General features: G+C 63.1%; 60 protein-coding genes, 1 tRNA gene and 1 other RNA gene (2 of these 62 cut by a window edge). 26 read left to right on the plus strand and 36 right to left on the minus strand.

What is annotated here, in order from left to right; all coding sequences use genetic code 11:
• Together B9Y86_RS09790 and B9Y86_RS09795 are read left to right on the plus strand one after the other, a co-directional pair.
• Positions 1-361, plus strand: the final stretch of a protein-coding gene (locus B9Y86_RS09790) for a type II secretion system F family protein (RefSeq protein WP_085486292.1). 578 nt of this gene lie to the left of the window's left edge; only the last 361 of its 939 coding nucleotides appear in the window; its start codon lies beyond the left edge, outside the window; the stop codon is at positions 359-361.
• A 253-nt stretch (positions 362-614) separates the two neighbouring features.
• Entirely contained in the window at positions 615-1,520 is a 906-nt protein-coding gene (locus tag B9Y86_RS09795) for a hypothetical protein (protein ID WP_139824852.1), read from the plus strand.
• 13 nt (positions 1,521-1,533) lie between these two features.
• On the opposite strand, the gene B9Y86_RS09800 is transcribed toward B9Y86_RS09795, so the two are convergent.
• The 4 genes from B9Y86_RS09800 to B9Y86_RS09815 all read right to left on the minus strand — a co-directional run bounded on the left by B9Y86_RS09800 (position 1,534) and on the right by B9Y86_RS09815 (position 4,341).
• Positions 1,534-2,904 (minus strand): pentapeptide repeat-containing protein, encoded by a 1,371-nt coding sequence (locus B9Y86_RS09800; protein WP_139824853.1) that lies wholly within the window; start codon positions 2,902-2,904, stop codon positions 1,534-1,536.
• Positions 2,905-3,089: 185 nt separating this feature from the next.
• Positions 3,090-3,515 (minus strand): DUF6941 family protein, encoded by a 426-nt coding sequence (locus tag B9Y86_RS09805; RefSeq protein ID WP_085485540.1) that lies wholly within the window; start codon positions 3,513-3,515, stop codon positions 3,090-3,092.
• Positions 3,512-3,904, minus strand: coding sequence for a hypothetical protein (locus tag B9Y86_RS09810; protein WP_085485542.1), 393 nt, complete (start codon positions 3,902-3,904; stop codon positions 3,512-3,514). Before B9Y86_RS09810 ends, B9Y86_RS09805 begins: the two co-directional genes overlap by 4 nt.
• Positions 3,901-4,341, minus strand: coding sequence for a hypothetical protein (locus tag B9Y86_RS09815; protein ID WP_139824854.1), 441 nt, complete (start codon positions 4,339-4,341; stop codon positions 3,901-3,903). The genes B9Y86_RS09810 and B9Y86_RS09815 overlap by 4 nt, the downstream gene beginning before the upstream one ends.
• A gap of 113 nt (positions 4,342-4,454) precedes the next feature.
• On the opposite strand from B9Y86_RS09815, the gene B9Y86_RS09820 reads away from it, so the two are divergent.
• Positions 4,455-4,805, plus strand: a complete 351-nt coding sequence (locus B9Y86_RS09820; protein ID WP_085485546.1) for a hypothetical protein — start codon at positions 4,455-4,457, stop codon at positions 4,803-4,805.
• Between the two features lie 268 nt (positions 4,806-5,073).
• Here B9Y86_RS09820 and B9Y86_RS09825 read toward each other — a convergent pair whose 3' ends face one another.
• The 5 genes from B9Y86_RS09825 to B9Y86_RS09845 form a co-directional block, all read right to left on the minus strand.
• Positions 5,074-5,562, minus strand: coding sequence for a hypothetical protein (locus tag B9Y86_RS09825; RefSeq protein ID WP_085485548.1), 489 nt, complete (start codon positions 5,560-5,562; stop codon positions 5,074-5,076).
• A complete protein-coding gene (locus B9Y86_RS09830; RefSeq protein ID WP_085485549.1) occupies positions 5,555-6,106 on the minus strand; it encodes a helix-turn-helix domain-containing protein in 552 nt (183 codons plus the stop codon). Before B9Y86_RS09830 ends, B9Y86_RS09825 begins: the two co-directional genes overlap by 8 nt.
• On the minus strand, positions 6,072-6,494 hold the full coding sequence (locus B9Y86_RS09835) for a hypothetical protein (RefSeq protein ID WP_085485551.1): 423 nt from the start codon (positions 6,492-6,494) through the stop codon (positions 6,072-6,074). The genes B9Y86_RS09830 and B9Y86_RS09835 overlap by 35 nt, the downstream gene beginning before the upstream one ends.
• A 318-nt stretch (positions 6,495-6,812) precedes the next feature.
• Positions 6,813-9,629: a phage tail tape measure protein gene (locus B9Y86_RS09840; protein WP_085485553.1), complete on the minus strand. Its 2,817-nt coding sequence runs from the start codon at positions 9,627-9,629 to the stop codon at positions 6,813-6,815.
• A gap of 80 nt (positions 9,630-9,709) precedes the next feature.
• Positions 9,710-10,078, minus strand: coding sequence for a hypothetical protein (locus tag B9Y86_RS09845; protein WP_085485555.1), 369 nt, complete (start codon positions 10,076-10,078; stop codon positions 9,710-9,712).
• Between the two features lie 178 nt (positions 10,079-10,256).
• On the opposite strand from B9Y86_RS09845, the gene B9Y86_RS17570 reads away from it, so the two are divergent.
• Positions 10,257-10,421, plus strand: a complete 165-nt coding sequence (locus tag B9Y86_RS17570; RefSeq protein WP_176223325.1) for a hypothetical protein — start codon at positions 10,257-10,259, stop codon at positions 10,419-10,421.
• A gap of 25 nt (positions 10,422-10,446) precedes the next feature.
• Here the strand turns inward: B9Y86_RS17570 and B9Y86_RS09855 are convergent, their stop codons facing one another.
• On the minus strand, positions 10,447-10,713 hold the full coding sequence (locus tag B9Y86_RS09855; RefSeq protein ID WP_085485558.1) for a hypothetical protein: 267 nt from the start codon (positions 10,711-10,713) through the stop codon (positions 10,447-10,449).
• 56 nt (positions 10,714-10,769) lie between these two features.
• On the opposite strand from B9Y86_RS09855, the gene B9Y86_RS09860 reads away from it, so the two are divergent.
• Positions 10,770-10,955 (plus strand): hypothetical protein, encoded by a 186-nt coding sequence (locus B9Y86_RS09860; RefSeq protein WP_085485560.1) that lies wholly within the window; start codon positions 10,770-10,772, stop codon positions 10,953-10,955.
• A 71-nt stretch (positions 10,956-11,026) separates the two neighbouring features.
• On the opposite strand, the gene B9Y86_RS09865 is transcribed toward B9Y86_RS09860, so the two are convergent.
• The 10 genes from B9Y86_RS09865 to B9Y86_RS09920 all read right to left on the minus strand — a co-directional run bounded on the left by B9Y86_RS09865 (position 11,027) and on the right by B9Y86_RS09920 (position 16,947).
• Positions 11,027-11,563, minus strand: coding sequence for a hypothetical protein (locus B9Y86_RS09865; RefSeq protein WP_085485562.1), 537 nt, complete (start codon positions 11,561-11,563; stop codon positions 11,027-11,029).
• Positions 11,564-11,573: 10 nt separating this feature from the next.
• Positions 11,574-11,990 (minus strand): helix-turn-helix domain-containing protein, encoded by a 417-nt coding sequence (locus B9Y86_RS09870; RefSeq protein WP_085485564.1) that lies wholly within the window; start codon positions 11,988-11,990, stop codon positions 11,574-11,576.
• A gap of 434 nt (positions 11,991-12,424) precedes the next feature.
• Entirely contained in the window at positions 12,425-13,564 is a 1,140-nt protein-coding gene (locus B9Y86_RS09885; RefSeq protein ID WP_085485570.1) for an AAA family ATPase, read from the minus strand.
• Positions 13,561-13,971, minus strand: coding sequence for a hypothetical protein (locus B9Y86_RS09890; RefSeq protein WP_139824856.1), 411 nt, complete (start codon positions 13,969-13,971; stop codon positions 13,561-13,563). Before B9Y86_RS09890 ends, B9Y86_RS09885 begins: the two co-directional genes overlap by 4 nt.
• Entirely contained in the window at positions 13,968-14,234 is a 267-nt protein-coding gene (locus B9Y86_RS09895) for a hypothetical protein (protein WP_139824857.1), read from the minus strand. The genes B9Y86_RS09890 and B9Y86_RS09895 overlap by 4 nt, the downstream gene beginning before the upstream one ends.
• Positions 14,227-14,430 carry a hypothetical protein gene (locus tag B9Y86_RS09900; RefSeq protein ID WP_085486294.1) on the minus strand — a complete coding sequence of 68 codons (204 nt, stop codon included), beginning with the start codon at positions 14,428-14,430 and terminating at the stop codon, positions 14,227-14,229. Before B9Y86_RS09900 ends, B9Y86_RS09895 begins: the two co-directional genes overlap by 8 nt.
• 107 nt (positions 14,431-14,537) lie before the next feature.
• Complete coding sequence (locus B9Y86_RS09905) at positions 14,538-14,879, minus strand: hypothetical protein (RefSeq protein ID WP_085485576.1); 342 nt, start codon at positions 14,877-14,879, stop codon at positions 14,538-14,540.
• Between the two features lie 44 nt (positions 14,880-14,923).
• Positions 14,924-14,996, minus strand: a tRNA-Arg gene (locus B9Y86_RS09910).
• A gap of 46 nt (positions 14,997-15,042) precedes the next feature.
• Positions 15,043-15,357 (minus strand): hypothetical protein, encoded by a 315-nt coding sequence (locus B9Y86_RS09915; protein ID WP_085485578.1) that lies wholly within the window; start codon positions 15,355-15,357, stop codon positions 15,043-15,045.
• A gap of 81 nt (positions 15,358-15,438) precedes the next feature.
• A complete protein-coding gene (locus B9Y86_RS09920) occupies positions 15,439-16,947 on the minus strand; it encodes a recombinase family protein (RefSeq protein ID WP_085485580.1) in 1,509 nt (502 codons plus the stop codon).
• On the opposite strand from B9Y86_RS09920, the gene B9Y86_RS09925 reads away from it, so the two are divergent.
• The 4 genes from B9Y86_RS09925 to B9Y86_RS09940 are packed head-to-tail and all read left to right on the plus strand — an operon-like array spanning position 16,946 to position 19,784.
• The gene (locus tag B9Y86_RS09925; RefSeq protein WP_176223326.1) at positions 16,946-17,359 is read left to right on the plus strand and encodes a TadE family protein; all 414 of its coding nucleotides are present in this window, start codon (positions 16,946-16,948) and stop codon (positions 17,357-17,359) included. The two genes, B9Y86_RS09920 and B9Y86_RS09925, sit on opposite strands and share 2 nt — an antisense overlap.
• A complete protein-coding gene (locus tag B9Y86_RS09930) occupies positions 17,352-17,777 on the plus strand; it encodes a hypothetical protein (protein WP_244894708.1) in 426 nt (141 codons plus the stop codon). Before B9Y86_RS09925 ends, B9Y86_RS09930 begins: the two co-directional genes overlap by 8 nt.
• A 1-nt stretch (position 17,778) precedes the next feature.
• Positions 17,779-18,246 (plus strand): pilus assembly protein TadG-related protein, encoded by a 468-nt coding sequence (locus B9Y86_RS09935; protein WP_085485584.1) that lies wholly within the window; start codon positions 17,779-17,781, stop codon positions 18,244-18,246.
• A 53-nt stretch (positions 18,247-18,299) separates the two neighbouring features.
• On the plus strand, positions 18,300-19,784 hold the full coding sequence (locus B9Y86_RS09940) for an MFS transporter (protein ID WP_085485586.1): 1,485 nt from the start codon (positions 18,300-18,302) through the stop codon (positions 19,782-19,784).
• Positions 19,785-19,804: 20 nt separating this feature from the next.
• Here B9Y86_RS09940 and B9Y86_RS09945 read toward each other — a convergent pair whose 3' ends face one another.
• Positions 19,805-21,067, minus strand: coding sequence for an MFS transporter (locus B9Y86_RS09945; RefSeq protein WP_085485588.1), 1,263 nt, complete (start codon positions 21,065-21,067; stop codon positions 19,805-19,807).
• A 58-nt stretch (positions 21,068-21,125) separates the two neighbouring features.
• On the opposite strand from B9Y86_RS09945, the gene prfB reads away from it, so the two are divergent.
• From prfB to smpB, 4 genes are all read left to right on the plus strand, one after another.
• Positions 21,126-22,232, plus strand: a complete 1,107-nt coding sequence (gene prfB, locus B9Y86_RS09950; RefSeq protein WP_044438800.1) for a peptide chain release factor 2 — start codon at positions 21,126-21,128, stop codon at positions 22,230-22,232.
• Between the two features lie 97 nt (positions 22,233-22,329).
• Positions 22,330-23,394 (plus strand): cell division ATP-binding protein FtsE, encoded by a 1,065-nt coding sequence (gene ftsE / locus B9Y86_RS09955; protein WP_085485590.1) that lies wholly within the window; start codon positions 22,330-22,332, stop codon positions 23,392-23,394.
• Complete coding sequence (ftsX, locus tag B9Y86_RS09960; RefSeq protein WP_085485592.1) at positions 23,391-24,305, plus strand: permease-like cell division protein FtsX; 915 nt, start codon at positions 23,391-23,393, stop codon at positions 24,303-24,305. The genes ftsE and ftsX overlap by 4 nt, the downstream gene beginning before the upstream one ends.
• Before the next feature lie 100 nt (positions 24,306-24,405).
• Positions 24,406-24,882, plus strand: a complete 477-nt coding sequence (smpB, locus tag B9Y86_RS09965) for an SsrA-binding protein SmpB (RefSeq protein WP_085485594.1) — start codon at positions 24,406-24,408, stop codon at positions 24,880-24,882.
• Positions 24,883-24,903: 21 nt separating this feature from the next.
• Here the strand turns inward: smpB and B9Y86_RS09970 are convergent, their stop codons facing one another.
• Entirely contained in the window at positions 24,904-25,812 is a 909-nt protein-coding gene (locus B9Y86_RS09970) for an SDR family NAD(P)-dependent oxidoreductase (protein WP_085485596.1), read from the minus strand.
• Positions 25,809-26,486 carry an SIMPL domain-containing protein gene (locus B9Y86_RS09975; protein ID WP_085485598.1) on the minus strand — a complete coding sequence of 226 codons (678 nt, stop codon included), beginning with the start codon at positions 26,484-26,486 and terminating at the stop codon, positions 25,809-25,811. Before B9Y86_RS09975 ends, B9Y86_RS09970 begins: the two co-directional genes overlap by 4 nt.
• A 134-nt stretch (positions 26,487-26,620) precedes the next feature.
• Here B9Y86_RS09975 and ssrA point away from each other — a divergent pair.
• Positions 26,621-27,018: a transfer-messenger RNA gene (gene ssrA, locus B9Y86_RS09980) on the plus strand.
• Positions 27,019-27,094: 76 nt separating this feature from the next.
• Here the strand turns inward: ssrA and B9Y86_RS09985 are convergent.
• Genes B9Y86_RS09985 through B9Y86_RS09995 form a run of 3 tightly spaced genes read right to left on the minus strand, consistent with a single transcriptional unit; the run spans position 27,095 to position 29,406 of the window.
• Positions 27,095-27,790, minus strand: coding sequence for a PIG-L family deacetylase (locus tag B9Y86_RS09985; RefSeq protein ID WP_176223327.1), 696 nt, complete (start codon positions 27,788-27,790; stop codon positions 27,095-27,097).
• A 32-nt stretch (positions 27,791-27,822) separates the two neighbouring features.
• On the minus strand, positions 27,823-29,019 hold the full coding sequence (locus tag B9Y86_RS09990; RefSeq protein ID WP_244894709.1) for a glycosyltransferase: 1,197 nt from the start codon (positions 29,017-29,019) through the stop codon (positions 27,823-27,825).
• Positions 29,020-29,406 carry a hypothetical protein gene (locus tag B9Y86_RS09995; protein ID WP_085485602.1) on the minus strand — a complete coding sequence of 129 codons (387 nt, stop codon included), beginning with the start codon at positions 29,404-29,406 and terminating at the stop codon, positions 29,020-29,022.
• 70 nt (positions 29,407-29,476) lie between these two features.
• On the opposite strand from B9Y86_RS09995, the gene B9Y86_RS10000 reads away from it, so the two are divergent.
• The 4 genes from B9Y86_RS10000 to B9Y86_RS10015 are packed head-to-tail and all read left to right on the plus strand — an operon-like array spanning position 29,477 to position 34,236.
• Positions 29,477-30,514: a M4 family metallopeptidase gene (locus B9Y86_RS10000; RefSeq protein ID WP_085485604.1), complete on the plus strand. Its 1,038-nt coding sequence runs from the start codon at positions 29,477-29,479 to the stop codon at positions 30,512-30,514.
• Positions 30,511-30,840, plus strand: a complete 330-nt coding sequence (locus B9Y86_RS10005) for a protealysin inhibitor emfourin (RefSeq protein ID WP_085485606.1) — start codon at positions 30,511-30,513, stop codon at positions 30,838-30,840. The genes B9Y86_RS10000 and B9Y86_RS10005 overlap by 4 nt, the downstream gene beginning before the upstream one ends.
• 51 nt (positions 30,841-30,891) lie before the next feature.
• Positions 30,892-33,555 carry a phosphoenolpyruvate carboxylase gene (locus B9Y86_RS10010; RefSeq protein ID WP_085486300.1) on the plus strand — a complete coding sequence of 888 codons (2,664 nt, stop codon included), beginning with the start codon at positions 30,892-30,894 and terminating at the stop codon, positions 33,553-33,555.
• 12 nt (positions 33,556-33,567) lie between these two features.
• Positions 33,568-34,236, plus strand: a complete 669-nt coding sequence (locus B9Y86_RS10015; RefSeq protein WP_085485608.1) for a DUF4166 domain-containing protein — start codon at positions 33,568-33,570, stop codon at positions 34,234-34,236.
• A gap of 28 nt (positions 34,237-34,264) precedes the next feature.
• On the opposite strand, the gene hisN is transcribed toward B9Y86_RS10015, so the two are convergent.
• From hisN to aroA, 3 genes are read right to left on the minus strand one after another with little or no spacing between them, the layout of a single operon-like run.
• Positions 34,265-35,062: a histidinol-phosphatase gene (gene hisN, locus B9Y86_RS10020; RefSeq protein WP_085485610.1), complete on the minus strand. Its 798-nt coding sequence runs from the start codon at positions 35,060-35,062 to the stop codon at positions 34,265-34,267.
• A 51-nt stretch (positions 35,063-35,113) separates the two neighbouring features.
• Positions 35,114-36,163: a ribosome small subunit-dependent GTPase A gene (gene rsgA / locus B9Y86_RS10025; protein ID WP_085485612.1), complete on the minus strand. Its 1,050-nt coding sequence runs from the start codon at positions 36,161-36,163 to the stop codon at positions 35,114-35,116.
• On the minus strand, positions 36,160-37,533 hold the full coding sequence (aroA, locus tag B9Y86_RS10030; protein WP_085485614.1) for a 3-phosphoshikimate 1-carboxyvinyltransferase: 1,374 nt from the start codon (positions 37,531-37,533) through the stop codon (positions 36,160-36,162). Before aroA ends, rsgA begins: the two co-directional genes overlap by 4 nt.
• A gap of 203 nt (positions 37,534-37,736) precedes the next feature.
• On the opposite strand from aroA, the gene B9Y86_RS10035 reads away from it, so the two are divergent.
• Together B9Y86_RS10035 and B9Y86_RS10040 are read left to right on the plus strand one after the other, a co-directional pair.
• Positions 37,737-38,357: a sigma-70 family RNA polymerase sigma factor gene (locus B9Y86_RS10035; RefSeq protein WP_176223328.1), complete on the plus strand. Its 621-nt coding sequence runs from the start codon at positions 37,737-37,739 to the stop codon at positions 38,355-38,357.
• The gene (locus tag B9Y86_RS10040) at positions 38,354-38,596 is read left to right on the plus strand and encodes a zf-HC2 domain-containing protein (protein WP_055780631.1); all 243 of its coding nucleotides are present in this window, start codon (positions 38,354-38,356) and stop codon (positions 38,594-38,596) included. The genes B9Y86_RS10035 and B9Y86_RS10040 overlap by 4 nt, the downstream gene beginning before the upstream one ends.
• Before the next feature lie 51 nt (positions 38,597-38,647).
• On the opposite strand, the gene B9Y86_RS10045 is transcribed toward B9Y86_RS10040, so the two are convergent.
• Entirely contained in the window at positions 38,648-42,475 is a 3,828-nt protein-coding gene (locus B9Y86_RS10045) for a multifunctional oxoglutarate decarboxylase/oxoglutarate dehydrogenase thiamine pyrophosphate-binding subunit/dihydrolipoyllysine-residue succinyltransferase subunit (RefSeq protein WP_176223329.1), read from the minus strand.
• Positions 42,476-42,665: 190 nt separating this feature from the next.
• Here B9Y86_RS10045 and guaB1 point away from each other — a divergent pair, with 190 nt between their 5' ends.
• The 3 genes from guaB1 to B9Y86_RS10060 all read left to right on the plus strand — a co-directional run bounded on the left by guaB1 (position 42,666) and on the right by B9Y86_RS10060 (position 46,606).
• Positions 42,666-44,105: a GMP reductase gene (gene guaB1, locus B9Y86_RS10050; RefSeq protein WP_085485618.1), complete on the plus strand. Its 1,440-nt coding sequence runs from the start codon at positions 42,666-42,668 to the stop codon at positions 44,103-44,105.
• 103 nt (positions 44,106-44,208) lie between these two features.
• Entirely contained in the window at positions 44,209-45,576 is a 1,368-nt protein-coding gene (locus tag B9Y86_RS10055; RefSeq protein ID WP_244894710.1) for a hemolysin family protein, read from the plus strand.
• Positions 45,563-46,606, plus strand: a complete 1,044-nt coding sequence (locus B9Y86_RS10060) for a hemolysin family protein (protein ID WP_425319470.1) — start codon at positions 45,563-45,565, stop codon at positions 46,604-46,606. Before B9Y86_RS10055 ends, B9Y86_RS10060 begins: the two co-directional genes overlap by 14 nt.
• Before the next feature lie 28 nt (positions 46,607-46,634).
• On the opposite strand, the gene B9Y86_RS10065 is transcribed toward B9Y86_RS10060, so the two are convergent.
• Both B9Y86_RS10065 and B9Y86_RS10070 read right to left on the minus strand, forming a co-directional pair.
• The gene (locus B9Y86_RS10065; protein ID WP_085486306.1) at positions 46,635-47,720 is read right to left on the minus strand and encodes an NADH:flavin oxidoreductase/NADH oxidase; all 1,086 of its coding nucleotides are present in this window, start codon (positions 47,718-47,720) and stop codon (positions 46,635-46,637) included.
• A 20-nt stretch (positions 47,721-47,740) separates the two neighbouring features.
• The gene (locus B9Y86_RS10070; RefSeq protein ID WP_085485622.1) at positions 47,741-48,376 is read right to left on the minus strand and encodes an HAD family hydrolase; all 636 of its coding nucleotides are present in this window, start codon (positions 48,374-48,376) and stop codon (positions 47,741-47,743) included.
• A 52-nt stretch (positions 48,377-48,428) separates the two neighbouring features.
• Between B9Y86_RS10070 and B9Y86_RS10075 the strand changes: the two genes are divergently transcribed.
• Positions 48,429-49,331: an ADP-dependent NAD(P)H-hydrate dehydratase gene (locus B9Y86_RS10075; RefSeq protein WP_244894711.1), complete on the plus strand. Its 903-nt coding sequence runs from the start codon at positions 48,429-48,431 to the stop codon at positions 49,329-49,331.
• Between the two features lie 35 nt (positions 49,332-49,366).
• On the opposite strand, the gene B9Y86_RS10080 is transcribed toward B9Y86_RS10075, so the two are convergent.
• Positions 49,367-50,071 carry a YceI family protein gene (locus B9Y86_RS10080; protein WP_085486310.1) on the minus strand — a complete coding sequence of 235 codons (705 nt, stop codon included), beginning with the start codon at positions 50,069-50,071 and terminating at the stop codon, positions 49,367-49,369.
• A gap of 139 nt (positions 50,072-50,210) precedes the next feature.
• Here B9Y86_RS10080 and B9Y86_RS10085 point away from each other — a divergent pair, with 139 nt between their 5' ends.
• Positions 50,211-51,470 carry a glycosyltransferase 87 family protein gene (locus B9Y86_RS10085; protein WP_228515572.1) on the plus strand — a complete coding sequence of 420 codons (1,260 nt, stop codon included), beginning with the start codon at positions 50,211-50,213 and terminating at the stop codon, positions 51,468-51,470.
• The gene (locus B9Y86_RS10090) at positions 51,470-51,781 is read left to right on the plus strand and encodes a thiamine-binding protein (RefSeq protein WP_085485626.1); all 312 of its coding nucleotides are present in this window, start codon (positions 51,470-51,472) and stop codon (positions 51,779-51,781) included. Before B9Y86_RS10085 ends, B9Y86_RS10090 begins: the two co-directional genes overlap by 1 nt.
• Here B9Y86_RS10090 and B9Y86_RS10095 read toward each other — a convergent pair.
• The 3 genes in view from B9Y86_RS10095 to B9Y86_RS10105 are tightly spaced (at most 18 nt apart) and all read right to left on the minus strand, a layout consistent with a single transcriptional unit that may run on beyond the window.
• The gene (locus B9Y86_RS10095) at positions 51,771-52,460 is read right to left on the minus strand and encodes a response regulator transcription factor (protein ID WP_085485628.1); all 690 of its coding nucleotides are present in this window, start codon (positions 52,458-52,460) and stop codon (positions 51,771-51,773) included. The two genes, B9Y86_RS10090 and B9Y86_RS10095, sit on opposite strands and share 11 nt — an antisense overlap.
• An 18-nt stretch (positions 52,461-52,478) precedes the next feature.
• Positions 52,479-53,753, minus strand: coding sequence for a hypothetical protein (locus tag B9Y86_RS10100; RefSeq protein WP_085485630.1), 1,275 nt, complete (start codon positions 53,751-53,753; stop codon positions 52,479-52,481).
• Positions 53,750-54,321: the 3' portion of a sensor histidine kinase gene (locus B9Y86_RS10105; protein WP_085485632.1), read on the minus strand. 595 nt of this gene lie beyond the right edge of the window; the window shows 572 of its 1,167 coding nt (coding positions 596-1,167); the start codon falls outside the window, past its right edge; it ends in the stop codon at positions 53,750-53,752. Before B9Y86_RS10105 ends, B9Y86_RS10100 begins: the two co-directional genes overlap by 4 nt.

Below are 54,321 nucleotides of genomic sequence, written 5' to 3' on the forward strand. Positions count from 1 at the left end.
GCGACGAGTTGCACGAGTCTCGACAGGAGAATTGGCTCGCGAGTTCGCCGTCGTGGTCACCGAGGTCAACTCGGGCGTCGGTCTCGTGGCCGCACTCGAGTCACGGGCCGCCGCGTTGGCGCTTCCCGCTTTCACACGCTGCGTCGAACAGATGACCGGGGCCCTCGAGCGAGGAACCCCGTTGTCTGATGTTCTGCGAGCTCAGGCGCAGGATTCCCGCGAAGACACCAAACGCGCGCTGCTCGAGGCGGCGGGCAAGAAAGAGGTGACGATGCTCGTGCCTCTCGTCTTCCTCATTCTCCCGACGACCGTGCTGTTCGCCGTGTGGCCCGGCATCGTCGTGCTGCAGACGGGATTCTGATGGAGATCATCTCGCGCGCCCCCGTCTGTTTCGTCACCGATTCACCCTCCGATACCGCTGAAAAGAGAGATCTATGTCCTTGATAACAACTCGACTCGCCCGGCGCCTTCGCGACGATCGGGGCGATGTGCCCGGCTGGGTTCTCATCACCCTGATGACGGCCGGTCTGGCAACCCGATACAGAAAAGGGCAATAATTCGGAATCATTGTCGGGTCATTCTTCTCCTACCAACCCAGACACCAGGAGAACACAATGACCACCCAGCCATCACAGTCCACGAATTCAATCGTCCACGAGGTGACTCACGAGTTCGTGGAACTCACCCCTGAACTCGCAGAGAAGTGGCTTGGTCACAATCTAGGCAACCGACACCTGCGCCGACAGAAGGTTCAGCAGTACGCCCAAGACATGCGGTCGGGCAACTGGCAGACATCAGGACAGTCCATCCAGTTCGACTGGGAAGGGCGACTCATCGACGGCCAGCACCGATGCGAGGCAGTCATTGAATCAGGCGTGACCGTCCGTGTGCTCGTTGTGAGAGGGCTAGATCCGCGCTCTCGAGAGGTAATCGACACCGGAGCCAAACGGACCGGAGGAGACGCCCTACGCTTCGCAGGCTTCACGCAAGACCCGACCGTACTCGCCGCCGTCGCACGAATTGCAGACGCTCGAGAGAGTGGATATCTGAAGACCGCGATGGCGACCAGCATCCCAACTTTGTCGAACTCCGACATTATCGCCTGGGCCGAGCTCAATCCTGATGTTGGGAGTGCAATCCTCCTGGCTCGCCGCACGGGCAAGAGCATCAACATTCAGCCCTCGGTTTGGGCCTATTGCCTTTATGAGCTCGAGAAGGTTGGAGCGAACGCAGCGGTGGAGTTCGCTGAGTCGATCGCTGACATGCGGCTGGATGGCAAAGGCGACCCGAGGCGAGTGCTGCTGGACATCTTCCATCGAGCCGCAACGGGGCAGCGTCGTAAGCCTGGAATTGCAGAGGCGATCTACATCGTGTTTCGTGCTTGGAACGCGTGGGCTTCTGGCGTGACACTGAACCAGATCGTGCCCGGTAAATCAAACACCGAAGGGAATGAGATACCGAAACTTGCCGGAATAATTCGCGCTGACGACACGAATAGTGGACGTGCCGCCCGCCCGTAAGGAGTGGTGGGCGTCACTTAAGCCAAGGAAAAATGACCGGTTGTGAAGAGAACTTAGTCTCGCCGACACTTACATCCCCGCCCGCGAACTTGGCGTATTCGAAGTCGACTTGGCCGCTCTTGAATAGCGAATCTCCAAAGGAAACGATGGAGCCCGACAACTGGGCACGGCTGAAGGACATCTCGCTACCGTCGAAGGTTGCCGAGTGAAACGTGAGTTCACCAGCTCGGAACTTCGAACCCCCAAACGACATGTTCGTACCGGAGAAGCTTGCGCCGTCGAAGTCCACGAGGGTGCCCTCGAAGACAGCGCTGCCGAAGTTGAAGTAGCCCCCAGCGAACTTCGCGTCCGCGAAAGAGATGCTTCCTTCCGAGAGGTTAGATCGGGTGAACAATATCTCGCCACCTGACTGGGTCCAATACTCGAACGCGAGATCGGCGCCCAGGAATTTCGCGTGCGAAAAGGTCAGTCTGCCGCCTGACATAGAGCAGTGTTCGAAATCGATGGAGCCGCCCATCAGTTCCGTCCCGAAGAATGACAGAGTCGCCCCTAAAAATTGGGCCTGGCTGAAAGTGAGCCCTCCACCCTGAATGGACCCATGGGTAAAGGAAACCGTCCCGCCTGAAAAGACGGCATGCGAGAGATCAACGCGGCTGCTCGCAAAGCGAGTGTTCCGGAAGTTGATGTCGAAATCGATAATCGCGCCTTGAATATTGAACCGAGCACCATCCCAACTCGGCTGACCGTCTGCTTGTCGATGGTGGGTTCCGATCAAGTCGAAACCGGTGGCACGGATTCGTCGTTCATCATCGCCTTTGTCTGACGTCGGATCCCATCTCGAACGCAGGTAACCGCACAGGACATCGATGCACACTTGCCGTTCGTCAGTGCGGCCGTGATTCGCCCAGTCATCGGCCAAAGCGGCGAGCGCATACATACCTGCCTGTCGCGTCGTGGGTTTGTCCGGGTCGCTAAGGAGTCCTACGGCTTGCGCAAAGCGCGCACGGAGCTCCCGGTCGCCGTCCGCATGACGCTGTTGCTCGAGTTCAGTGATTCTGCGCTCTTCCTTAGCGCGTTCATTCTCCGCGTTTTCGAGCTCCAACCCGTGACGAGACAAGCTCAGCGTTACACCGACGAGAGCGATGACCCCGCCGAGAGAAAAAAGGACGACTTGCGCCGCATTACCGACTGCGAGCCGAACGGTGGCCGTATCAACTTCTTGATTTGCTAGCCAGTTGTCCAGAAGCAACTGCGGCAGTAAGAGCAAAGCCACTGCACCGAAGACGACAAAAGCGATGACGGCCGGCACGATCACCCAGGGGCGCAGGAACCGCGATGTCGATCTTCGGGTTGCCTTGGGTGCCAGGGCAGTATCGTCCGTCATGGCTAAAGGGTACGAGACGAGATGCGCACGAGCGACCATCGGCGCGGTGGTCTCGAATGACATCCGTGTAAATCACAAAGCGTTTCAACCCTGCACGGTTCACGCAGCGCGGCAAGAGTCCGGAAACGAGAAAGGCCCCGCCTACCGAAGTAGACGGGGCCAGGTCTTATCGACCAATCTCCGCGCTAAATACTCGGAGAGGGCAATGCGGGATCGATCCTGGCGTCAAAGGGCAAAGATCCTATGACTTCATTGTTCGCCGACACAACAATGGTGTAAATCCCTGCCTTCGGGACACCCGCATTTGCCAAGCTCAGCACAAGAGGGACGGTGTTAAGACGGGCCTCGGCGACATAACCCACATCAAGATCGACCTCGGCTCCGAATAGGGCTTCACTCGCCTCATCCTCGTGGTGTCCCTCCACCGTGATATGAAACGACTCTCCGTTTTCAGGCACACCACTGATGAGGAAAGACAACGCTAGGTCGGCCAACAGAGGGGCGGGGTAACTCGGGCGATTAATTGTTGTGATTCCGCCCGCCAGAACGCCAAGCAGACCTTCCCGAACGTTAGCCGAATCGCAGAGTAATAGCGCCTTGACTTCGATCATTGGTCGGCGAGCGAATGCTGGTCTACGCGATCGATAGACGACCCTAGGTTCAGCCCAAAGTCCCCTTGCGACGATACAAGAGATCCTGCTCGTTGGCGGACAGCATGCTTTGCAACCGCAGCTTGGGCATTCATCGAAGCCTTGCCTTGAAACCTCAGGGAGCTAGGTGCGTCGTCCGTCATCGTCTCGCGATTCACGATGAGGTAAATGTATCCGCCGACGGAGTCCACGCGCTCGACGTATGCCGATGCACGCACCTCATCCTCTGGCTCGAAGGCGACGACGATATCGCCCTTCTTAACGATTCCCTGCGCGTTCGTAATTCGGGTCTTTGTCAGACCCATGTTGTCGATGTTGTTCAGGTCGATTTCAACGCGTACTTGGCTCATGCCGCCACGCCCTTCTTCCAAGCCGGATTCTTCATCCGGCCGCTCTCGAGTAGTAATGCTAGTTCGTCAACCCTTGGAACTGCTTTGAACGGGTCTTCGCCGACTAGGTGGTGATGCGGTTCCTTGTCGTTGGCATCTGCTACTACTTCAAACCCAGCTTGGCGCAAGATTGTTCCAGTGACAACCGCTACGGTCCTGCCCTGAAGGGATGTAGCATCGCAAACCCTCGCAACAGCGTCCTCGATGGTTTCGCCGTCTTGGCAATGTGTAGCCAACACCGAAACGCCATAACGGCTCGGAACCCGACCGTTGCGCAACTCTTCGTGATGGGTGTCTTCAGCGTTCTCCCGAAGCTTGGCGGGGATCAGCGGCGTGAATCGGATAACTACCTCCGAGCCGTCACATTCGAGGGACACAACCTTGAATCTAGTCGACATCCCAGGCATCGTGTCCACTCCATAGTTCGCGGTGCCCATAAGTGGGGTGTCTCCGGCATTGCCTATGCTCGATTCTTCGTCGGTCGGGACGGTCCCAACGAGAGGAGCACCCTGTGAACAAGGTCGGCGACTACACCGCACTGATGGCCAGTATCGACTTCGTGCCATCCGATCCGTTCGCGATCGTGCACATCCACAAGAAAACGTGGTGCGTGGCGCCGCACGGCAAGATTCTCGGCTGGATCAAATGGGACGATCCGAAGCCATTCGACCGACGGTTTCACGTCTACTCCCATGGACTCGACGATGGTGGCCGGCGTGTGTGGGTGAAGTCGTTCGAGACCATCGGCTCGGCCGCTACGTTCGTCCGCCAGCATGCAGCCGAGATGGCGAAGCTCACGGCCAGGTTGCAACCCGACCACTTAGAGTTCGTCGACGGAGTTCCGCGTCGAGGGACGACGTGAAGGCGGATGAGTAGCCCCACGGGGACCACCACCCCTACCCCTCTGCTACGCCCCTCCGGGTGTAGGCGATATACATTTTGGGCCGTTTTTCCACACGCCCGCTCCATGCATCGTTGTCACCCATGAACCGATCCTGGCAGAGACACGTTTGAACGTTGAACCCAGTTCGAGGGTCAACGCCAGTTATGCATGCACGCGATTAAGTAGCCGTGGGTTGAGGGTGCATGGACAGACCTTGCGTCTAGGCCGTAGCGGACGGATCGTTCAATCAGAGACTTTCCACTCCGCTGTCTAGGGTCCCATTTACCGACCTCTCGGCGTCCTTGACAGTTTCTTCCCAAGTAATCGGCAATTCGAATGCCGTCATCCCGGTCAGGGAGGACAACTCGGCGATTCTGGATCGGTGGTACGGGTGCAGCAAACGGACGCCCATGGACTGTCCGGGCATCAGAGCACCAGATTTAGCGTCTTCATCGCGAATGTTCTTGGATGCTATTAGCGTCAGAGCATACTTTGATCGCAGTGTTGCGATGAGGGCGTCTGGGTCATCTCGGTAGTGAAGGTTTACTCGGCACTCGGTCACGATTTGAATATGATCGTTATCCGTTCGGTACTGAGCTGAGGTCACTTCGTAGGCCACAGATGCCGCAGGCTCCGCAGTGTTCGATTCAAAGCCCCGGACAAACGACGATTCGACCAAAATTATCGAATCAGGCTTGAAGGTTAGTCGGCGAACCTTGCGTTTTTCGTCAGCCATAACTCAACTCTTTTGTGGGAACCATCTGAATCGCCTCTCGGTGAATACCTATCCGAGAATTGACATAGTCGACCGACCCAAGACGTCGAGTTGGTTCAATTTTCCTAGCGTCGACCGGTACATCGTGTTCGACAATTAGGATTCTGTTTGTGATCTTGTTGTTGTGTTCTACGACATCCTGATAGACGACCGTGGGGCTGATCGCTGTACGACGTCTGCGGGGAGCTCGCCGCGCTGGTAAAGGTGCCGTTTCCTGGTCCGCAGGCTCCGCGTCAAGCCGGACAACATACCCAAGGGCGCGCAGGTATCTCGACAACGTAGACATTCGAATGTTTCCGTCCCCATTCAGGACTTGGGACACGCGACTTTCGCCCACCCCGATCTGGTCTGCCAAGTACTTTTGGCTTTTGCCAGACGCCGTTAGCGCACGGTTCAACAATGAAACCGCCTCAAGCATGGTCGTCGCTGCTGCCATCTCAATTCGGCCCTCTGAGGTCTGATTCTCAACTTCAATCAGCGTCAGGTTCTTCAATAATTCGGTCATGGTCTATGTCCTCCATTCGGACCTGGTGTGCTTCATCAATGTCAGAGGGTAAGGCGCGGTTGTCAACCTTTTCGAACCACAGTCCTAAGCGAATAAATACCTCGAAGTCTTCCGGAAGAATCCAAACGTTCCGGCCCATCACCGAAACGCTCTCACCCAACTTTGGATCCCACGAACCTTGATCGTCTGTGTCGTAGAACGTCAGGCGTATGTCCTCTACCTTCAGTTCCCACAGACCATTCCCGAGCGAGTTATACGATCCGCGGCTGTCGATTTCTCCATTTTCCGCAAGGTACTGGATTATGGCCAGTAGGCGACGACGCAGGTTCGGCTGGTGGTCGTCGGATCTCCTCCCATCCGGCCAACGCTTGTTCTCTAGTTGCGTCATGAGGTCCCATCCGGGTTCCGACGTTCCGTCTGCGCGTAACGCATAGGCGATCTCGTGGAAGCGGCCGTCTACGGCGACACGTCTTTGTACTTTACCCAATCGTAAACCCCCGCCGTCAACAGATGCCCCACACCGCGCTGGCTCCACGATACACACGAGCCCGCGCTCCTCATCTATAACCGGAAGATTTCTCGAAATCCGACCGTCAAATGAGGGGTGGCGACTAGCTGCCCTTGCGGGACGGATTGCGGCCATGACAATCTGCCCGCGGGCATCCCCCCGCATCTTGGCTAGAAATTGCGTCGGCTACATGAAGCGTCAACGCGCGCGACCCGTACTGAGGGTGGTCGAGCGATCTCGATTGGCAGATGCGATTTGATCTTGGATGACCATCTGGAACGGAACGCCATCCATAGTCGCTATCAGGGTGGTGCCGGCAAGGGAAACCGTCGGGGCGACGTTGATGCTGCCACCCGCTGGGACGAGCGCACCCATTCCGGACTGTGCGGACACCAGCGAACCAACGCCCCACTGCGCTTCCCGGGCGAGCTGGCTCATGTAGCTCCCAGAATTGATCGACTTCAGCAGCCCGCGGTACTGCGATGCATAGGGCTCCTGAATAACTTCCTCGCCGGCAGACAGCCACACCGGGATCGAGTCCGACTTCGACGTGCCGGGACCGACCGCCGTGCCGCCGCCAGCCAACGCCATCGCTGCCTGAGCGACTGCACCGAGGCCGACTGTTCCTCCGTATGCGTGGTTCTCTCTCGAGTCGGAGTATTGCAACCCGTTACCGGACGCGGAGACCGTGATGGACTTTGACGTGGGAATGGCATCGACGAGTTCGTGCAGTTCCCTTAGCCGAGCTGCAGCAGTGTTCGTTTCGGCGAGAATGTTGATCTCCCTCTCTGTGGGGATGCGATACACCTGGTCGGCCAGGGCGCTTGCCTGGTCGGCGGTGTAGCCGAGAGCAGTGGCCCTGTCGATGATGGTCTGACGCCCAGCCGCAAGAGTCGCCTGAAAGGTCGCCGTATTGCCATCCAGAGCGAACTGCGCCTCCGCGGCACCCTGCGAGCTGCCCGCGAGCCCGTTCAGCATCTCGAGGTTGTCGCGTCCCGCCTGCGTCGCCTGATCCAGTGTCAGCGAGTACCCATCGGCACCTTCACGAGCCTTCTGTACGTACTCGTCAACCTTGGCCAGAGAGTTCTGATAATCGAGGTTGGCCGAGATCGCATCCTGCCCTGTCTCGTTCGACGCGTTGATGGTGTCGATCAGCGCGCTCAGGTTGCTCTGTAGCTCCTCAACTGTCTGCGCTTCATCCGAGTAAGCGTCCGCGGCGGAACCGCTCACGCCAATTCCTGCCTCCGTGACGCTGTTCTTCTGTTCCGCCTGCTTTGCCGCTTCGGCGAGGGATGACGACTCGCCCTGTACGGACATCGCGAGATCTTTCGCCGCCAGCGAGAGCTCGAGAACCGACAGCCCAGTCTCTTTTTGCTTCTGTTTGAACTTGTCGGAGCCGACTGTGCCAATGTCGAGTTCCTTGTTGAGTTCACGCAGAGCCGGCGCAGATCCGAGCGCGGCTTCCGTGACCGTATCGAGTGAGATGCCCAATTTCTCGGCGTTGTCGAACGCCGAATCGTCTGCCTCGAGTCCCGCAAACGTGTCCTTGGTTGCGAGGTTCGCCGCGATCATCTTCCTCGTGTATTCGGTGATGGATCCTGTCTGGTCGTCTAGCGAGCCTGCGAACGCATCGACCTTGGCTGCGGCCTTAGCTTGCTCTGCGACGAAGAGCCCAAGAGCGAGCGTCGCGGCGGCGACCGCGCCGCCAGCGAGACCAATGCCGATGCTGACTTTCCGGCCAGAGAGGTCGAGTGTGTCGAGACTGTCCTTGAAGTCCGCAAACCGGGGGATAGCAACGAGCGCAGCGCCTCCCGCGAGAGCAAGACTGCCCGCGATGCCGGTCAAGGCGGTCGCGGTACTAAGAACGGGCGCTGGTAGCCCTCCTGCAGCGTCGGTGAGGAATGTGAGGCTCTGGGTCGCACCGCGCAGAGTGTCGTTCAGGCCCGACCCCGACTTGACCAGCAAGGTGTCGAACGCACCGCCTAGCTTCTCGATGTCGCCCTTGAGGTTGTCGAGACGGTCGGCGGCAACTTGGGCAGCGTAACCGGAATCGTTGGTCTGGTCGACGTACTTCTGGATGCCAGCAGCACCCTGCTCATACAGAACGTTCGCAGCACGGAGAGCGTCGTTGCCGAAAATCTGAGCCAGGGCAGCGTTACGGGTTTCGTCATCCAGTCCACCGAGCCGCGTCTTGAGTTGGCCAGCGATCTCCGAGTAGGAGAGCATCTGCCCGTTGCCGTCGTAGAACGACAAGTTGTACTCATCCATCAGCGACTTTGACTTAGCAGTCGGCGCCTGCAGCGCGATGATCGAGCTCTTTAGAGAGGTGCCTGCATCGGAACCGAGGAGACCAGCATCAGCGAACGCAGCAAGAACACCAGTCGTATCCTCGATCGACTGCCCGGCACCATTAGCGACCAGACCCGCCTGACCAAGAGCAGCAGCCAGGTCAGATACGTCACCAACGGCCTTACCTGCACCAGCAGCGAGTAGATCAGCGACATGCGACGCCTGGTCCCCACCAAGCTGGAACTGCTTCAAAGCAATCGCAGTCACCTGCGCGGCATCAGCAACCTCGAGCTGACCAGCAGCCGCCAGCGACAGTGCGCCGTCCAGGCCGCCGTTCAGGATCTCCGAAGTCGAGAGACCAGCCTTGCCAAGCTCCTCAATAGCGCCGGCAGCCTCAACCGCCGAATAGACCGTTGATGCCCCGGCGTCGACCGCAGCACCACGGAGCAAAGCCATGTTCGCCGCAGACTCCTGCGTCGCAGCCTTGACGTTAGACATCGCTTCATCGAATTGGGCGAACTTCGCGACGGCGATACTCACCGCGGCCGCTGCGGTCGCACCGAATGCGAGAGCGCCGACCCCAAGGGTTTCAAACGCCTGCTTCTTCTGAGCAAGCTTCTCTGCCTCTGTGCCGAGCTCGCGGGTCTTCGCTGCGGCCTTATCCATGCCGGAGATGTAGCCGGCGACCTCCGCGGTCAAACTCACGCGGGTGTTACGTGTTCCCATGGGTCTTCCTTCCAGAAGGGGGTTAAATCAAAAACCCCCAAGCGAGTGCTTGGGGGTCTGGGTGCTGCTGTGCCGGGGCTCTACTCCTGGCGGAAGTGCGCTTCTTCCTCAACTGGCCGCAAAAGGCGGTAGGTGAGAATCATGTGGTTGATGTTCTTTTGGGCGATCGGGATCACGAACGTGTGCGCCGCCAGCAGAAGGTACTGACCGATGAGAGTCATCACCGTCGTAACAACGAGGCGGGTGTAATCAGGGGACTTCGTATCCCGGCTGATCTCCGCAAGAAGGGCAGACGCCGGATGATCCTTGCCCGGATTGAGCACGATCAGGTGAGCGCAAATCTCCCGAACCTGCTTGTCGAGCTGAACCTCATCGATTCCAGACAAGGAACCGTCTGCTGATTCGATGAATCGAAAGCTCTCAATGGGTGTTTCGGGACTGATGGGCATCGATTCTCCTTGGGAAAAAAATATCGGGGAGGGATTACGCCTACACCCGGAGGGGCTTAGGGATGAGGGTCGGGGGCACCTCCCCGTGGGGGTCGGAGCTGAACGAGATCTTCGGAAGTCGGAGATCTCGTTCAGCAATCGCTCGCTCATAAGCACGGCGCTCTATATGCTCGGGCTCATGGCTACTTTCAAGGTGACGATCAACCCTCTGACTGGTTCGAGCGAGACCGTGGAAGCTGAGGACTACAGCATTCAAGGTTCGTTTGCGCAGTTCTTTGACGCCGAGGGCAACGTCATCGCGTCCTACAACACCAACTCTTTCGCCTCAATCGTCAAGCAGTAGTAGCCCTGAGCTACTGGCCCCGCGCTCACGTGGTCGTTGCCGATCGCTGGCGACTCATCACGGCGAGGTCGCGTTCCGGGTCGTAGTCCTCAGTGAACCCGCCTTCGATAGTGAGGCTGATCTGTGTTGATGGATTGACGTAGACGGTGTGGTCGGGACTGATGACAATCGGGCCACCGCGTCTGGCTCGGGCGCCGGCCGCTAGGAACAGGGTTCGCGCTTCTGTCTCCGGCAAGACGATGGAGAGGCCACCGACTGTCACGATTCCAGAGACGGAAGAGCCCGACTCCATGGTGCTCACGCTCTACCGTCCGCTACCTTTGGGCTCTCATCCAAAGGGGAATCATCATGGGCGTCAGCCGGGACAGCATCACTCTCATTCAGAACGAACTGAGCGGAACCCTGCTCGAGATCGCGCTCACTCATGATGATGACTCCGAGGCGGGGGCTGAGGCTATCCGCCAAGCTGTCAGTGCTTCGGTTTGGGAGGCTCTGTACACGCTCGCGAACCACATCGACGACCTGCGTGCCTGACTTGGCATGTGCGGCCTCCCTGCCCCGTGCCATGGCTTCGATGTATCCCTGAGCTAGGGATCTCACTCCCATCAGATAACGCCGTAGATCACTGCGCGCTGCATTGACGGACCCTCGAACTCCTCGACCTGCTGAAGATCAGAGAGCTTCTCCGCGGTGTCCGGGTACTCGGCACTGTATGCGCGAGTGACGCTCCTCCATCCAGAGGTCACCGCTTTAAGTAGGACAGCGGACGAGAGTGACTTGTCGCCCGAAACTTCGGCCCGGTTGAGGAGGGCGATTGCTTCTTCCGGGTCAGCCAACCGGTCGGCGCGATCCTGGGCGTCGCGGAATGCAATCACATGTGACGGGTCCGAGGTGGTGCTTCCGAATAGCTCACGGGTGAGTCTGTCTTTCGTGTCGCGGACGTACTGCATTTCCTGGGCCTTGAGAGCTGCGAGGGATGACTTGATGCTCTCCTTCTGGTTCGCGATCTGTTCGCGCTTCCCGCTGTCGGTGAGGTTGCCGTCGTTTTCGATGGCGCGGGTTTGCGATGTGAGGCGGTTCTGCAGTTCCTCGGCCTTGGCGCGGTAGCCGGTGACTGCGTTGGTGAGGTTGGTGAGTGCCATGATTCTTCTCCTATGCCGTTCGTCCGGCTTTGTGATGTGCGATGTCTTCTCGTGAGACCTGCCAGCGTCCGTCTACCTCCTGCGCGGGTAGGCGTCCTTCTTGGATGGCGAGTCTCACTCCTCGACTCGTGATTCCGAGGATGGTTGCGGCCTGCGTGGTGCCGACCCACTTCGATCTTTGTTCGGCTTCCCGCTCGGGCGCTTCGGGGCTTCCGGTAGCGGAAGCTCGCCATGTCATGGCAGCGGATTGCAGCGCGATCAGCACGGCTGCGAACTCCGGGTCGACACCTCTAGCCCTAGTTCGCAGCTCCTGCAGATTCGAATGCCGAACCAGTAGAGAAGCGATCCTGGCGGGAACGATGGTTATGTCTCCGTGGAGGAATCGGTTGGGCTGCATGGCGCCCTCGTAGGGGCGGGGGTCATTCATCGGTTCCCGCCTTACTGTTCGAGCTGTAACGCTTGCCGGCCCAGACGCCACCCTTCGGTCTTTCGATCTCTGCATAGTCACGGCAGAGGTCGAACAACGGGCACGCACGACAGATATACGAGAGGGTATGCGCCGGCTGATCGTCGAGAACGAACCGGCCATCGTTCTGGCACTCCGGGTCGGTCTCGAGCATTGCGTCCGTAAGCCGCTCGTACGCTGCGGTTGCGCGGCTCATTTGGCTGCCCTCGTCCTGTAGTCGTGCATGACCGCCCAGATCTCGTTTGCTGCCGCGTCTAGTTCCTCAAGGAGTTCGGAGGGTATCGGTTCCCATCCATCTCGATGTGTCCATAGACCTATCTCTCGGTCGTTGTAGGCAACCGTGACTCCGTGCGCCGCAGCTTCAGCGATCAGGACTAATGCGTTCTCGATCGCGTTCACGATGTGGCCTCTATTTCTGTCGCTTCTTCCTTTAAGGGGAGTGTTGGTTGTGTTGGGGTGTTGGTTGTGGATCCCTCGAAACCAACAGAACCAACGGAACCAACAGGGGTGTAGAGGCCTCGGGTTGGTTTGTCGAGACGTCCCGCTTCATAGGCTCTCGACAGATAGACCTGCGCACTCTTGTCGTCCATGCCGAGCAATGTTGCGAGGGCGTGCGGCTTCAGTCCCTCGGGGTGTTCGCTTACCTTCGCAATGACCTCAGTCATGCGATCGCCCACGCCGTTCGATGCCTTTGCGGATTGCGCTGCTCGAGATGCATCCTCGAGACTGCTGCCGTCGAGCTCCCAGGCCCCTGTCTCGGTCTGAGTCAGTGAGTATTCGCCCTCTGCTGCATCTCGGGAGGTGACCTGCAAGGTGGCTCGCTTGTCATGCCGGTCGCGCTTTAGCACCAATATGGTGTCCGCTGCACCCGCAATGCCCTGAGTGCCGCTCACCGCGTCCAGGAAGTCGCCTCCCTCGGCTTTGCGTGTGTGGTGGACGATGACGAGGCTTGAGCCCGGTACGGCGTCACTGGTGGCCTTGAGAGCCGACAGGACGGAATAGTCGTGCCCGTACTGGTTGCCGCTGCCGGCGGGCGGCATCACCTTTCCGAGGGTGTCCAGGATGACAACGGGGTCCAGTCCCGCGTACTTGTTCATGTAGTCGCGGATGACTGGGATCACTTTGTTCGAGTCAATTGCCGTCATGAATTCGAGGCGGTGAGAGAACTCCTCCGGGTTGAGTCTTAGGAGTCGGTCCTGCAGCCGCCGCGGGCCATCCTCAAGGGCGAGGTACAGGACTGGCCTCGGCTTGCCTACGGGGAGGCACCCGAACGCAACGCCACCAGAGCTCAAGTCCAAACCGAGACCGAGAACCATCCACGATTTTCCAATTTTGGGTGCAGCCACGAGAAGCGTCATGCCCTCGGGGACGATGCCAGGGACGACGTATTTCGTGGGTGGGTAAACCTGCTGCATGAGCCACGCTGCGTTGAACGTGACCGGTGTCGCCGCTGCGCCAGCAAGCCCCTGCTCTTCGGCTTGGAGCTTTGCGACGAAGCCCATGTTGGCGTCGTAGACGGTGGGTGTGCCGATCATTTGGCATCACCTGCCACGAGCCGGTTCCAGTAGTCCTCGGACGCTTCGTCCATGCGACGACGGCGTACGTCACCAAGGTCTCGACCGTAGAAAGCGATCTCGTAGTACCTGTCACGGTCGGCCTGTGCCTGCTCGAGTTCAGGCTGCAGGGAGCGTCGGCCTTGCTCGTGAGCAACCGTCCACCATGCTGCAAGAGCGGGAGTGAGCTGGTACTGCTCGATATCCCCGGCCACGAGGCGCCACAGCGTCCGTTCGAGTTCCGAGTCGACGGAGGATCCGATGGCCCATTCGACTTTTCGGGACTTCGCGAATACCGGCGTTACGATTGAAGTGTTGAGCCCGCCAGCCACAACTTCGTCCGCCCTAGTGTCCGCACTGGGGCGGATTTCTTTTTGCTCCCGGGTCATCGCTCACCTCGCATGAGGTTGTGAACGGCCGTCTCGCCGGTCGGATCGACGTGGGGCATGAACCAGGCGTCGAAGTCAGGGATGGACGTCGCTCGGGCGTCTCGAAGGTACGCACGGACGATCCGTGAGACCTTCGATGCCGAGATGGTGACACCGGCTTCGCCGAAGCGCTCATGCACGCGTCGAATCAACTGCTCAGCAGTGGCCGTGGGAGCGGCCTGTTTGTTGTTCCAGGTGCTCGGCGCGCTGACGGGCCTACTCATGGGCACCTGCAGGGCGCAGAAGAGCGGCGATGCGGTCGCGCTGTTCAGATGTGAGCGGGGGAGCGGCATTGACGACGCGCTCGATGTAGTCCTCGAGCCGTTCCGCTTTTAGCTGGCGGGTGAGTTCCGTTGTGTCGGCGTTTGGGTCACGGCGTTTGGTGTGGGCGATTTGAGAACGTGTCTTGGTCCAAGACATAGAAAAAGACTCCCGAAGGTGCACTAAGTTCCCACCCGTTTCGGGGTGCTTAGCGCGATACCAGTTTCGAGAGTCTTACGTTCCCCAGGTCAGTTCGCTTGCCTGTTCTATTTGAGAATAGCAGAGAGAATGGAGAAGTCCAAAACTTTGTTCGAACCAATTCCTCGGAGGGCCTTGTCGACGAGAGAGGAGCGGGGACGAGGGTCAACCCCACATGTTTGGCACCAAAGCTTCACGGCGCCAGTTGGGGCAGATGCGTCGAAGAAGATCATCTCTGGGTCGACGTGACGATCTGCGGCATCCCCTCCGGAGGCGCGCTGACGCGCCCGGTCTTGGTTTCTGGTGGTCATGGCAAAGCCAGTTTCGGTGAGCACGCCGGTAGCAAGGGTGCGTCTCTTGTGCGTTCGGCGGCCGGTGCAGATGATCTCGAACGTGTCTTCGTTGGCCATATATCGCTGTCGTTTCGCCATCGCCGTTCCCTTTCGTTGATGTGTCCCGATTGAAGGATTCGAACCTTCGGCAAACCAGGTAGAAGCTGGTTGCTCTGTCCACTGAGCTAAATCGGGGGAGTGCAGGGGTCGCGCGCGAAACGCGCCCCTGCCGTTCATATGGCTAGGCTGCGGCAGCGACCTTCTTTTTGCCGTGGTCGAACACCGCAACTAAGTCACTCGCCTGCAGGTTCAGCACTCGGGAGATGCTGAACAACTCGGCTATGAGCCAGTCGCGGTCGCCGCTGAGAGACGCCTCTAGATCTTTGCGTTTCGTGTTTGTCAGTCTGGCCAACAACTTTGGGCTGATGTTCTGCCGACCAGCAATTTCGCGGATCTCCCGTGACAGGTACTGGTGCGGCGTGAGGTTGCCCTCGAACGTGGCGACCTTGTCCCGTCCGTGGATCGTGATTGTGTCCGTAGAATCGATGTTGTTCATTGGTTGCCCTTTCTTGGCTTTGTGGACTACGCCCCGGGCTGTTCGTATCAGCTACGGGGTTCTTGCATAACTACCAGCGGCCTAGGACAGCCATTCGATAGCTACATCTTCGGGATCGAATACCCGCGTGTTCTTCTGCTTCCGGATCGTGACCGACGTGAGGGTGCCGATGATGCCTCGGCGCTGCGCCAGGGTCAGCTTCGAATGCCAATGATCGGCGACGTCCTTCGCCTGAATCAGGTTCACGAGCTTCGAGTCACCGTCCGCTGCTGAGATCTGACGCTGCAGCGCGTCAATTTGTTTCGTCAGTCCGCCTGACGCCTCTCTGACCGCGGCCATGGTCAGCAGCCCTTCTGCCAGCGCCAGCGCTAAGTCGTCCTTCCTCTGGCGCAGGTCGGCGGACTTGGCAAGCATCGGCTCGATATCCACCTTGGGCCGGATGAGCTTAGAAGCGTCCGGGAGGCTGAGTCGGGCGATGAGGACAGATTCAACCAGTTCATCTACTCGGGCCTGGTTCCGCTGGACGCACCATTTCGACGTGCACGCGTAAGCGATCTTCGCCGGCTGAGCAACACCGTTCTTGGGCCTGGGGTAGTCCGGTCTCGCCATCATTCGTCCGCCACACACACCACAGGTCGCGATACCTGACAGCAGGTACTTGGTCCTGTTCGACCACGTATGCGGGGTCTTGCGCCGCTGCTTGGCAGACTTGAACTGCTCCCAGTCGTCGCGGGTGATCAAGGCCTCCCAGTCGCCCTCTGCGACCTCTTCGCCCTTATAGAGGCGGATACCGGCATAGGCGGGGTTCGCTAGTCGAGCTCGCAACTGAGAGACCGTCCATGGCCCGCCGTTCGTTGTCGGAATATTGCGGACGTTGAAGTTCTCAGCGATTGCATAATATGTCTCGCCTGCCAGATAGCGCCTGTAGGCCTCACGAATCACGTCAGCTTCACCCTCGACTACCCGCACCGCGCCGTTGACGCGCTCGTAGCCATAGGGGCGATTACTGAACTGCCATGATCCCTTCTTCGCTCGTTGCGCGTTAGAGGCAACCTGACGGGCACCTTTCTGCTCAACCTCGTAGCGAGCTGCGTGACCGAGCATGCCGGCGAGCATTCGTCCTGCAGGCGTAGTGAGGTCGAGTTCACCAGCTCGGACAGTGAGAATCCGAAGAGCGTTTTTCTCGGCTGTCTCCACAATCTCAACGAGATCTTTTACTCGCCTGTAGAGACGGTCTGTGTGCCAGACGATAATCGTCTCCACGTCTCCTGTCTGGATGAGGGACAGAAGCTTGGTGAACTCGGGTCGAACGCCCTTGGATGCAGACACGTCGTTGTCTACGAACTCGCGAGACACAGTGAGCCCGTGTGTAGTGGCGAGTGCCCTGCACTCGACAAGCTGCCGGTCGACCGCAGTCCCTTGACCGTCCTTGTCGAGCGACTGCCGGGCGTATATCACTGTGCTCATGTCGATTACCCTACTCTTGCGCACCCCGGTCTGGTCATCATCATCTGGGGACTCGCCGGACCGGCTCTCAGCCAGGTCTTCGAGCAGGCGATCGATCGCGTGACGGCTTTCTGACGAGATCATGGTGTCGACGAGTCGGCGGATCCTCGAGAGGCTGCGGCGAGACGATGGGTCGGCCGCCGTCGAGTTCGTTCTCGTGGGCGTGCTGCTCACAGCTCTCACGCTCGGGGTCATTCAACTGGCCTTCGCCCTGCACGTGCGCAATACGTTGCTCGACGCGGCGGCAGAGGGCGCGCGGTTTGCCGCGCTCGCGGGAAACTCTCCCGAAGATGGAGCGGAGCGAACGAGGCAGCTGATCAGCACTGCGGTGGGCGCCGACTACGCCGCCGGGGTATCCGCCGGATACACGGAGTACCTCGGAGTGCCGGCGACCGAGGTCACCGTCAGCGCACCTCTTCCGCTGGCCGGTCCGTTCGGACCACCGAGATCGTTGGAGGTGACGGGCCATGCCGCTGTGGAAGCGCTTGATGGCTGACGACGGCTCGGCCTCGCTCGAGTTCATCACCGCGGGAGTCCTGCTCCTGGTGCCGCTCGTCTATCTGGTGAGCGCTCTGTCCTTGCTGCAGGGCGCAGCGTTCGCCGCTGAGGGCGCGGCGCGCCAGGCGGCGCGGGTCTTCGTGCAATCGGAGTCGATCGAGCAGGGGGCTGCATCGGCCGAGCAGGCCGTGGCGATCGCGTTCTCCGACTTCGGCATCACTGACGGCATCGCGCCGATCGAGTACTCGTGCGATCCATTACCGGATGCCTGCCTCACCCGGGCAGGGCACGTCACCGTCACCGTGCGCGTGTCGGTGCCGCTGCCTCTACTCCCGTCATTCCTAGGCCGCGAGAACACCGGAGGCATCCCGTTCGTCGCGACGGCGACCCAGACGGTCTCGAGATTCCACTCATGATGTGGCCAGACTCGTGAGAGCGACGGCGGCGACGGCGCGACTCCGCTCCGACGAGGGCTCTACTCTGCTGCTCACGATCTTCTACGCGGCCCTCGCGCTGCTCGTCGTGCTCGTGGTCGTGGCGGCGTCGAGCCTGTATCTCGAGCGCACCCGACTCTTCACCATGGCCGACGGCGCTGCCCTTGCCGGCGCCGAATCGTTCTCGCTCGACGACATCGAGTTCGTCGACTCCGCCGTCGTTCCCAGGCTCGACCCCGCGGCCGTCGACGCGGCAGTCGACGACTATCTCGCCAACGCACCGTCTTCTGCATCGTTCGACGGCCTGACTGTGATCGAGGCCACAACCGCTGACGGACGCAGTGCCACAGTCACGCTTTCCGCGTCGTGGCGGCCGGCGGTGCTCTCTCTCATCGTGCCGAACGGGTTCCCCATCGAGGTCACCTCCGTCGCTCGTTCTACATTCCGCTGAAATCTACGCAAGGCCCTCAGGCAACCCACAGCCTCGGTGTAGCGTACGTGTCCATGGCTCCGACTTCACCGACACCCCAGATCGAGATCACCGAGCGGGCGAAGTGGCAGGCCTTCGCCGTGGCGGTTGGCGTTGCCGCACTCACCATCCTCGATCTCTCGAAGGTCAACGTGGGTCTTCCCTCGATCGAGAAAGCACTCGGCGCTGGCTCCACCGAACTCCAGCTGATCGTTGCCGGCTACGCCCTCGCCTTCGGCCTCGCGCTCGTTCCCGCCGGGCGGCTCGGCGACATCTACTCGCGCAAACTGCTCTTCTCGATCGGCCTCATCTCGTTTACCCTCGCGAGCCTCGCCTGCGCGCTCGCGCCGACAGTCGAGACGCTGCTCGTCGCGCGCATCCTTCAGGGAGTCGCCGCAGGCATCCAGATGCCGCAGGTACTGGGACTCGTGCAGCAGCTGTTTCAGGGCGCTGCACGCGGGCGCGCTTTCGGCATCTTCGGGGCGACGATCGGAGTCTCGACCGCTTTCGGTCCGACGCTGGGCGGGCTGCTGATCGCCGTCGGCGGTGAGACCGACGGGTGGCGGCTCCTGTTCTGGATGAACATTCCGCTCGGGCTCATCGCCCTGTTCTTCGCCCTGCGTCTGCTGCCGAAAAAACCGAAAAGCTCGAGCGTCAAGACAGAGCTCGACCTCGTCGGAATCCTGCTTCTCGGGTTCTCGGTGTTCAGCGTCATGGTTCCCTTCGTCTTCACGACCGGTGGCCCCGACGACGATCCGAAACGCTGGTTCTGGCTTGTCGGCTTCGTTCTCGGAACCGTCGCCTTTCTCCTGTGGGAGCGCGACTACTCCCGCCGCGGCAAGTCGTCGGTCGTGCACTTCGCCCTGTTCCGCATCGCCTCGTACCGCAACGGCATCCTCGTGGCCACCGCGTACTTCGCCGCTATCCCCGGCACCTTCCTGCTCACGACGCTCTACCTGCAGCAGGGCCTCGGGGCGCTTCCCGTCTTCGCCGGCATGGTGAGCATCCCGTTCGCGCTCACCTCGGCGGCCAGCTCTCTCATCGGTGGGCGCATCGTCGAGCGCTATGGGCGCAAGCTCGTGGTCATCGGCACGATCACGGTCATCATCGGCTTCTCACTGATCCTCGCCGCCGCCGTGCTCACCCCGCGTGACCAGACGATCTGGTGGATGGCCGCCGCCATGGCCGTCGCGGGAGCCGGAGGCGGCCTCGTCATTTCGCCCAATCAGACACTCACGCTGGCGGAGGTTCCTGTCAGCGAGGGCGGTGTGGCAGGCTCGCTCGCGCAGGTCGGGCAGCGGGTCGGAACCGCGATCGGCGTTGCGGCGGTGAGCTCGACGTTCTTCTCCACTCTCTACCGTGAGACGTCGACGCCCGACAAGCTCACCGTCTACCACGACGGATTCCGCAACGGCATCCTCATCGCGATCTCACTCATCACGGTCTCGCTCCTCGTGGGTCTTGTCGACCTGAGGTCGCGCGCGAAGGCCCGGGCAAACCAACCCGCGACATCCGCCTGAAGAGAGCTGCCGTCGACTGATCAGGCCGACGGGCGGCCCGGCCTCCGCGGAACGTAGCGGGGCACGTAGCGAAGCATCATGCCCGCTCCCAGCACACCGATGACTCCCATGATCGCCGTCGAGAGCGACAGGGTGGCCACGGCTACCACGAGCGACACGAGCAGGGGAGCGGCCGCGGTTCCGGCATCGCCGGTGAAGCGGAACGCGCCGAGGAACGGTGCCGGGTCGTTCTTGGGGGCCAGGTCGGCGCCGAGGGTCATCAAGATGCCGCTGCCGATTCCGTTCGCGAGGCCGGTGACCGCCGTGATTCCGATGAACCATCCCACCGCGTTCTGGAGGTCGTGGGTGAACGCCAGAACGAAGAGTCCGATGCCCATGCCGAGCATGGAGGGCACGACGCTCCACAACCTGCCGAAGCGATCCATCACCTGCCCGCTGGCATAGAACAGGGCGAAGTCCATGGCGCCGCCCAGCCCGATGATCAGCGCGGTCGTGCTCTCGGGCAGCCCGAGACTCACGGCCCAGAGCGGCAGGATGACGGAGCGGCTCGCACGCAGCGCCCCGACGATCGCCACTCCGGTTCCGAGCCGAACGAGTACCCCGCGGAAGGTCCAGATCGTGCGGAAGAGTCCGTGCGATTCCTCGGCGACGAGATGTTCGCCCTCGGTCTCGTGCGTTCCCTGCGCCGTGGCGTCCGCTACGGCCCGCGCCGTGGGGTCGGGCATCACCATCAGCAGCACGATCACGATCACCGCGCACGCGAGGTGCACCCAGAACACGATCGCCGCGTGAGCCGTGAGCGCGATGAGGCCGGCGGCGATGAACGGTCCGACGAACCAGCCCGCCCTGAAGGTTCCGCCGAGAGTCGACAGTGCGCGAGCCCGGTACTGGAGTGGAACGAACGTGGTCATGAACGCGTGCCGCGCCAGGGCGAAGGTCGCGGTCGACAGGCCGAGCAGAAAAATACCGACCCCGAGCATCCACGGCCCGGATGCGACGATGCACGTCGTGACGCCGATGATCGAGACGAGCGACGCGCCGACCATCGCCTGTCGTTCACCGATGCGGCTGACGATCCAGCCGCTCGGTATGTCGCCGATGAGCTCTCCGACCATGATCATGGCCGCGATGAAGCCGGCGAAGGCGAGACCGGCTCCGAGATCCTGCGCGATGGCCGGAATGATCGGAATGATCGACCCCTCGCCGATAGCGAAGAGAAGCGATGGGAGGAGGGCGGGGAGGGCGATGGAGCGGAATCGGAACCCGGTCTCTGTGTCGCTCATGTCACATCCACCCTACGCCGGAGGATCGCCCACGCCCGCCCGGTAGGCTGGGTGCACCATGCAGGAACTTGATTTCAGCGAGCAAATCGCCGCCCTCCGCTCCACCTTCCGCGACATCCTCTCGGTCATCGACGTCGATGATCTGAAGGCCCGCATCGATGACCTCAGCGCGCAGGCCGGCGTGCCCGACCTCTGGGACGACACCGAGAAAGCCCAGAAGGTCACCAGCGCGCTGTCGCACGCGCAGTCCGACCTGGCCAAGGTCACCAGCATCACCTCGCGCCTCGAAGACCTCGAGATCATGGTCGAGCTCATCAACTCCGAGGGCGACGAGGAATCGGCTCAGGAGGCGCAGGCCGAGCTGGAGAGCCTCACGAAACTCCTTGGTGAACTCGAGGTGCAGACGCTTCTGAACGGCGAGTACGACCCGCGAGCCGCCGTCATCACCATCCGCGCCGGAGCGGGCGGCGTCGATGCCGCCGACTTCGCAGAGATGCTTCTGCGCATGTACCTGCGCTACTCCGAGCAGCACGGCTACTCGGTCACCGTGCTCGACACGAGCTACGCCGAAGAGGCCGGCATCAAGAGCGCAACGTTCGAGGTCGACGCGCCCTACGCCTTCGGCACCCTGTCGGTCGAGGCGGGAACGCACCGGCTCGTGCGCATGAGCCCCTTCAACTCGGCGGGCAAGCGCCAGACCAGCTTCGCGGCCGTCGAGGTCATTCCGCTGATCGCCCAGACCGAATCGGTCGATGTTCCAGAAAGCGACATCCGGGTGGATGTCTTCCGCTCGTCGGGCCCGGGCGGCCAGTCGGTGAACACCACAGACTCGGCCGTGCGCATCACACACCTCCCGACGGGAATCGTCGTGAGCTGCCAGAACGAGAAGAGCCAGATTCAGAACCGCGCCGCCGCGCTCCGCGTGCTGCAGTCGAGGCTGCTGCTTCTGCAGCGCGACGAGGAGAACGCGAAGAAGAAGGAGCTTGCCGGTGTCATCACGGCGAGCTGGGGCGACCAGATGCGCAGCTACGTGCTCGCTCCTTATCAAATGGTCAAAGACCTGCGCACCGACTACGAATCGAACAACCCGTCGAACGTCTTCGACGGAGAACTCGATGGCTTCATCTCGGCGGGTATCCGCTGGCGCAAGCAGAAGGTCTCATAGTCGATACCGGGCTCGCGTTCAGACTCGCGCGCCAATCCGCGCTCCCTGGCGAGTCGTGCGCCGCGTAGCCCGTCGGGCTGCTTAAGCTCAACCTGCCATGATTCGATTTGATCACGTATCCCAGATTTACCGGGGGACCAAGAAGCCGGCGTTGAACCGCGTCGACCTCGAGATCCTCCGCGGTGAATTCGTCTTTCTTGTGGGAGCCTCCGGCTCCGGCAAGTCGAGCTTCCTGCGCCTCGTGCTCAAGGAAGACAAGCCCACGAGCGGCAGCATCCACGTGCTCGGCCAAGACCTGGGAACGATCTCATCGCGCAAGGTGCCTTACTTCAGGCGCAACCTCGGTGTCGTGTTCCAGGACTTTCGTCTGCTGCCGAACAAGAACGTCTTCGACAACGTGGCCTTCACACTGCAGGTCATAGGCAAGTCCCGCGGATTCATCCAAGAGGCCGTGCCTGACGTGCTCGCCATGGTCGGGCTCAATGAGAAGGCCAACCGCCTTCCGCACGAACTTTCGGGTGGTGAGCAGCAGCGCGTGGCCATCGCCCGCGCGGTAGTCAACAAGCCCGCCATCCTGCTCGCCGATGAGCCGACAGGCAACCTCGACCCCCTAACCTCGGGTGGCATCATGCAGGTTCTGCAGCGCATCAACGCTGGTGGCACCACCGTGATCATGGCCACCCACGACAACGCCATCGTCGACCAGATGCAGCGCCGCGTGATCGAGCTCGTGCAGGGCGAGGTCGTTCGCGACGAACTCGAGGGCGGCTATGGCATGACGGCCGAGATCGCGCTGCGCGACAGTGGAATGACCGCAGAGATCGGCATTCCCGGAATGGTGCGCGGCAGCCGCGGCATGGGCAGTTCGACGCCCACGTTCTCTGCGCCGGTCGTCACAGCCGAGCCCTCGTCCACCTCGGAGGCTCCGGTTGCTCCGGCTCAGGCGCCGGCAGCCCAGGCCCCCGACCAGGGCGAGCCGGCCGTAGCGGCGCCCGCCGCGCCCGTGCCCGCCGCATCCGCGCCCCCGGCGCCGTTGTCGGCCACGCCACGTGCCGTCGACCCTGTCACTGATCAACTCGGCCTGGCCGAGAAGCTGGGGCTTCGCGCTCCCGGCGAACGAATCGATCCAGCCAAGGACCAGAACGTAGGACCCACCTCGTGAGACTCGGACTCATCTTCGGAGAGGTCGGCACCGGCCTCAGACGCAACGTCTCGATGGTCATCTCCGTCGTGCTCGTCACCTTCATCTCGCTCACCTTCGTGGGAACAGCGATCCTTCTGCAGATGCAGATCGGGCAGATGAAGAACTATTGGTATGACAAGGCGCAGGTCGCGGTCTACCTCTGCACCGCCACGGACACGGGGGAGACCTGCGGCAACGGCGATGCGACGCAGGATCAGATCGACGCCGTCAAGGCGCAGCTCGACGGTTCGACACTCTCGCCGTTCATCGACAAGTACTACTTCGAGGATCACGACCAGGCGTTCGAGAACTTTCAGAAGCAGTTCAAGGGCAACCCGGTCACCGACTACGTGACGCCGGATCTGCTTCCGCAGACCTTCTGGGTCAACTTGAAAGACCCCACGCAGTCTGCCGTGCTCGTCGAGAGTCTGTCGGGCTTCGCCGGCGTGCAGAGCGTGACCGATCAACGAAGTTATCTCGAGCAGATCTTCACGGTGCTCAATGCCGCCAGCTACACAGCGATCGCCGTCGCTGCCATCATGTTGATCGCAGCCGTGCTGCTGATCGCCACCACTATTCGACTCTCGGCATTCTCTCGTCGCCGAGAACTCGGGATCATGCGATTGGTCGGTGCGTCGAACAGGTTCATTCAGACCCCGTTCATCATCGAGGGTGTGATCGCGTCACTCATCGGATCGGCCCTCGCAGGGTTAGCCATCTGGGCGATCGTCAAGTTCTTCGTGCAGGGATGGCTGCTGAACCAGCTGCCGTTCACGTCGTTCGTCAACACGGGAGATGCTCTTCTGGTGGCTCCCATCCTGATCGTGGTCGGCGCTGTACTTGCCGCACTGTCGGCGAAGTTCGCCATCACCCGGTACCTCAAGGTCTGATCGCTCCATAACGGGTGCGGGCGTGCGTGCCGGCGGCTGGGCGTATACTGGACGGCTGCCGCACGCGAGGTGCGGCACACGACATCATCAGGAGTTCAACGTGCCCAAGGAGAGCGGTCAGAAGGTCGTCGCGACCAACCGCAAGGCTCGGCACGACTACACCATCGAGTCGACGTACGAGGCCGGAATGGTCTTGAACGGCACAGAGGTCAAGTCGTTGCGCATGGGTCGCGCCTCGCTCGTCGACGGCTATGCGTTCATCGAGAACGGCGAAGCGTGGCTCGACGCGGTGCACATTCCCGAGTACTCGCAGGGTACGTGGAACAACCACACCCCACGTCGCAAGCGCAAGCTGCTGTTGCACAAAGAGCAGATCCTCAAATTGCACAACAAGACGAAAGAGGGCGGCTACACCCTCATTCCGCTGCAGCTCTATTTCAGCGACGGACGCGCCAAGGTGGAGTTGGCTGTGGCAAAGGGAAAGCGCGAATACGACAAGCGCCAGACGCTGCGCGAGCGGCAAGACAAGCGCGAGTCCGACAGGGCGATGTCGGCCCGACGCAACCTCGGCGACTGATCGCCTCGTCACCTGGACTCATTAAAGAGTCAGCGATGTTCCGGTCAGATCCTCTGACAACCGCCACAGCCTGGCGGCGACGGCCGGGTCGCGTGACCACGCCTTCGCAGACGTGATACGCGGTCGACCCCGCAGCTGCTGCCAGCCGGCAGGCCCGATGTATTCGCCGCCACGCAGGTATCCGTCTGTGGCGGCCAGAACGATCGGCCAGGCACCGGCATCCTTGCCCTGGGCGAAAGTGCGGAGCAGAGCCTGCACGACGGCGTGAGGCCGAGTGCTCGGACCGACACCATGACGAGCCGGTGTGAGTTCGTCGAGAGCGAATCCGGGATGCGCGACGATGCTGCGTGTGTCGTGGCCGGCTTCTCGAAGTCGTCGGTCGAGCTCGAAGGCGAACGTCATCACGGCCAGCTTCGAGCGCGAGTAGCTGGGAAAGCTGCGGAATCGTTCGGGAGAGCCGTCGTCGTCTAGATCGAGGGCGAAGAAACGATGGCTGATGCTGCCCAGATGAACGATACGAGAACCCGCTGTGGCGAGAAGAGCGGGCATCACCTGGGAGATCAAGGCGAAATGGCCCAGATGGTTGGTGCCGAACATGCTCTCGAACCCGTCGACTGTCTTCGAGTCTGCGGTGCCCTCCGTGATGCCGGCATTCGCGACCAGAACGTCTATCGATGGCAGCTCGGCCAGTTCGTCGGCTGCGCGCGCCACGCTCGCGAGGTCGGCGAGATCGAGATGGACGAATGACGGCCGCTCGATGTTCTCGACCTCACGGAGCAGCGAGCCGATCGCCAGGTTCGCTTTGGCCTCGTTGCGACTGGCGATCACTAATCGAGCGCCCCGCCGAGCGAGCTGTTCGGCGGTGAAATAGCCGAGTCCGGCGTTGCCGCCGGTGACGACGACGGTTCGCCCGACGAGATCGCGGGTCATGCTGTGGCCGCGAATCGCGCTTCGATGGATGCGCTGATGACGACGTCGGCTGGCGTCAGGTCGAGCGGCCCGCCCGCGCTGCTCTTTGCCATGTCGTGTGAAGCGAATCTGGCGACGCTCACGGTCGAGCCCGATGCAGTGTCGTCGCCGAGCATCCCGGGGTCGGCGACGGCGATCGGCCGAAGGGTAGAGAGGCCGAGCGCCTCAGCGTAGCTCTGGGCTTTCGAGCGGGCCGTGACGATCGCCGTCTTCTGCGCGTCGGCCTGCAAAGCGGATTGTGTGGCTGAGGTAAGAGCCCAGTCGACGCTCGTCACCGTCACACCCTCACTGAACGCGACGGAGTCGATCCATCTCGCCAGCGCCTGGAAGTCACGGAAACGGGCACGCACCGTCGTTGTGGCGTGATAGACCGGCGGAAGTTGGGCGCCATCCTGACTCCACGGACGTTGACCCCACACGCTCACCTGGTCGGCGCTCCAGCGGGTGACCGCGTCGGCGATCGGATCGTGCAGAGCGCGGAGGCTCTCGGACATCTCTGCGTGAAGCTGGCGAGTCTTTTCGAATACGGGCTGACGCTCCGGGCCCTCGAAGCCGAGAGTGAGCTGCACCGTCGCACGCTCGGGAGAGTGGTGGGTGTCGGCCGATGCCGCTACGGAGATGATCGTCTCGCTCATGGCTTCACCCTATCTGCGACCGATGATGGACTGTTCTGGTCATCGCAGCAGATCTGTCGTAAGATAAAAAGCTGCATCCGTAGAGGTGCTGGTATGAAAGACACAACTCAACAGTGCGTGATAGTGACCAGCTTGGGGATGATCGGTTTCGACATTGCCTGCGAAACTGCGAGAAGCGGGTCGAGGATTCAGGGTTATCTCGTTAACGATCTCTGAAAAACAATAAGTGCCAAATCAAACCGCACTGTCTCTGCTCAGGCAGACTTCGCCCTCGCGGCGTAGTTCTCTTCTAAGCACTAAATAGAGACCGTCAGTCCGGGAATGCTCTCTACCCGGGTTCTGGCGACATTCAGAGAGATTGCTTCCGCGTTACGCCTGAGGGCGCGGAGGGACTTGCACTCGGGCTGGGCCCGTCGAGCTAGATGCCTGTAGCAAAGCTCGGGGCCGAGTAAAACGAACTCAACAGGATACGCCCGTAGAAGGCGCAGAATCACAGCAGTGGACCGGGGTTCAATTCCCCGCATCTCCACCACTTGAGGTCACATCACGCACTGTTGGTTTCTTGCTCAGCTGAGCCTTCGCCAGGTGGCCAGCCCGAGCTCCGTGGCTCAGCGCGCGCGGAGTCCGACCGACGTCGGGATGGCCTGCCGCTGTCCTCCCGAGTGCACGATCTCATCACCCTCGACGCGAACCTGGGTTGCATGGGCGCGGAGGGCCGCCGCTACGGTGGGCTCCCTGTACTCGAGGTCGAACCACTCGATGTCGTCGCCCGGTTTGGCCACGATCTCGGCCAACGCCGTGTTCGTCATGCGACAAGCGGCGACGGTCGCGTCGTGCATGCGAACATGATCCGGATGTCCGTATCCGCCCGCATTGTCATAGCCCACTACGAGAGACGGCCGGGCAACGTCGATCAATGCCGCGAGGTCGTTCGTCACCTCGTCGAGAGACGCGCTGACGAGTGCATCCGGCGTGACATCGGGCGAGGGGCCGGCGAGTTCAGGGGTGATCCATGACATGCCGGAGTCGCGATACCTTCGATCGGTTTGACCGTTCATGCGTGCGGGAGCGGTGCCGAGCCAGTATCTGTCGCTGATACCGAGAATCGTCGACGCAGCGCTCAACTCGTTCTCGCGGATCTCCGACAGGGTCTCGGGGTCGGGCTCTGCCGTCAGCGAACCGGCGACGATCTCTCCGCGCTCGCCTCGCGTCGCGGTCACGAGCTGTACACGGATGCCTCGGGCGACCATCTCGGAGATCAGTGCGCCCGTGGCGAGAGTCTCGTCATCGGGGTGTGCGTGCACGAATAGCACGCTACGCACGCCGTCGAGGATGTTCACGCGATCGCGAGAGGCGAGACGAGGCCGCCGTACACGCGAAGGAGTGCCTCCGCCGAGTGTGACCAACTGAGTGTCTCTGCGCGTTCACGGGCCTTCATCGACAGGGCCTTCGCCTCGTCGCCATCCGAGATGAGCCGCGTGATCGCCTGCGCCCAGACCTGTGGATCGCGGGAGTCGAGGACGATGCCGGTGACGCCGTCGATCACAGCCTCTCGGAGGCCACCCGATGCTGCTGCGACCACGGGAACCCTGCTTGCGGCAGCCTCGAGTGCGACGAGCCCGTAAGTCTCGGAATGGGAAGGGATCAAGACGACGCGTGCCTGGCGCAGCAGCTCCGCAAGAGCCTCGCGGGATTGCGGTCCGATGAAATGCACGACGTCACCGATGCCTCTGAGTTCGGCGAGCCGTGAGAGCTCGTCGACGTAGCCATCGAAATCGGCGGATGCGTCGCCCGACACTACGAGTTCGGGACGGATCTCGGGAGACACGGCCGCGATGGCCTCGATCGCGAGATCGAGACCCTTGAGAGGCTGCAACCGTGCTGCGACCACCGCATACGGCACACGCGGGTTCGATGCGGGTTCGGATGCGGCTGGCGCGAAGAGATCGCTGTCGACGCCGGGGGAGACGACCGTGATGCGCTTCGGAGAGCCGCCCAGCCGTGTTTCGATCGTGTGTGCTTCGGCTTCGCTGATCGCGATGACCGCGTCGGATTCACGCGCGAGCCAGGACTCTCCGGCCATTCGCCCCGGTGATTCCGACCGCTCCCCGTCAGAGAGAGGGGTGGAGTCGTCGGCCGCGATGCTGTGGAAGCTCTGGACGTGGGGGACTCGTCGGGCGCGTGCGACGGGCAGTGCAGCCATTCCCGAGAACCAATGGTGCGAATGGATGACATCGTACGGACCGAGAGTCGAGAGGCGATGGCTGAACTCGTCGATGAAGTTCTCGTGATCGCCCTTCGCTGCAGGCTCTGCCGGACCGGCATCGACGAAGCGCAGACGAAGTCTCTCGCCGAGAGCGAGCACGGGCGGGGCTGTCGTCGTAGACCGCCTCGTGATGATCTCGACGTCGTGTCCCATTGCCGCCAGGGCCTGAGCCTGGTGCAGCACGACCACGTTCATGCCCCCGGCGTCGCCGGAACCGGGCTCGTCGGCCGGCGAGGTGTGCAGGCAGACGAGAGCTATGCGCAGCACTTAGACGAACACTCGATAACCGTTGACGAACTTGTTGACGGGCGCGAGGATCGCCACCAGCGGCACGAACATGCGCAGGAGGTAGACGATGACCGTGAGGTGCAGGAGGTCGGCGAACGCGAACAGTCCGAGGGCTACAGCGCCCCAGCCGAGCGCGATCGTCAGAGAGCGCGTCGTCGCGAGGAACGGAGAGGCCGTGCCCAGCGCCGCGAACACGATTCCCGCGTCGGCGATGAACCCCCGGAGTCCGGCATCGTCGAACTGACCGACCAGTACCCACAGCACGATGGCAATGGCCCAGAAGAGAACGAACAGGCCGCCGCCGACGGCCTTGGTCAGATACCTGACTGGAGCGGTGGTCGTGGCCGGGGCGGAAGCAGTCGTCATAACTAGAAATTCTAGCCCGAGGCCCCTGCGTCTCGTGGACGATGTCGGTGGCAGGTGTCAGGCTCGATGCATGCGATGCACGATTGTTCCCCCGTATCTGCTGGCCCGCCTCTCGAGGCTCGATGCGAGCGGCCTCGAAACTGTGGCGGCGGCGGCGCACGAAACCTTGATGCACACCCGACCGCTGCGCGAGGCCCGCCAGAGCGCGGTCCTGCGCCCCGCCGATCCTCGCTCTCCTGGCGGTGGGCCTCAGCGCAGCATCAGCGACGCGGGCGGCCGCGAGATTCTTCCAGGAACGGTCGTGCGGAGCGAGGGCGGAACACCGACGGGTGACCCGGCGGTTGATGAGGCCTACGACGGTCTCGGGGCCACGTACGGCCTTTTTGCGGATGCCTTCGGGCGGGCTTCCATCGATGGTCGAGGGCTCGGACTCGACGCCACCGTGCACTACGGCGCTCGATACGACAATGCTTTCTGGGACGGCGAGCGCATGGTGTTCGGCGACGGAGACGGCGAGGTCTTCCGCCGGTTCACCCTCTCGCTGAGCGTCATCGGGCACGAACTCAGCCACGGTGTGACGCAGTATTCGAGTCCGCTCGACTACTCAGGGCAGTCCGGTGCCCTCAACGAGTCGATCTCCGATGTGTTCGGCGCTCTGGTCGAGCAGCATTCGCGGCAGCAGACCACCGACCATGCGAGCTGGCTCATCGGAGAAGAGCTGTTCACCGACATGGTCGAGGGTGCAGCGCTCCGTTCGATGAAGGCACCAGGAACCGCGTACAACGACGACGTCCTCGGTGTAGACCCCCAACCCGCTCACATGCGCGACTTCGTCGACACGAGTGACGACAACGGCGGGGTGCACATCAACTCGGGCATCCCGAATCGAGCGTTCTATCTGGTGGCCGATTCGCTCGGCGGTTATGCATGGCAGCGCGCCGGCCAGATCTGGTACGACACCCTCAGCGGCGGTGCGCTTGCACCTCGCGCGACGTTCGTCGACTTCGCGCGAGCCACGCAGCAGTCTGCGAGCAGTCGTTTCGGTGAGGGCTCGAGCGAACTCGAGGCAGTCGAACGGGCATGGTCCTCCGTCGGGGTTCGGTCATGAACATCACGGTCGTGCGCACCGGCGGATTCGCGGGTCTGCGTCGAACCTGGCGAGTCGACGTCGACGCACAATCACGCTCGGCACTCGACGAGTGGATCCGTATCCTCGATGCCTGTCCGTGGCGAGAGGGCATAGACATCGATGGCGACGGCGTGCCCGACCGTTTCGTGTTCGTCATCACTGTCGAATCACCTCCCGAGGCCTTGGCCGCCGCCGTCGACGACGTCGGATCCGAACTGCGGGTAACCCTTCCCGAAACACGGATCGTCGGTCCGTGGAAGCAGCTGATAGACCGGGTGCAGTCGACCGATCGCGCCGACACATGACGACACCGAAACATGCTGTCAACACGGGAGCGCTAGTTTAGGTCGGTGACGATTTTCGCTGACACGACCCCTGGCAATCCCGAGCTCAGCCGCAGAAGCATTCGCGACGAGGTCGACGCTGCGTTGCGCGCCGACGTTCGCCTACTCGGATCGCTCCTTGGAAGGATTCTGACCGAAGCCGGCGGTGCCGAGCTGCTGAACGACGTCGAGCGGTTGCGCGAGCTCACCATCGACGCATACGAGAAGCAGAACAATGCCTCGATCGAAGACGCAGAGAAGCTCGTCGAATCCTTCACGCCGGTACGGGCAGAGCAGGTCGCCCGTGCTTTCACGAGCTACTTCCACCTGGCCAACCTGGCTGAGGAGCACCACAGAGTGCGCGTGCTGAGAACGCGCTTCTCATCTCCGAGCGATCCGGCACCCGCAGATTCGCTTCCTGCCGCGATCGAACGCCTCGTCGACGAAGTCGGTCGCGAGGAGACGGCGGAGCGGCTGGCAGCGCTTCGATTCCATCCCGTGCTCACGGCGCATCCCACAGAGGCACGGCGCCGGGCGGTCGCCTCGGCCATTCGCCGCATCAGCGACCTCCTCTCCGACAGAGATTCCGGCCAGCAGAGCCGTTTGGCTGCCGCAGAGATCGAACGGCGCCTTCTCGAGCAGATCGATGTGCTCTGGCGCACCTCTCCGCTGCGAACGACCAGGCCGACGCCGCTCGACGAGGTCCGCACAGCGATGAACATCTTCGACCAGACGTTGTTTCAGGTCGTGCCGCAGGTGTACCGGCTTCTCGACGACTGGATGCTCGACTCCGAGGCGGGCAAGAAGCCTGTGGTCGCACCGGCGTTCATGCGGCTCGGAAGCTGGATCGCGGCGGACCGTGATGGAAACCCCTTCGTCACGGCAGAGGTCACAGAAGAAGCGGCGGCGATCGCCAGCGAGCACATTCTCTTCGGTCTCGAACACGCGGCCACGCGCATCGGTCGCACCCTGACCCTCGATTCCGAGGACACCCCACCCAGCGAGGCGCTGCTGGCGCTGTGGCAGCGGCAGCAGTCCATCGCTCCCCAGGTGACCAGTCAGATCGGCACCCGTTCACCGCACGAACCTCACCGCCGCGTTCTCATGGTCGTTGCGGCCCGCATCGTCGCCACCCGCCAGGGCACCGAGCTCGCCTACGGTCTGCCTGACGAGCTGATCTCCGATCTACGCGTGATTCAGCAGTCGCTGCGCGAGGCGGGCGCCGACCGCAGCGCCAACGGAGAGCTGCAGAACCTCATCTGGCAGGTCGAGACCTTCGGTTTTCATCTGGCCGAGCTCGAGGTGCGTCAGCACTCCAAGGTGCATCGCCAGGCGCTGGCGGAGATCCGGGCTGGCGGCGAACTGAGCGAGATGACCCACGAGGTCCTTTCGGTCTATCGCACCATTGCTACTCTGCAGAAGCGCTACGGAACGGCTGCGGCTCGTCGCTACATCGTGTCGTTCACGCAGTCTTCGGCCGACATCGCCACCGTCTTCGCGCTGGCCGAGGCCGCCCTCGGATCGCCCGAGGCCGCGCCGATTCTCGACGCCGTACCTCTGTTCGAGACGTTCGCCGATCTCGAGGCGAGCACAGACATCCTCGACGAGATGATCACGTTGCCACAGGTGCAGGCTCGCCTCGCTGCGACAGGTCGAAAGCTCGAAGTCATGCTCGGCTACTCTGACTCGTCGAAAGACGTGGGTCCGGTCTCCGCGACACTGGCGCTCTACTCGGCCCAGGAGCGTATCTCGCGTTGGGCGCAAGACAATGACATCGAGTTGACACTGTTCCACGGTCGTGGCGGTGCTCTGGGCCGAGGCGGCGGGCCCGCGAACGAGGCCGTCATGGCACAGCCCGGCGGCTCGGTGGAGGGCCGGTTCAAACTGACCGAGCAGGGCGAGGTGATCTTCGCCCAGTACGGCGACAAGGCGATCGCGGCACGCCACATCGAACAGATGGCTGCAGCGACGCTTCTCGCGTCGAGTCCGTCGAATGAAGAGGCCAACAACACGGCCACGCGTGACTTCGTCGACATCGCCCGCACTCTCGACCTGCGGTCGCGCGAACGCTTCTTCGAACTCATCAAGGCAGACGGCTTCGCTCCGTGGTTCGCACAGGTCACGCCGATGGAGGAAGTCGGCCTGCTCGCGCTGGGCTCTCGACCAGCCCGCCGAGGGCTTTCGGTGGAATCGCTCGAAGATCTCCGTGCCATTCCATGGGTGTTCGCGTGGACGCAGGCGCGCATCAATCTGACGGGGTGGTTCGGCCTGGGTTCGGCTCTCGCGGCCGTGGGAGACGTCGATGCCCTCCGCGACGCCTATGCCCGATGGCCGCTCTTCACCGCCATGATCAACAACGTCGAGATGTCGCTCGCAAAGACCGACGACCGCCTCGCCAAGCGGTATCTCGCTCTGGGCGATCGCGATGACTTGGCCTCGCTCGTGCTCGACGAGATGGAGATCACCCGCGAATGGGTTCGGCGGACGACCGGGCACGGAGAGATCCTCGAGGGTCGCCCCGTACTGCAGCGCGCCGTTCGCCTGAGGAGCCCCTATGTCGATGCTCTGTCCCTTCTCCAGCTTCGCGCCCTGAGGGCCGTGCGCAGCTCAGGAAGCGTGGATCCGGCCGACGACACGCACCGTCTTCTGCTGCTCGCCGTCAACGGGGTCGCCGCCGGCCTGCAGAACACAGGATAGGGGCGCGATTCCGTGGCCCATCGTTCGGTGTACCAGGCGCTGCTCGGCGACCGGATCGAGCTCTTGCAACCGGAGCTGTCGCACTACGTCGGGGGAGCGGCACGAGGAGAGGCCGGACTCGGTCGCGGGGTGTACGAATTTGCTGGGCCGTCGAAGACCTGGCTCGTGCCTCTGTTCGCGGCGATCGCCCGCGCCGATGCGTTGTTCGGTGAGCGCGGCCGCGGCGTCGGCCTCACCGTGGTGAACGTGCCGCACGCCGACGCCCACGGTCGGTTGTGCCTCAGCTCGACCCGCAGTTTCGCCTTCGCCGAGGTGACTCGGACGATGCAGGACACGATGCTGGCCGGTCGAGACGGCCTGCTGCACGACTTTCTCGGCAAGACCCGTCTCCTCGAAGTATCGCTGCGACTCTCTGTCTCGCCCGAGGGCTGGCTCCGGATGCGATCGGTCGGCACCTGGCTGTGGCTGGGGCGTGTGCGCATCCCTGTTCCGCGTATCTTCTCGGCACGGGTAGATCTTCTCGAACGCTGGGATGCCGAAACGGCAAGCCAACGGGTCGACGTGACCCTCACGCATCCTGTTTTCGGGCGGGTATTCGAGTATCGCGGCTCGTTCGTCTACGACCACCGGGCGGGCTCGGTCGACGACGTCGATACCGCGCGCATCGATCGCCGGTACTAGCTCACCTGCTGAGATCGCGGGCAGACGACTACTCGGAGAGGACGCGAAGGGCTTCGTCGTGCAGCAGCCCGTTGGTGGCGAGAGCAGAGCCTGACCATGGCCCGGGCGTGCCGTCGACCGAGGTGAATCGACCACCCGCCTCGTGGATGACGGGAATGAGCGCTGCCATGTCGTAGGGCTGCAGGTCGAACTCGCCGGCGACGTCGAGTGCCCCCTCGGCCACGAGCATGTACGACCACATCTCGCCGTAGGCCCTTGTGCGCCACACGCCGCGGCTCAGCGCGAGGAGGCTGTCGAGCCTGCCTGCTTCGTCCCAGCCCTTAAGGCTGTTGTAGCTGACGCTCGCATCGTCGAGTCGGGCCACCGACGAGACGGCGAGCCGTCGAGGGGGCGTCGATGGCGCGAGTGTGGAATCGGTGGTCCACGCGCCCTGCCCAAGCGCGCCCCACCAACGACGACCGAGAGCGGGCGAACTGACGACTCCCACGACAGGTTCGCCGTCGACAACGAGCGAGATCAAGGTCGCCCACACCGGGACGCCTCTCAAGTAATTGGCCGTGCCGTCGATCGGGTCGATGATCCACTGGCGGCTGGATGTGCCTGCGGAGCCATACTCCTCGCCGAGGATGGCGTCTGCCGGGCGGGCGACGGCGAGCCGGTCTCGGATCTCGCGCTCGACGGCCCTGTCCGCATCCGTCACCGGTGTTCGATCGGGCTTCTTCTCGACGACGAGATCGAGCGCCATGAAGCGATCGAGCGAGATCGCGTCGGCGGCGTCGGCGATCTCGAGGGCAAGGGCCAGGTCATCTGCGTACGGATCGGTCATTCCCTAAGCGTAGCCAGCGCGGGTGAACAGCCGGTCACCGCGGAGCGGCAGCTACGAGTCGCTGAGCGAGCCGACGAGCTTCTGCAGAGATTGGATGCGGGCGATGCCGCTGGAGCCCAATTCGCCTGCCAGTACGCGGTCGACGACCTCCCAGTCGTGCGCCTGGCTGAGCGGGATTCCGTCGGGCGGCGGAACGGAGGAGGGGATCGCCATACGGGCGAACGACTTCAGCACGTTCGCCGGGTCGACGTGTCCGAGGCCGAACGATCGCACACCGGGCGTGTCGATGATCCAGCCGGACCGGCCATCGTCGTCGTGTACGCGAAGTCCGAGGGTCGACGACGATGTGTGCCGGCCCCGTCCGGTGACGTCGTTCACCCGTCCGATCGCCCGGTCGGTGCCAGGTACGAGAGCGTTGACGAGGGTGGACTTGCCGACGCCGGAATGGCCTACAGTCACGGTGGTGTGGCCGATGAGAAGCGCCTTCAGTTCGTCGAGAGGCAGTTCGTCGCGTTCGCCCGTGACCACCGTGAGGTCGAGACAGTCGAACTCCGAGAGGAACTCCGCCGGATCGGCGAGGTCGGTCTTGGTGATGAAGAGGATCGGGGTGATGCCGGCGTCGAAGGCAGCGACCAGGTAGCGGTCGACGAGCCGTGCTCGCGGCTCGGGATTGGCGGCGGCCACGACGATCAGCATCTGATCGGCATTGGCGACGATGACGCGCTCGACCGCGTCGGTGTCGTCGGCGCTGCGCCGCAGCAGGGTCGTGCGCGGAGTGATCTTGACGACCCGCGAGAGACTGCCCTCGGCTCCGGAGGTGTCGCCCACGAGGCCGACGCGGTCGCCGGTCACGATCGCTGTCTTGCCCAGCTCGCGCGCTCGTGACGCGGTTATCGCCCGCTCATCAGGCGTGTCTTCGTCGACCAGCACGGTGAAGCGCCCGCGGTCGACCGTCAGGATGCGCCCCGGCACCGCGTTGGCGTATTCGGGCCGGATCTTGGTTCGGGGTTTGTTGCCCTTGGGGTTGGGCCGTACTCGGACGCTCGATTCGTCGTATTCCGACTCGTCATCATCGTCGTCGTCGTTCGACCACCAGGTCATGAGGTACTCGCGGCGAGCGCGCTCCAGAGCTCGGGGAACTCGGGAAGCGTCTTCGAGGTCGTTTTGATGTCTTCGATGAGGACATCGGGCGTGACGAGCGCGATGATTGCGCCGGCGTGAGCCATACGGTGGTCGGCGTAGGTCTTCCAGGTGCCTCCGTGCAAGGGGGCGGGCTCGATGCGAAGGCCGTCCTCGAGCTCGGTGACGATGCCGCCCAGCGCGGTGAGCTCGCTCGCGAGAGCAGCGAGGCGGTCTGTCTCATGGTGTCGGATGTGCCCGATGCCCGTGATTTCGCTGGGGGAGTCGGCCAGCGCGGCCAGCGCCACCAGGGCAGGGGCCAGTTCGCCGCCCTCGGAGAGGTCGAGCGTGATGCCGTGGATCTCGCCCGTACCTTCGACGGTGAGCACGCCGTCGATCAGTGACACGGTGGCGCCGAAGAGGGGCAGGAGATCGATGAGGTGAGCGCCCACCTGAGTGGTGCTGGCGGGCCAGCCGCTGACGCTCACTCGTCCGCCCGTGGCGACGGCGGCGGCGAGAAACGGCGCCGCATTCGAGAGGTCGGGTTCGATATCGACAGTCGCACCCCGGATGCTGCCGGGCGCGATCGTCCACACGCCCGGCTCGGGCGACTCCACGGTCACTCCACGATCGGCCAACGCCTGGATCGTCATCTCGATATGAGGTTGGCTGGGCACACGTTCACCGGAGTGACGGAGAACGAGGCCCTCGTCGAATCGCGCCGCGGAGAGCAGGAGGCCCGAGACGAACTGGCTCGAGCTGGACGCATCGATGACGATCTCTCCTCCCGTGACGCGACCGGTTCCGTGCACGGTGAAGGGAAGCGCACCTGCTCCGTCATCTGCGATGTCGACACCGAGCGAGCGAAGCGATGAGATGGTCGTCTTCATGGGCCTGCGGCGGGCGGCCTCGTCGCCGTCGAACACGACCGGACCGAGGGCGAGGGCGGCGACGGGTGGGATGAATCGCATCACCGTTCCGGCGAGACCGCAGTCGACGGTCGTGCTGCCGAGCAGCTCGTCGGCGGGGGTGATGAGCCAATCGTCACCGAACTGGCCCGCGCCTGAGACGACCTCGATCGTCGTTCCCATCGAGCGGAGAGCATCGACCATCAACGTGGTGTCGCGCGAATGCAGTGGAGCGCGGAGTGTCGACGGCGAATCGGCCAGTGCCGAGAGCACCAACTGGCGGTTCGTGAGGCTCTTCGAGCCGGGAAGGACGACGGCGGCGTCGATCGGCCCGGAGGCGATCGGCGATGGCCACGGTGCATCGCCGGGCGGAACGGCGGCGACCCCCGGAGTCTCGTCGTCGTAGGGGGAGAAGCGCGGATCGAGTTGATTGATGATGCCCATTGCTCCCCAGATTACCGCGATAGCGGAATAAACGACGTTCCGATAGTCGTTGTTGATCGTATGAGGGTCGAACGGACCGTCGATACAGAACGAGAGGCAAGGGTGAGTCCGAGATGCTGACACGTGAGCGCGTGCGACCACCCGTCGTAACCCCGGGCATGGCCTGGGCCGAACGCGCCCTCGCCGAAGTAGACTCTGCTCTGATGAGCAACTCCACACCTGATACCCCTCCGGCGGCAACCCCAGATCCGCGGGATCTGTTCGAGGAACAGGCGATACCGTTCCTCGACCAGCTGTACGGCGCTGCCCTGCGCATGACGCGCAACCCTGCTGACGCTCAAGATCTGGTTCAAGAGACCTTCGTCAAGGCCTATGCGGCCTTCGGTCAATTCGAGCAGGGCACCAACCTCAAGGCGTGGCTCTACCGCATCCTCACGAACACGTTCATCAATACCTATCGCAAGAAGCAGCGCGACCCCTACAAGGGCACCATCTCCGACATGGAGGACTGGCAGCTGGGCGAGGCCGAGTCGGCGACGGCCATGTCGAGCCGCTCCGCCGAGGCGGAGGCCATCGACCATCTGCCCGACAGCGCGGTCAAAGACGCTCTTCAGTCGATTCCCGAAGATTTTCGTCTGGCGGTCTATTTCGCCGACGTCGAAGGTTTCTCCTATCAGGAGATCGCCGATATCATGAAGACCCCTGTCGGCACAGTGATGAGTCGCCTGCACCGAGGCAGACGACTTCTCAGGGGACTTCTGACCGACTACGCAGCAGATCGCGGCATTCGTGTCGCATCGAAGACGGGGAGCACGAAGAAATGACCGATTGCGGTTGCGACAAGGCCAAGGCGGAACTCGAGGAGTATCTGCACAACGAGCTCTGCTCGACGGACGCTGAGGACATTCGAGAGCACCTCGCCGGATGCGTCGACTGCGAGTCGGAGCTTCACGTCGGACGCGTGCTGACCGAGGCTGTTCAACGTGCCTGCCGCGAGACCGCGCCTGGCGACCTGCGCGATCAGGTGCTTCTGAAGATCCGCACGATCCAGGCGACGCACTGACGAACAAATGATGGTCGGTTTCTCGAGCGGGGCTCGAGAAACCGACCTTCGTCACTTCTCGGTGGCGCGCTCGATCAGCTCAGTCTGCTCGACGGCGTGACGCTTGGCGGAGCCGGCCGCGGGCGATGCTGCGGCGGGCCGTGAGACGACTCGCACAGAACGCCCGAGATGCGGCGCGACCTCGACCGCCACGAATGGCCAGGCACCCTGGTTCTCAGGCTCGTCCTGCACCCACACCACCTCGGCATTCGGATACTGATCCAGAACAGCCTTCAGCTCGTTGACCGGTGCGGGGTAGTACTGCTCGAGGCGCACGAGAGCGATCTGGTCGTCGGGCTTCTTCTGCAGCTCGTTGAGCAGGTCGTAGTGGATCTTGCCCGAGTGCAGCAGAACCCGGGTGACCGAGGCCTGGTCTGTGATGCGGTTGTCATCGATGACCGGCTCGAACGTTCCGTTCGTGAGGTCGGGCACGTCGCTCGTGGCACCGCGGAGTCGAAGCATGGCCTTCGGAGTGAAGACGACGAGCGGCTTGCGCGGGCGAGCGTATGCCTGTCGGCGCAGCAGGTGGAAGTACGAGGCCGGCGTCGACGGACGAGCGACGGTCATATTGTTCTCGGCACACAGCTGCAGGTAGCGCTCGATGCGTGCAGACGAGTGGTCGGGACCCTGGCCCTCGTAACCGTGGGGGAGGAGCAGGACGAGCGACGAACGCTGCGCCCACTTCTGCTCCGCCGATGAGATGAACTCGTCGATCACGATCTGGGCGCCGTTGGCGAAGTCGCCGAACTGGGCCTCCCAGAGCACGAGGGCGTCGGGGCGTTCGACCGAATAGCCGTATTCGAAGCCCATCGCGGCGTATTCGCTCAGCAGTGAGTCGTAGATCCAGAATCTGGCCTGGCTCTCGCTCAGGTTGGCCAGCGGCAGCCACTCCTGACCATTCTCGCGATCGTGCAGAACGGCGTGACGCTGAACGAACGTTCCGCGGCGCGTGTCCTGACCGGCGAGGCGCACGGGTGTGCCCTCGAGCAGCAGTGAGCCGAGCGCGAGGAGCTCGGCGAACGCCCAGTCGATTCCGCCGGAGCGGCTCATCTCGAGGCGCTTGTTCAGCAGCTGCTGCAGCTTGGGATGCACCGTGAAACCGGCGGGCTTGTTCTGGAACGCGTCGCCGATCTGGTGGATCGTCGACTCCGCGACCGCGGTCGAGAACGAGTCCGAGCTTGCCGAGTCGCTCTGCTGTGCGTCGGGCAACTCGAGGTCGGCGACGGCAGAACCGTCTGCCTTGATGACCGGAATCGACGAGGTCTGGGCGGCATGGGTCTCGGCGAAGGCACGCTCGAGGCGGTCCTGGAAGTCGCGGTGGGCTGCCTGGTACTCCTCTTCGGTGATGTCGCCACGACCGACCAACGACTCGGTGTAGAGACGGCGCACGCTGCGCTTCGCCTCGATGAGGTTGTACATGAGCGGCTGCGTCATCGAGGGATCGTCTCCCTCGTTGTGTCCGCGGCGTCGGTAGCAGATCAGGTCGATGAAGACATCGCGGTGGAACTGCTGTCGGTACTCGAAGGCGAGTTGCGCGACCCGCACGACCGACTCGGGGTCGTCACCGTTCACATGGAAGATGGGAGCCTGGATGGTCTTCGCGACGTCGGTGGAGTAGACCGACGAGCGGGACTCTCCGGGAGGTGTCGTGAAGCCGACCTGGTTGTTGATGTTGATGTGGATCGTGCCGCCGGTGCGGTAGCCGCGCAGCTGAGACATCTGAAGGGTCTCCACCACGATGCCCTGTCCGGCGAGGGCCGCATCTCCGTGGATCAGGATCGGCAGCGTCGAGAAGGTTCCGATCGCCTTACGGTCCTGCTTGGCCCTGACGATTCCTTCGAGCACGCCGTCGGCGGCCTCGAGGTGCGACGGGTTCGCGGCGAGGTAGACGGGGATCTCGGTGCCGTCGCTGCCGTGGAAGGTGCCCTCCGTGCCGAGGTGGTACTTCACATCTCCTGAGCCCTGAACAGTGCGCGGGTCTTGAGTTCCCTCGAACTCTCGGAAGATCTGGCCATAGGTCTTGCCTGCGATGTTCGTCAGAACGTTGAGACGGCCGCGGTGTGCCATGCCGATCGCGACCTCGTCGAGGCCCTCGTCTGCGGCGCCCTGGATGATCGCGTCGAGCAGGGCGATCGTGGACTCGCCGCCCTCGAGGCTGAACCGCTTCTGGCCGACATACTTCGTCTGAAGGAAGGTCTCGAAAGCCTCGGCCTCGTTGAGCTTGGCCAGGATGCGCATCTGCTCGTCGTGCCCGGGCTTGGCGTAGGGGCGCTCGACCTTGTCTTGGATCCACTTGCGCTGGGCGGGATCCTGGATGTGCATGTACTCGATGCCGGTCTTACGGCAGTAGGAGTCGCGGAGCACGCCGAGGATGTCGCGCAGAAGCGCGCTGCGCTTCGCGCCGAACTCGCCGGTCACGAACTCGCGGTCGAGATCCCAGAGTGTGAGCCCGTGGTTCTCGATGTCGAGATCGGGATGCGTGCGCTGGCGGTACTCGAGCGGGTCGATATCAGCCATCAGGTGACCACGAACCCGGAAGGCGTTGATGAGTTCCTGCACCCGGGCGGTCTTGTCGACGGCGTCGGAGAGGTCGACGCTGATGTCGGGGGCCCAGTGGATCGGCGCGTAAGGGATGCGCAACTCGGCGAAGATGTTCTCATAGAAGTTGCGCTCGCCGATCAGCAGCTCATGCACCTTGCGCAGGTATTCGCCGGATCCTGCGCCCTGGATGACACGGTGGTCATAGGTGCTGGTGAGCGTGATGATCTTGCCGATACCCAGGTCATTGAGCGTCTTCGGGCTGGTGCCCTGGAACTCCGCCGGGTACTCGAGGGCGCCGGCGCCGATGATGCAGCCCTGGCCCTTCATCAGACGCGGAACCGAGTGCACCGTGCCGATTCCACCGGGGTTGGTGAGCGAGATCGTGGTGCCCTGGAAGTCTGCCGCCGTGAGCTTGTTCGCGCGGGCGCGGCTCACCAGCTCTTCATAGGCGTGGAGGAACTCGTTGAAGCCCATCGTGTCTGCCCGCTTGATTCCTGGAACCAGGAGGGCGCGGGTGCCGTCGGGCTTCGGGATGTCGATGGCGATGCCCAGCCCGACATGGGCGGGAGCGACGACGGAGGGCTTTCCGTCTACCTCGTCGTAGTACACGTTCTGGCTACGGAACTCCTTCATCGCCTGCACGAGGGCCCAGCCGATGATGTGGGTGAACGACACCTTGCCGCCACGGCTGCGCTTGAGGTTCGAGTTGATGACGATGCGGTTGTCGATCAGCAGTTTGGCCGGGATCGATCGCACGCTGGTGGCCGTCGGCACGGTGAGGCTGGCGTCCATGTTGGTGGCCAGAGTCTTGGCCATGCCTCTGAGGGGTGTGACTGTGTCTTTCTCGACGTCGTCTTCGCTGCTGGCCGACTCGGTCGTGGTGTCACGCTTGGGAGCTGAGACGGGCGCCTCTGCCGGGATCGGAGCCTGCCGGGCCTGCACGCTCGTCGTGCGAGCCTCGGGCTGGCTCTCGCGCTGGTCGGCCACAGAGGCGCCGGACGGAGCCTCGGTCGAGACTGTCGCAACAGGTGACGTGGGCGGTGTGGCCGCACCGGAGGCTTCGGCGACCTGTTCTGATTCGGTTGCGGCGGGTGGAGCCTGCTCAGCCGTCACGGTCGATGCCGCCCCGCCCTTGGATACCACCGCCGAGTGGTAGCTCTCGAGAATCGGCCACCACGACTCGTCGACCGACTTGCGGTCTACCTTGAACTGCTCGTAGAGCTCCTCGACGAGCCATTCATTGGCTCCGAACTCCGACGCGCTCTCGTCGTTTTCCACTCCGGTCGTTTGGCTAGACAAGCCCGATCGCCCACTCTCTACATCGTGCATCGACAATTCGCCTGAAATCAGTACATTCATGACAGTCGTCAGCGCCCTGCATCGTTGCCGGAGGGCGCCCGACACGTTCAGGGTCAAGCCTAATCCCCTCAGCCTGAAGCGCCACCCGGCGAAGGGCTCGAGAGGCAGAGAAGCGACTACCGTTGGGGGTATGGAGTTCTATCACGCGACCGCGACCCACGACCTCACATATTCCGACGTCTTTCTCGTGCCGTCGCGATCGCAGGTCACCAGCAGGCTCGACGTGTCGCTCGCGCCGAACGACGGCACGGGAGCAAGCATCCCGATCGTCAGCGCGAACATGAATTCGGTCACAGGTCCCCGACTCTCCGCCACTCTGGCGAGGCGCGGCGGTCTCGGTGTTCTTCCCCAAGACATGCATCTGCAAGACCTCGATGCGGCGATTCGCTGGGTGAAAGCGCAGCCCGTCGAATTCGACACCCCGTTCGATTTCGGCCCCGACGACACCGTCGAGCAGGCGCTCCGTCAGGTCCCGGCGGTCGCAGGGCACGGACTCGTCATCCATGATTCAGCCGGCGTCTACCTCGGGTGCATCGCCGCGGCCAGGCTCGGGTCTGCTCTGCCCGATGCGCTGCTCGGTGATCTGTTGCATGGCCCGCTCACGGCGCTCTCCGCCGATGACATCGACTCGCCCCGAGAGGCGTTCGACGCGATGGTCGAGGCCGAGCTCGACTTCGCGCCGGTTATGCGGCACGGATCGGTCATCGGAACCCTGAGCCGCACCAGCGCACTCCGCTCCACCCTCTACACGCCGGCGCTCGACGCGCAGGGCCGCCTCCGGGTCGCCGCGGCCGTCGGTATCAACGGCGATGTCGCATCCAAAGCCCGCGCCCTCGCCTCGGCGGGCGTCGACGTGTTGGTGATCGATACCGCGCACGGTCACCAGGAGGGCATGCTGCGTGCCATCGAGACGGTGGCGAACGAGAACCTGGGCCTTCCCATCGTGGCCGGCAACATCGTGACAGCCGACGCCGTGCGCGATCTCGTCTCGGCCGGCGCCACGATCCTCAAAGTGGGAGTCGGCCCTGGCGCCATGTGCACCACGCGCATGATGACGGCGGTCGGTCGTCCGCAGTTCTCGGCTGTGCTCGAGACCGCAGACGCCGCTCGCGAGCTCGGCGCCCACGTGTGGGCCGACGGGGGAGTGCGCTATCCGCGCGACGTCGCGCTGGCGCTGGCCGCCGGAGCGTCGAGTGTGATGATCGGTTCGTGGTTCGCGGGCACGATCGAGGCGCCCGGCACGTTGAAGACGGATGCGACGGGTCGGCTCTATAAAGAGAGCTGGGGCATGGCGTCGACGAAGGCCGTGAAAGACCGCTTCGGGCGTCTCGACGCCTATGAGCTCGCCCGCAAGACGCTGTTCGCCGAGGGCATCTCGTCGAGCAGTATCTACCTCGATCCTCTGCGCCCGTCTGTCGAGGATCTGCTCGACATGATCACGTCGGGTGTGCGTAGTTCGTTCACGTACGCTGGCGCCTCCGATGTCGCCGAGTTCCACGACCGCGCACTGGTCGGAATCCAATCGGCCGCCGGATACGAAGAGGGCAAGGCGCTGCCCGTCAGCTGGTAGCGGCCCCGGCATCCGGGAGAGACCTGCCGGTATACTGGCCAGACAATGGACGACCCTCCCTCAGCCCATCCATCCTTTCTTCTGAGCAGTTCAGGCGGCACTCATGCCTCTTGACTGGATCATGTTCGGCGTCGGTATCGTTCTCACCTTCGGTACCGGCATCTTCGTCGCCAGCGAGTTCGCGCTGGTCAATCTCGATCGCAACGATCTTGAGACGCGGCAGAGTCGCGGAGCCACGGGCCTCGGCCCGACGATCGCGGCGCTGAAGATCACGTCGACGCATCTCTCGAGTGCTCAACTCGGCATCACGCTCACCACGCTTCTCACGGGTTACACCATGGAGCCGGCCATCTCGAACCTGCTTCGAGCGCCCCTGATCGGCGTCGGCATCCCCGAAGCCGTGGTGCCCGGTATCTCTGCGACGATCGCTATCGTCTTTGCCACGCTGCTGTCGATGATCGTGGGCGAGCTCGTCCCGAAGAGCTTCGCGCTGGCGTTGCCACTGCAGACGGCGAAACTGGTGATTCCGGCGCAACGACTCTTCACGATGGTGTTCAAGCCGGCGGTCAGTCTTCTGAACAACAGCGCCAACGGGTTGCTCCGGGCGGTGGGCATCGAGCCGAAGGAAGAGCTGTCCGGCGCGCGTACCGCGGAGGAGCTCTCGTCGCTCGTTCGCAGGTCGGCCATGCAGGGAAGTCTCGATGTCGACACGGCGACCCTGCTCAACCGCACCCTGCTCTTCTCCGGGCATACGGCATCCGATGCCATGACGCCGAGACCGCGGATCGCGAGCGTCAAGCGCACCGACAGTGCCGAAGATGTGATCACTCTCACCCGCACGACCGGGCACAGCCGTTTTCCCGTGCTCGATGACGACATCGACGACATCGTCGGGGTCGTGCACGTCAAACAGGCCGTCAGCGTTCCCCGGAACAGACGACACGATGTGCCCGCGGCGGCCCTCGCCTCGAGCGTCATCCGTGTGCCGGAGACCATGAAGCTCGACTCGCTCCTCGGCGAGCTGCGCGGCCGCGGATATCAGATGGCGATCGTGGTCGACGAGTACGGAGGAACCGCCGGCGTGGTCACGTTGGAGGACCTGGTCGAAGAACTCGTCGGAGAACTCGACGACGAGCATGACCGCTCGCGTGCCGGAGTGGTGAAGACGCTGAACTCCGTGTCGTTTCCCGGCATGCTTCGTCCCGATGAGCTCGCCGACCGCGCAGGCATCAGCGTTCCCGACGACGGCCCGTTCGAGACGGTGGCCGGCTACATGATGAGCGAACTCGGCCGGCTCCCGGTCGTCGGTGACACGGTAGAGCTGCCCACCGGCCAACTCGCCGTCGTTCGGCTCGACGGCCGGCGCATCGATCGCATCCGCTTCACGCCCATCGCCAACGACGAGGCCGCGGCGCCTGTCGACGCGTTGACCACCGATGACTCGAGCACGGAGGTGAATGACCGTGGCTGATTGGCTAGGGATCGTCTGGCTCGTTGTACTCCTTATGGCCAACGCCTTCTTCGTCGGCGCCGAGTTCGCTGTGATCTCCGCACGTCGCTCGCAGATCGAGCCCCTCGCGGAGCAGGGCAAGGCGAGTGCCAAGACCGCGCTCTGGGCGATGGAGCACGCGACACTGATGCTGGCCATGTGCCAGCTCGGAATCACGGTGTGCTCGCTGCTGATCCTCAACGTCTCCGAGCCCGCGATCCATCACCTGCTCGAGATTCCTCTGGCGTTCACCGGCCTGCCGGAGGAGGTCATCGGAACGATCGCGTTCGTCATCGCGCTGCTCATCGTCTCGTTCCTGCACGTCGTCTTCGGCGAGATGGTTCCCAAGAACCTGTCGTTCTCGCTTCCGGAGCGCGCCGTTCTGCTGCTCGCTCCGCCTCTCGTGTGGCTCGCCCGGATCTTCAGATTCGCGATCGTCGCGCTCAACGCGACCGCCAATTCGATCCTGCGGCTGTTCGGGGTCGAGCCGAAAGACGAGGCAGCGAGCGCGTTCACACTCGATGAGGTATCGACGATCGTGTCGCAGTCCACTCGCGAGGGGGTGCTGAGCGACACCACGGGTGCCCTCAACGCGGCATTCGAGTTCACGTCGAAGACGGTCAAAGACGTGGCCGTGCCTCTCGAGTCGCTCGTGAGCCTCTCAGACCATGTGACCCCGGCCGAGATCGAGCACGCCGTGGCCAAACACGGGTTCTCTCGCTACATCGTGGTCGACGAGGAGGGGCGTCCAGACGGCTATCTGCATTTGAAAGATGTGATCGACATCGATGCAGACGAGGTCGATCTGCCGGTACCCGCCAAGCGGATCAGACAGCTCGTCTCGATCTACGAGGGCACCGAACTCGAAGACGCGCTGGCCAGCATGCGTCGCACGAACGCCCACCTGGCACGCACGTTCTCCGAGTCAGGTCGCACGACGGGCGTGCTCTTTCTCGAAGACATCATCGAGGAGTTGGTGGGCGAAGTACAGGACGCGACTCGGCGACTCTGAATGGAGCCGCCGAGCGCGTGACGTGCTTCTAGCTCGGCCAGGCCGCCCGCAGATACTGTGACGGCCAGTAGTCGATGCTCGCGCCCAGCTCGTGAGCCGCTCTCAGCGCGAAGTGCGGGTCCCGCAGCATCTCGCGCCCGAGCATCACGGCATCGGCGCGTCCCTCATCGACGATCTGCGCCGCCTGCGTCGCGGTGGTGATGAGACCCACCGCGCTGACAGGAACGTCGCCTTTCGCCCCGACGTATTCGGCGAGGGGAACCTGATAGCCGGGCGTCGAGGGAATCGTGACGCCGGTGATGTTTCCACCGCTCGAGATGTCGAACACGTCGGCGCCGCGGTCTCTGGCCCACCGCGCCACAGTCGCGGTCTGCTGCTCGTTCCAGCCGTCCTCCACCCAATCGGTGGCCGAGAAGCGCACCAGAAGCGGAACCTCATCGCCCACCGCGGCGCGGATCTCAGAGACGATGCGCAGCAGCAGTCTTGCTCGGTTCTCGAGGCTGCCGCCGTAGTCGTCACCACGCTCGTTGCTGAGCGGAGACAGGAACTGGTGAAGCAGATAGCCGTGCGCGGCGTGGATCTCCAGAACGTCGAATCCGGCATCGATAGCGCGCAGCGCCGCCCTCACGAAGTCGTCGACAACACCGTCGATGGCCGCGGAATCCAACTCGGCGGGCGTCGCGTAGCCGGGGAATGCGAGAGGCGACGGGCCGACGGTCTGCCAGCCACCAGCATCCAGGGGAACCGAGCCGCGCTCGCTGGCCCAGGGTCGATACGTCGAGGCCTTGCGGCCGGCGTGGGCCAACTGGATGCCGGTCGTCGCCCCCTGACCGTGCAAGAAGTCGGTGATCCGTCGGAAGGCCTGCGTCTGCTCGTCGTTCCAGATTCCGAGATCTTGCGGTGAGATCCGGCCCTCGGGGCTGACCGCCGTGGCCTCGGTGATCACGAGACCCGCGCCACCCTGGCCGAAAGAACCCAGGTGCACGAGATGCCAGTCGGTGGTCATGCCATCGCGGGCCTCGGCGGAGTACTGGCACATGGGAGCGACCCAGATGCGGTTGCGGATGGTCACGCCTCGGATGCTGAGGGGCGTGAAGAGAGTGACGTCGTTCATGGTGATGGCTTTCGTCGTGGTCATATTGACGCGGAGATGGATGCTGCCCGGTCATCGAGGAAGGCACGAAGGAGGCTCGCGGTGGTGAACACGTGGCCGTCGATTCCGAGATTCGCCGCCCCGTCGACGTTGACGGCCTTGTTGTCGATGAAGATCATGTCGCTCGCATCGATGCCGAGCTCACGGAGCACATCGAGATAGATGGCGCTTTCGGGCTTGAGTCGACCCATCTCGGCGCTGACGAAGACCCGCTCGAAGAGGGCGCCCATCGGTCCGTGACGAAAGTAGTCGCCGAAGTCGAGGCCCGCATTCGAGAGCAGGGCGATGCGGGTGCCCCCATCGCGGAGCGCGAGGAGAACGTCATAAGTGTCGGGATTGACGCTCAGCCAGCTGCGATGGTCGGCGATCCAGAGTTCCTGAATACGCGACTCAGTGAATTCGACTCCGCCATGCCGTGCGATCTCGAGCCAATAGTCCCGGATGCTCAGAGTTCCGCCATCGAGTGCGTCGCGGTGCCCCCAATACGCAGGCCAGAACAGCTGCTCCGGGACTCCTGCGAGCGACAGCAGTACCTGGCGATCGGCTTCAGACGGGGAGTAGGAGATGACCTCGCCGTAGTCGAAGACCACGACCTTGCCGGGAATACTGATGGGCATGAAGCTCCGCAGATCGTCGAGGGTGGGGGTGCAATCAATCTATCGTGGAGCTGTGAGCGACAGGACCGAACGCACTCCGACACAACCGACCGACCGCACCGCCGACACGATCGAGTGGACCGCGGCAGACGCGGTGTCGGTCATCAGAGTGCCGCGAGCGAGCGACGACAAGTATCGCCGCGGAGTCCTTGGTATACGGACGGGGTCGAACACGTTCCCCGGAGCGGCCGTGCTGGGTGTGGATGCCGCGGCCAGGACCGGTGTCGGGATGATCCGTTATCTCGGTCCGGAGGTTCCGACAACCCTCGTGTTGCAGCGACGGCCGGAGATCGTGACAGCGCAGGGTCGGGTTCAGGCGTGGCTTTTGGGATCCGGCATGGATGCCGAACAGAGAACGGATGCCGAGACATCGCTCGTTCGGAGCGCACTCGGTGAGGGGGTGCCCTGCGTGATCGACGCGGGTGCTCTCGACCTCGTGCCCGAATCCGGAGCCCGCACGATCATCACACCCCACGCCGGTGAGCTCGCCTCTCTGTGGGGCCGTGCCGGTGTCACCGTCGAGCGATCCAGCATCTCTGACGACCCCGTGCACTGGGCAACCGCCACAGCGGAGCGTTTCGGCGTGACCGTGCTGTTGAAGGGGGCCCGCACGATCATTGCGGGTCCCACCACCAGCGCGACCATCGTGATCAGCGTGACGGCCGCGTCGAGCTGGGCGGCGACCGCCGGCTCGGGTGACGTTCTCGGCGGCATTCTCGGGGCGCTGCTCGCGACCAACGCGCCGTTCCTGGCCGACGAGAGCACCGACATCCTGTCACGTGTGGCGGCGACCGCTGCCTACGTGCATCAGGCCGCCAGCACCCGTGCGTCAGGCGGGGGCCCCATCACGGCTCTCGACATCGCGGAGTCCGTTGGCGTGACGATCGCAGAACTCCTCGGCCAGGACTCGCGCTGACCGGCAGCGCGCGGTACTTCTGACCTCGGCTGAGGTCAGCGCGGAGAGACGACCAGGGTGAAGTCGATCGAGCCCTCATTGTCGACACGCGCGAAACCGAGATCGATGGGCGTGATGCCATAGTCGTCGAACGACACGGGCACGTTTCCGGTGAGATTGAGGCGCCCGTTCTCGAGGTTGGCGGTGAGGGACACGTCGACGGCGCGGCTGACCCCGTGAAGATTCAGGTCACCGGACGCCGCCACGGTCACCGGCTTGCCGCCGAGCAACTCGTCGGTGAGCGTGATGGGTGACGAGAGCGTGAACAACGCCGTGGGGTAGTCGGTGGCGTCGAGGGCGGGGCCTCTGAAGTAGGCGTCGCGCGCGGCGTTGTCGGTGCTGATGCTGGCGACCTCGACGACGATGGTCGCGCTGGTGAGCACGCTGTCGTCGACGGTTGCTGACCCGGTGACACGGTCGGTGGTACCAGTGACGGTCGTGGCCGACCCGTTGACCACGGCGCCGACCGTGTAGCCCGCGCTCGAACCGTTCGCGATGGCCCAATCACCCGTCAGATCCGAGGTGTCATCCGCGTCGACCTGCGGCGAGACCGGGCGCACGGTGGGCATCACGCTCGGGGCCACAGCGGTCGGGCTCGCAGCGGCGCTGCTGTACATTATCGGACCGGCGACAGCGGCCATCGTGCCCAATGCGAGCACCGACGCGGAAACGCCGAAAGCAATGCTCGCAATTCTCTTCATGATCCGTCCGCGCTGGTTGGTGGGTGAACCGCAAGACAATCAGGCGGAGGTGATCCCTAGCTGGGAGCCAGCGGCGAGCAGCCTGTGCGCGGGCCTCCGCGGGAAGGATGCGGCGCGGCCTAGTATGGGCGTCGTGCGGATGATCCTGGCGACGACGGTGAGACGCCCCGCAGTTCTGTGGGCGGCCTTTCTGCTCGTTCATGCGTGGCTCGGATTCGTGGGACTGACCGATCCGACTCTGCCGTGGGGTGACGTGACGCGGCAGTACAGCTCGTGGGTGCAGAATGCCCTGGCAGGCGACGTCGTGGGCGTGTCGGAGCCGTGGGTCTATCCGCTCGTTGCGCTCGCGCCGATGCTCGCGGCGATGGTTCTCGGTCCTGAGCTGTATGGCGTCGGCTGGTTGCTCGTCGTGGTCGTGACCAATGCCGTTGTCCTGGCCTATCTGCTTGCGCGCACCGGGCCAGGATCTCGGTTCGGGGCGCTACGAATCACCGCTGCATGGTGGTGGATCGGTTTTATGCTCCTTCTCGGCCCTGTTGCGCTCGGACGAATCGACGTGACGACGGTCGCCATCGCGATCATCGCCCTGCTCGTGGCTCAGCATCGGCCAGTCGTGGCCGGCGGACTGCTCGCAATCGCGACCTGGATCAAGGTCTGGCCCGCGGTTCTCGTCGCCGCGATCGTCGTCGCAAGCCGACGAAGAGCCACCACCGCGATCTCCTACGTCGCCAGTGCCCTTGCCATCGGGCTTGTCGTGCTCGCCCTCGGAAGCGGGGCGAACAGCCTGGGGTTCATCTCTCAACAGTCATCGCGCGGACTCCAGATCGAAGCGCCGATCAGCACCGTGTGGATGTGGATCGCATACGTCGATCCGACGTCCGCCTCGGTGAAGTACATCCAGTCGATCAATACATTCCAGGTTGTCGGATCAGGTGTCGACGAGGCGAGCGCGTTGATGACACCGCTTCTCGTCGTCTCGTCAGCTGTACTGCTGACGTTGGGCGTGGTCGTCGTACGCAGCGGGGCGCGGCCCACGCACCTGCTCGCACCGCTCAGCCTTGCGATCGTCGTTGGGCTGCTCGTTTTCAACAAGGTCGGTTCGCCGCAGTTCGTCTTGTGGATCGCGGCCCCCATCGTGCTGGGGATCACCACGCAGGGAAGACGCTTCCTCGCCCCGGCAATGCTGGCTCTGGGCATAGCCGCCGTCACCCAGGTCTTCTATCCGTTCGGGTACGACGCACTGCTGGTTCTTCAGCCCGTGATGCTCGTGATGCTGACCCTGCGCAATCTTGCGCTCATCGCGCTGTTCGTCCTTGCCGTGCGCATGGTCTGGCTCTTGAAACGGCCCACAGCCCCATCCTCAGTTCGCCCCGACCCACTGGAAAGGCAGATCACCTGATGCTCGTCGCATTCTCTGTAGCACCCTCGGGAACCGGAAGAGAGGACGGCTCTGTGCATGACGCCGTTGCCGCAGCCGTGAAGGTGGTACGCGACTCCGGACTGCCGAATCAGACAGACTCGATGTTCACCACGATCGAGGGGGAGTGGGACGAGGTCTTCGCCGTCGTCAAGGCGGCGACCGAGGCGGTCGCCCGTTTCGGCAGCCGGGTCTCGCTTGTGCTGAAAGCAGATATCCGCAACGGATACAGCGGTGAACTGACGGCCAAGGTCGAGCGGCTCGAGAGCGCCCTCGACAAGCTCACTCCGTGAGGTTGGTCTCCGACGCGCGGTGGTAGTCGACCTGCACGAGCAGGCCGTCCTGGATTGCCCGCTTGCGCAGGGCGACCTTCGTTCCGACATCGATACCGGCCACGCGGTACTTCTCGCGGATGCGTTTCAGGTAGGACTTCGCGGTCTCTTCTGAGATCTCCAGTGCCTGGGCGACCTGCTTGACGGGCTCGCCTCCGCCATAGAGTGCCATCACCCGACGCTCCTGTGCCGAGAGCTTGGGCGCTCCACCGACCTCGTCTGCAGAGAGGGCGAGATCGAGCTCGCTCGAGATGAATGGCTTTCCGGCGTGAGCTGCGCGGATCGCCTCGACGATCATCCCGGCTTCCTCACTCTTGACGAGATAGCCCAGCGCGCCGGCCGCGATGGCCTCGCGGATGACTGCGGGCTCTGAGTACGTGCTCATGAGCACCGTCTTGACACCTGTGGTCTTCAGGGTGCGAAGCTTCACCGAGATCGGGAGCGAGTCTTTCAGGTCGAGGTCGAGCAGGACCACATCGACGGGGAATTCGGGGTGTGTCAGAAGATCGGGCCACGTGGTGACAGCAGCCACCATGTCGATGTCGTCGGCGGCGTTACGGATCCACTCCGTCAACGCTCCCAGGAGCATTCGGTGATCATCGACGATCGCGAGTCGGATCGGTGCTGCGGAGTCTGTCACGGTTGTCCTCCCGGCCGTTTACGCTGTGGCGTTCTGTGCCACGGTACGAACTGTCGTCACGATCGTGATGCTGGCCCTCGCGGCCATCTCCACATGGTCCCCGACACGATCGAGCGCCGGCCAGACGGCGGGATCGATGCGCCGTCTAGGGACACCATCGACCGTGAGTGCGACCGGAAAGCTCATCTTATCGGGAGCGTCACCGACTTCCTCCACGGTCTGGCTACCGATGACGATCTGCAGGGTCGGCTGCAGGCGAAACGAGTCTGCCACGAGCAGCCACACAGCGGACAGGAGACCCTCGCGCTGGCTGGGATCGAGCAGACCCGCTAGGCCGCGGGGATCTGAGAGAGTCACGACCGGTCCAAGAACTTCAGATTCCTCGATCGCATGGTGTAGCCACGTGTCGTTCCGCCCCGCGACCAGCAGAAGGCGCAGCTCGGTGGCGATCGACGACGCCGCCGCCGCGACCTCGGAGTCGAGTGGAATATCGATGCTGCCTCGAGCGACACCGTCGAGGATCTGTTCTGCATCGAGGTCGAGCCGCGCGAGCTCGTCGGATGCCCGCATACCGAAGGCGAATCGTGGAGAGAGCATCGCGCTCTCGACCACGGAGCGGTCGAGCTCCAGCTGCACGAGGGCGCCGAAACCCTTCACGATGAGTGCACCGAGAAGCGGGGGAAGCACGGCTGTCGCAGCTAGCTGGACCGACGGCCCGGGGGAGAAGGACTCGGAGAAGGCGCCGGACATGAGCATGGCCACGATGATCACGGCGAAAACACCATCGGCCACCAGAAGCTGTCGCGCGGGTCGTGATCCGACCAGCGCGAGCAGCGTCGCTCCCACTCCCAACACGGTCGACGAATGGAGAATCGGCTGGGTCACGCCGAGGTTGGCGATGGTCTCCAGCAGCAGGGAGAGCGCCATGAGCACGGTGCCCGCCGCGAATGCGACGGCAGGGATTCGACCGTGGAATCTGCGCGAGAGCAGGCACGACCCGATGAGAGCCACTGAGAGAAGGGTCCAGGCGATGACACGGAGCGGGACGGTGTCATCTGCGGGCCCACTGAGGGTGCCGACGATGAACGTGATAAGGCCTCGGAGAAACAGGCACGAACCGATCACGATCGCGGCGATGCCCAGGTAGCCGTAGCCGAGCCTGGAGTCCCTGGCGAGGTCGTCGTGCAAGGCCGACACGGCTCGCGGCCCGATGCGTCGTGCACGGACGAGGCGGCTCAGGACGTTTGGATCCTCGCGGGGCACCTGATCATGGTGAAGGGCTGGATCGCTCACAGTTTCGGAACCTCCAGGACGACCGTGGTGCCCGAACCCGGCGCGGAGAAGAGTCGTGTACGACCGCCCACCTCGCGGATGCGGGCGATCACGGACTCGGCGAGACCGAGCCTGGCGGAGTCGACCTGATCCAGATCGAATCCGACACCGCTATCGGTCACCATCGCCCTCACTGTCGTGTCATCTTGGGTGATGGTCACCTCCGCATCGCTGACCCCCGAGTGCCGTCGAACGTTCTCGAGGCACTCGGCGAGTGAGAGCAAGAACGCGTCGAGCACGTCACTCGGCAGCAGGAGGCGCCCCGCACCATGCCACGAGACCGTCAATCCCATTCGGTCGAAGCGCTGCTTGACCGATTCGAGTGTGTGGCCCAGGTCGCTCGTCTCCGTCGCTTCGAGCGTGTAGGCGCCCGAGGACCGTGGCATCGGGGTTCCCCCGAGGCGCAGCTGTCTCAGGAGGCGCGCGTCTTCCCCTGCCTGGACTCTCAGAGCGTCAGGGCTCACGCCGACTCCGGAATGCGCGAGCAGCGTCAACGTCGCGAGAACAGTGTCATGCAGCAGCCTTGCGC

Origin of the sequence: Agreia pratensis (genome assembly GCF_900177685.1) — a bacterium.
Classification (GTDB): domain Bacteria; phylum Actinomycetota; class Actinomycetes; order Actinomycetales; family Microbacteriaceae; genus Agreia; species Agreia pratensis.

Excerpts from the sequence above, each read along its gene's own strand:
- rsgA (WP_085485612.1), bottom strand. The coding sequence starts at position 36,163 with ATGACCTGGTGGTCGAACGACGACGACGATGATGACGAGTCGGAATAC.
- B9Y86_RS09930 (WP_244894708.1), top strand. The coding sequence starts at position 17,352 with ATGGCTGACGACGGCTCGGCCTCGCTCGAGTTCATCACCGCGGGAGTC.
- B9Y86_RS09995 (WP_085485602.1), bottom strand. The coding sequence starts at position 29,406 with ATGACGACTGCTTCCGCCCCGGCCACGACCACCGCTCCAGTCAGGTAT.
- B9Y86_RS10080 (WP_085486310.1), bottom strand. The coding sequence starts at position 50,071 with ATGAAGAGAATTGCGAGCATTGCTTTCGGCGTTTCCGCGTCGGTGCTC.
- B9Y86_RS10065 (WP_085486306.1), bottom strand. The coding sequence starts at position 47,720 with ATGAACGACGTCACTCTCTTCACGCCCCTCAGCATCCGAGGCGTGACC.
- B9Y86_RS17570 (WP_176223325.1), top strand. The coding sequence starts at position 10,257 with ATGGCTACTTTCAAGGTGACGATCAACCCTCTGACTGGTTCGAGCGAG.
- B9Y86_RS10070 (WP_085485622.1), bottom strand. The coding sequence starts at position 48,376 with ATGCCCATCAGTATTCCCGGCAAGGTCGTGGTCTTCGACTACGGCGAG.
- guaB1 (WP_085485618.1), top strand. The coding sequence starts at position 42,666 with ATGGAGTTCTATCACGCGACCGCGACCCACGACCTCACATATTCCGAC.
- B9Y86_RS10000 (WP_085485604.1), top strand. The coding sequence starts at position 29,477 with ATGCGATGCACGATTGTTCCCCCGTATCTGCTGGCCCGCCTCTCGAGG.
- B9Y86_RS09945 (WP_085485588.1), bottom strand. The coding sequence starts at position 21,067 with ATGAGCGACACAGAGACCGGGTTCCGATTCCGCTCCATCGCCCTCCCC.
- B9Y86_RS09975 (WP_085485598.1), bottom strand. The coding sequence starts at position 26,486 with ATGAGCGAGACGATCATCTCCGTAGCGGCATCGGCCGACACCCACCAC.
- hisN (WP_085485610.1), bottom strand. The coding sequence starts at position 35,062 with ATGACCGATCCGTACGCAGATGACCTGGCCCTTGCCCTCGAGATCGCC.
- B9Y86_RS09865 (WP_085485562.1), bottom strand. The coding sequence starts at position 11,563 with ATGGCACTCACCAACCTCACCAACGCAGTCACCGGCTACCGCGCCAAG.
- B9Y86_RS09905 (WP_085485576.1), bottom strand. The coding sequence starts at position 14,879 with ATGGCCAACGAAGACACGTTCGAGATCATCTGCACCGGCCGCCGAACG.
- B9Y86_RS09920 (WP_085485580.1), bottom strand. The coding sequence starts at position 16,947 with ATGATCTCGTCAGAAAGCCGTCACGCGATCGATCGCCTGCTCGAAGAC.
- B9Y86_RS09900 (WP_085486294.1), bottom strand. The coding sequence starts at position 14,430 with ATGTCTTGGACCAAGACACGTTCTCAAATCGCCCACACCAAACGCCGT.
- B9Y86_RS09840 (WP_085485553.1), bottom strand. The coding sequence starts at position 9,629 with ATGGGAACACGTAACACCCGCGTGAGTTTGACCGCGGAGGTCGCCGGC.
- ftsE (WP_085485590.1), top strand. The coding sequence starts at position 22,330 with ATGATTCGATTTGATCACGTATCCCAGATTTACCGGGGGACCAAGAAG.
- B9Y86_RS09845 (WP_085485555.1), bottom strand. The coding sequence starts at position 10,078 with ATGCCCATCAGTCCCGAAACACCCATTGAGAGCTTTCGATTCATCGAA.
- B9Y86_RS09795 (WP_139824852.1), top strand. The coding sequence starts at position 615 with ATGACCACCCAGCCATCACAGTCCACGAATTCAATCGTCCACGAGGTG.
- B9Y86_RS09855 (WP_085485558.1), bottom strand. The coding sequence starts at position 10,713 with ATGGAGTCGGGCTCTTCCGTCTCTGGAATCGTGACAGTCGGTGGCCTC.
- aroA (WP_085485614.1), bottom strand. The coding sequence starts at position 37,533 with ATGGGCATCATCAATCAACTCGATCCGCGCTTCTCCCCCTACGACGAC.
- B9Y86_RS09890 (WP_139824856.1), bottom strand. The coding sequence starts at position 13,971 with ATGACCCGGGAGCAAAAAGAAATCCGCCCCAGTGCGGACACTAGGGCG.
- B9Y86_RS10035 (WP_176223328.1), top strand. The coding sequence starts at position 37,737 with ATGAGCAACTCCACACCTGATACCCCTCCGGCGGCAACCCCAGATCCG.
- prfB (WP_044438800.1), top strand. The coding sequence starts at position 21,126 with ATGCAGGAACTTGATTTCAGCGAGCAAATCGCCGCCCTCCGCTCCACC.
- B9Y86_RS09800 (WP_139824853.1), bottom strand. The coding sequence starts at position 2,904 with ATGACGGACGATACTGCCCTGGCACCCAAGGCAACCCGAAGATCGACA.
- B9Y86_RS10055 (WP_244894710.1), top strand. The coding sequence starts at position 44,209 with ATGCCTCTTGACTGGATCATGTTCGGCGTCGGTATCGTTCTCACCTTC.
- B9Y86_RS09870 (WP_085485564.1), bottom strand. The coding sequence starts at position 11,990 with ATGAATGACCCCCGCCCCTACGAGGGCGCCATGCAGCCCAACCGATTC.
- B9Y86_RS09860 (WP_085485560.1), top strand. The coding sequence starts at position 10,770 with ATGGGCGTCAGCCGGGACAGCATCACTCTCATTCAGAACGAACTGAGC.
- B9Y86_RS09895 (WP_139824857.1), bottom strand. The coding sequence starts at position 14,234 with ATGAGTAGGCCCGTCAGCGCGCCGAGCACCTGGAACAACAAACAGGCC.
- B9Y86_RS09940 (WP_085485586.1), top strand. The coding sequence starts at position 18,300 with ATGGCTCCGACTTCACCGACACCCCAGATCGAGATCACCGAGCGGGCG.
- B9Y86_RS09825 (WP_085485548.1), bottom strand. The coding sequence starts at position 5,562 with ATGGCTGACGAAAAACGCAAGGTTCGCCGACTAACCTTCAAGCCTGAT.
- B9Y86_RS10040 (WP_055780631.1), top strand. The coding sequence starts at position 38,354 with ATGACCGATTGCGGTTGCGACAAGGCCAAGGCGGAACTCGAGGAGTAT.
- B9Y86_RS10090 (WP_085485626.1), top strand. The coding sequence starts at position 51,470 with ATGCTCGTCGCATTCTCTGTAGCACCCTCGGGAACCGGAAGAGAGGAC.
- B9Y86_RS10060 (WP_425319470.1), top strand. The coding sequence starts at position 45,563 with ATGACCGTGGCTGATTGGCTAGGGATCGTCTGGCTCGTTGTACTCCTT.
- B9Y86_RS09815 (WP_139824854.1), bottom strand. The coding sequence starts at position 4,341 with ATGTCGACTAGATTCAAGGTTGTGTCCCTCGAATGTGACGGCTCGGAG.
- B9Y86_RS09830 (WP_085485549.1), bottom strand. The coding sequence starts at position 6,106 with ATGACCGAATTATTGAAGAACCTGACGCTGATTGAAGTTGAGAATCAG.
- B9Y86_RS09915 (WP_085485578.1), bottom strand. The coding sequence starts at position 15,357 with ATGAACAACATCGATTCTACGGACACAATCACGATCCACGGACGGGAC.
- B9Y86_RS10005 (WP_085485606.1), top strand. The coding sequence starts at position 30,511 with ATGAACATCACGGTCGTGCGCACCGGCGGATTCGCGGGTCTGCGTCGA.
- B9Y86_RS09835 (WP_085485551.1), bottom strand. The coding sequence starts at position 6,494 with ATGACGCAACTAGAGAACAAGCGTTGGCCGGATGGGAGGAGATCCGAC.
- B9Y86_RS09970 (WP_085485596.1), bottom strand. The coding sequence starts at position 25,812 with ATGACCCGCGATCTCGTCGGGCGAACCGTCGTCGTCACCGGCGGCAAC.
- B9Y86_RS09925 (WP_176223326.1), top strand. The coding sequence starts at position 16,946 with ATGGTGTCGACGAGTCGGCGGATCCTCGAGAGGCTGCGGCGAGACGAT.
- B9Y86_RS09810 (WP_085485542.1), bottom strand. The coding sequence starts at position 3,904 with ATGAGCCAAGTACGCGTTGAAATCGACCTGAACAACATCGACAACATG.
- B9Y86_RS10085 (WP_228515572.1), top strand. The coding sequence starts at position 50,211 with ATGATCCTGGCGACGACGGTGAGACGCCCCGCAGTTCTGTGGGCGGCC.
- B9Y86_RS09805 (WP_085485540.1), bottom strand. The coding sequence starts at position 3,515 with ATGATCGAAGTCAAGGCGCTATTACTCTGCGATTCGGCTAACGTTCGG.
- B9Y86_RS09885 (WP_085485570.1), bottom strand. The coding sequence starts at position 13,564 with ATGATCGGCACACCCACCGTCTACGACGCCAACATGGGCTTCGTCGCA.